Source organism: Mycolicibacterium llatzerense (assembly GCF_025331195.1).
GTDB classification, from domain to species: domain Bacteria; phylum Actinomycetota; class Actinomycetes; order Mycobacteriales; family Mycobacteriaceae; genus Mycobacterium; species Mycobacterium llatzerense.
The window spans coordinates 1-55,110 of record NZ_LXOV01000016.1; the positions used below are offsets into that span (position 1 = coordinate 1).

The 55,110-nt window shown below is 64.8% G+C and carries 59 protein-coding genes (1 of these 59 only partly in view); 27 read left to right on the plus strand and 32 right to left on the minus strand.

Features of this window, described 5'->3' with window-relative positions:
• Positions 1 to 392: 392 nt before the first annotated feature.
• The 3 genes from A7G45_RS24755 to A7G45_RS24765 all read right to left on the minus strand — a co-directional run bounded on the left by A7G45_RS24755 (position 393) and on the right by A7G45_RS24765 (position 2,871).
• On the minus strand, positions 393 to 1,601 hold the full coding sequence (locus tag A7G45_RS24755) for a hypothetical protein (protein ID WP_260940896.1): 1,209 nt from the start codon (positions 1,599 to 1,601) through the stop codon (positions 393 to 395).
• Between the two features lie 62 nt (positions 1,602 to 1,663).
• Positions 1,664 to 2,557 carry an IS3 family transposase gene (locus tag A7G45_RS24760; protein WP_260932168.1) on the minus strand — a complete coding sequence of 298 codons (894 nt, stop codon included), beginning with the start codon at positions 2,555 to 2,557 and terminating at the stop codon, positions 1,664 to 1,666.
• Entirely contained in the window at positions 2,554 to 2,871 is a 318-nt protein-coding gene (locus A7G45_RS24765) for a transposase (protein WP_260932170.1), read from the minus strand. The genes A7G45_RS24760 and A7G45_RS24765 overlap by 4 nt, the downstream gene beginning before the upstream one ends.
• 359 nt (positions 2,872 to 3,230) lie before the next feature.
• On the opposite strand from A7G45_RS24765, the gene A7G45_RS24770 reads away from it, so the two are divergent.
• The 7 genes from A7G45_RS24770 (at position 3,231) to A7G45_RS24800 (ending at position 9,945) form a co-directional block, all read left to right on the plus strand.
• Complete coding sequence (locus tag A7G45_RS24770; protein WP_260940898.1) at positions 3,231 to 3,428, plus strand: DNA-binding protein; 198 nt, start codon at positions 3,231 to 3,233, stop codon at positions 3,426 to 3,428.
• A 4-nt stretch (positions 3,429 to 3,432) separates the two neighbouring features.
• The gene (locus A7G45_RS24775) at positions 3,433 to 3,984 is read left to right on the plus strand and encodes a hypothetical protein (RefSeq protein ID WP_260940900.1); all 552 of its coding nucleotides are present in this window, start codon (positions 3,433 to 3,435) and stop codon (positions 3,982 to 3,984) included.
• Positions 3,985 to 4,106: 122 nt separating this feature from the next.
• On the plus strand, positions 4,107 to 5,144 hold the full coding sequence (locus tag A7G45_RS24780) for a bifunctional DNA primase/polymerase (RefSeq protein ID WP_260940902.1): 1,038 nt from the start codon (positions 4,107 to 4,109) through the stop codon (positions 5,142 to 5,144).
• 65 nt (positions 5,145 to 5,209) lie between these two features.
• A complete protein-coding gene (locus A7G45_RS24785; protein WP_260940904.1) occupies positions 5,210 to 6,568 on the plus strand; it encodes a DNA primase family protein in 1,359 nt (452 codons plus the stop codon).
• Between the two features lie 207 nt (positions 6,569 to 6,775).
• Positions 6,776 to 7,705: a hypothetical protein gene (locus tag A7G45_RS24790; protein WP_260940906.1), complete on the plus strand. Its 930-nt coding sequence runs from the start codon at positions 6,776 to 6,778 to the stop codon at positions 7,703 to 7,705.
• 133 nt (positions 7,706 to 7,838) lie between these two features.
• Positions 7,839 to 8,480: a recombinase family protein gene (locus tag A7G45_RS32590; RefSeq protein WP_260940908.1), complete on the plus strand. Its 642-nt coding sequence runs from the start codon at positions 7,839 to 7,841 to the stop codon at positions 8,478 to 8,480.
• A gap of 1 nt (position 8,481) precedes the next feature.
• The gene (locus A7G45_RS24800; RefSeq protein ID WP_260940909.1) at positions 8,482 to 9,945 is read left to right on the plus strand and encodes a tyrosine-type recombinase/integrase; all 1,464 of its coding nucleotides are present in this window, start codon (positions 8,482 to 8,484) and stop codon (positions 9,943 to 9,945) included.
• A gap of 198 nt (positions 9,946 to 10,143) precedes the next feature.
• On the opposite strand, the gene A7G45_RS24805 is transcribed toward A7G45_RS24800, so the two are convergent.
• The 8 genes from A7G45_RS24805 to A7G45_RS24840 form a co-directional block, all read right to left on the minus strand.
• Positions 10,144 to 11,414, minus strand: a protein-coding gene (locus A7G45_RS24805; RefSeq protein WP_260932028.1) for an IS3 family transposase whose coding sequence is annotated in 2 segments (ribosomal slippage) — positions 10,144 to 11,141 and positions 11,141 to 11,414 — 1,272 coding nt in all. Because the reading frame shifts where the segments join, the coding sequence is not laid out codon by codon here.
• Between the two features lie 51 nt (positions 11,415 to 11,465).
• The gene (locus tag A7G45_RS24810; RefSeq protein WP_260940910.1) at positions 11,466 to 12,017 is read right to left on the minus strand and encodes a hypothetical protein; all 552 of its coding nucleotides are present in this window, start codon (positions 12,015 to 12,017) and stop codon (positions 11,466 to 11,468) included.
• A gap of 57 nt (positions 12,018 to 12,074) precedes the next feature.
• Positions 12,075 to 12,968, minus strand: coding sequence for an IS3 family transposase (locus A7G45_RS24815; RefSeq protein ID WP_260932168.1), 894 nt, complete (start codon positions 12,966 to 12,968; stop codon positions 12,075 to 12,077).
• Entirely contained in the window at positions 12,965 to 13,282 is a 318-nt protein-coding gene (locus A7G45_RS24820; RefSeq protein ID WP_260932170.1) for a transposase, read from the minus strand. Before A7G45_RS24820 ends, A7G45_RS24815 begins: the two co-directional genes overlap by 4 nt.
• A gap of 31 nt (positions 13,283 to 13,313) precedes the next feature.
• Positions 13,314 to 13,766, minus strand: a complete 453-nt coding sequence (locus A7G45_RS24825; RefSeq protein WP_260940911.1) for a hypothetical protein — start codon at positions 13,764 to 13,766, stop codon at positions 13,314 to 13,316.
• Between the two features lie 5 nt (positions 13,767 to 13,771).
• A complete protein-coding gene (locus A7G45_RS24830; protein WP_260940912.1) occupies positions 13,772 to 14,671 on the minus strand; it encodes a hypothetical protein in 900 nt (299 codons plus the stop codon).
• 516 nt (positions 14,672 to 15,187) lie between these two features.
• On the minus strand, positions 15,188 to 16,132 hold the full coding sequence (locus A7G45_RS24835) for a hypothetical protein (RefSeq protein ID WP_260940913.1): 945 nt from the start codon (positions 16,130 to 16,132) through the stop codon (positions 15,188 to 15,190).
• A gap of 192 nt (positions 16,133 to 16,324) precedes the next feature.
• Positions 16,325 to 16,687, minus strand: a complete 363-nt coding sequence (locus tag A7G45_RS24840; protein ID WP_260940914.1) for a hypothetical protein — start codon at positions 16,685 to 16,687, stop codon at positions 16,325 to 16,327.
• Positions 16,688 to 16,852: 165 nt separating this feature from the next.
• Here A7G45_RS24840 and A7G45_RS24845 point away from each other — a divergent pair, with 165 nt between their 5' ends.
• The gene (locus A7G45_RS24845) at positions 16,853 to 18,937 is read left to right on the plus strand and encodes an FUSC family protein (protein WP_377042127.1); all 2,085 of its coding nucleotides are present in this window, start codon (positions 16,853 to 16,855) and stop codon (positions 18,935 to 18,937) included.
• A 120-nt stretch (positions 18,938 to 19,057) separates the two neighbouring features.
• A complete protein-coding gene (locus A7G45_RS24850; protein WP_260940916.1) occupies positions 19,058 to 19,654 on the plus strand; it encodes a fascin domain-containing protein in 597 nt (198 codons plus the stop codon).
• Positions 19,655 to 19,808: 154 nt separating this feature from the next.
• On the opposite strand, the gene A7G45_RS24855 is transcribed toward A7G45_RS24850, so the two are convergent.
• From A7G45_RS24855 to A7G45_RS24870, 4 genes are all read right to left on the minus strand, one after another.
• The gene (locus A7G45_RS24855; protein WP_043400440.1) at positions 19,809 to 20,132 is read right to left on the minus strand and encodes a CD225/dispanin family protein; all 324 of its coding nucleotides are present in this window, start codon (positions 20,130 to 20,132) and stop codon (positions 19,809 to 19,811) included.
• A gap of 211 nt (positions 20,133 to 20,343) precedes the next feature.
• Positions 20,344 to 20,937: a hypothetical protein gene (locus tag A7G45_RS24860; protein WP_377042128.1), complete on the minus strand. Its 594-nt coding sequence runs from the start codon at positions 20,935 to 20,937 to the stop codon at positions 20,344 to 20,346.
• A gap of 38 nt (positions 20,938 to 20,975) precedes the next feature.
• The gene (locus tag A7G45_RS24865) at positions 20,976 to 21,320 is read right to left on the minus strand and encodes a heme-binding protein (protein ID WP_260940921.1); all 345 of its coding nucleotides are present in this window, start codon (positions 21,318 to 21,320) and stop codon (positions 20,976 to 20,978) included.
• A 38-nt stretch (positions 21,321 to 21,358) separates the two neighbouring features.
• Positions 21,359 to 21,661 carry a hypothetical protein gene (locus A7G45_RS24870; RefSeq protein WP_260940923.1) on the minus strand — a complete coding sequence of 101 codons (303 nt, stop codon included), beginning with the start codon at positions 21,659 to 21,661 and terminating at the stop codon, positions 21,359 to 21,361.
• Positions 21,662 to 21,863: 202 nt separating this feature from the next.
• Here A7G45_RS24870 and A7G45_RS24875 point away from each other — a divergent pair, with 202 nt between their 5' ends.
• From A7G45_RS24875 to A7G45_RS24890, 4 genes are all read left to right on the plus strand, one after another.
• Positions 21,864 to 22,424 (plus strand): hypothetical protein, encoded by a 561-nt coding sequence (locus tag A7G45_RS24875; protein WP_260940925.1) that lies wholly within the window; start codon positions 21,864 to 21,866, stop codon positions 22,422 to 22,424.
• Complete coding sequence (locus A7G45_RS24880; protein WP_260940926.1) at positions 22,424 to 23,743, plus strand: Dyp-type peroxidase; 1,320 nt, start codon at positions 22,424 to 22,426, stop codon at positions 23,741 to 23,743. Before A7G45_RS24875 ends, A7G45_RS24880 begins: the two co-directional genes overlap by 1 nt.
• 103 nt (positions 23,744 to 23,846) lie before the next feature.
• On the plus strand, positions 23,847 to 24,086 hold the full coding sequence (gene mbp1 / locus A7G45_RS24885) for a microaggregate-binding protein 1 (RefSeq protein ID WP_260940928.1): 240 nt from the start codon (positions 23,847 to 23,849) through the stop codon (positions 24,084 to 24,086).
• A gap of 208 nt (positions 24,087 to 24,294) precedes the next feature.
• Positions 24,295 to 24,435: a hypothetical protein gene (locus tag A7G45_RS24890; RefSeq protein ID WP_162625338.1), complete on the plus strand. Its 141-nt coding sequence runs from the start codon at positions 24,295 to 24,297 to the stop codon at positions 24,433 to 24,435.
• Positions 24,436 to 24,491: 56 nt separating this feature from the next.
• Here the strand turns inward: A7G45_RS24890 and A7G45_RS24895 are convergent, their stop codons facing one another.
• Positions 24,492 to 25,082: a TetR/AcrR family transcriptional regulator gene (locus tag A7G45_RS24895; RefSeq protein ID WP_260940931.1), complete on the minus strand. Its 591-nt coding sequence runs from the start codon at positions 25,080 to 25,082 to the stop codon at positions 24,492 to 24,494.
• A 128-nt stretch (positions 25,083 to 25,210) separates the two neighbouring features.
• Here A7G45_RS24895 and A7G45_RS24900 point away from each other — a divergent pair, with 128 nt between their 5' ends.
• On the plus strand, positions 25,211 to 25,684 hold the full coding sequence (locus A7G45_RS24900) for a nuclear transport factor 2 family protein (protein WP_260940933.1): 474 nt from the start codon (positions 25,211 to 25,213) through the stop codon (positions 25,682 to 25,684).
• Between the two features lie 41 nt (positions 25,685 to 25,725).
• On the opposite strand, the gene A7G45_RS24905 is transcribed toward A7G45_RS24900, so the two are convergent.
• The gene (locus A7G45_RS24905) at positions 25,726 to 26,142 is read right to left on the minus strand and encodes a transglycosylase family protein (RefSeq protein WP_043400454.1); all 417 of its coding nucleotides are present in this window, start codon (positions 26,140 to 26,142) and stop codon (positions 25,726 to 25,728) included.
• 538 nt (positions 26,143 to 26,680) lie between these two features.
• Between A7G45_RS24905 and A7G45_RS24910 the strand changes: the two genes are divergently transcribed.
• The 3 genes from A7G45_RS24910 (at position 26,681) to A7G45_RS24920 (ending at position 30,435) form a co-directional block, all read left to right on the plus strand.
• Positions 26,681 to 26,902 (plus strand): hypothetical protein, encoded by a 222-nt coding sequence (locus A7G45_RS24910; RefSeq protein WP_043985154.1) that lies wholly within the window; start codon positions 26,681 to 26,683, stop codon positions 26,900 to 26,902.
• 70 nt (positions 26,903 to 26,972) lie between these two features.
• Positions 26,973 to 28,475 (plus strand): alpha/beta hydrolase, encoded by a 1,503-nt coding sequence (locus tag A7G45_RS24915; RefSeq protein WP_377042115.1) that lies wholly within the window; start codon positions 26,973 to 26,975, stop codon positions 28,473 to 28,475.
• Positions 28,476 to 28,641: 166 nt separating this feature from the next.
• Positions 28,642 to 30,435 (plus strand): hypothetical protein, encoded by a 1,794-nt coding sequence (locus A7G45_RS24920; protein WP_260941580.1) that lies wholly within the window; start codon positions 28,642 to 28,644, stop codon positions 30,433 to 30,435.
• 14 nt (positions 30,436 to 30,449) lie between these two features.
• Here A7G45_RS24920 and A7G45_RS24925 read toward each other — a convergent pair whose 3' ends face one another.
• From A7G45_RS24925 to A7G45_RS24935, 3 genes are read right to left on the minus strand one after another with little or no spacing between them, the layout of a single operon-like run.
• On the minus strand, positions 30,450 to 30,824 hold the full coding sequence (locus A7G45_RS24925) for a cupin domain-containing protein (RefSeq protein WP_260940936.1): 375 nt from the start codon (positions 30,822 to 30,824) through the stop codon (positions 30,450 to 30,452).
• The gene (locus A7G45_RS24930) at positions 30,821 to 31,747 is read right to left on the minus strand and encodes an alpha/beta hydrolase (RefSeq protein WP_260940937.1); all 927 of its coding nucleotides are present in this window, start codon (positions 31,745 to 31,747) and stop codon (positions 30,821 to 30,823) included. Before A7G45_RS24930 ends, A7G45_RS24925 begins: the two co-directional genes overlap by 4 nt.
• A 50-nt stretch (positions 31,748 to 31,797) precedes the next feature.
• Positions 31,798 to 32,604, minus strand: coding sequence for a helix-turn-helix domain-containing protein (locus A7G45_RS24935; protein ID WP_260940939.1), 807 nt, complete (start codon positions 32,602 to 32,604; stop codon positions 31,798 to 31,800).
• 117 nt (positions 32,605 to 32,721) lie between these two features.
• Here A7G45_RS24935 and A7G45_RS24940 point away from each other — a divergent pair, with 117 nt between their 5' ends.
• The 3 genes from A7G45_RS24940 to A7G45_RS24950 are packed head-to-tail and all read left to right on the plus strand — an operon-like array spanning position 32,722 to position 35,677.
• Positions 32,722 to 33,747 carry a zinc-binding dehydrogenase gene (locus A7G45_RS24940; protein WP_260940940.1) on the plus strand — a complete coding sequence of 342 codons (1,026 nt, stop codon included), beginning with the start codon at positions 32,722 to 32,724 and terminating at the stop codon, positions 33,745 to 33,747.
• A 5-nt stretch (positions 33,748 to 33,752) separates the two neighbouring features.
• Positions 33,753 to 34,649 carry an alpha/beta fold hydrolase gene (locus A7G45_RS24945; RefSeq protein ID WP_260940941.1) on the plus strand — a complete coding sequence of 299 codons (897 nt, stop codon included), beginning with the start codon at positions 33,753 to 33,755 and terminating at the stop codon, positions 34,647 to 34,649.
• Between the two features lie 17 nt (positions 34,650 to 34,666).
• On the plus strand, positions 34,667 to 35,677 hold the full coding sequence (locus A7G45_RS24950) for a TIGR03617 family F420-dependent LLM class oxidoreductase (RefSeq protein WP_260940943.1): 1,011 nt from the start codon (positions 34,667 to 34,669) through the stop codon (positions 35,675 to 35,677).
• A 63-nt stretch (positions 35,678 to 35,740) separates the two neighbouring features.
• Here the strand turns inward: A7G45_RS24950 and A7G45_RS24955 are convergent, their stop codons facing one another.
• Genes A7G45_RS24955 through A7G45_RS24965 form a run of 3 tightly spaced genes read right to left on the minus strand, consistent with a single transcriptional unit; the run spans position 35,741 to position 39,585 of the window.
• Complete coding sequence (locus A7G45_RS24955; RefSeq protein WP_260940944.1) at positions 35,741 to 36,199, minus strand: DUF5078 domain-containing protein; 459 nt, start codon at positions 36,197 to 36,199, stop codon at positions 35,741 to 35,743.
• A 30-nt stretch (positions 36,200 to 36,229) separates the two neighbouring features.
• On the minus strand, positions 36,230 to 39,154 hold the full coding sequence (locus A7G45_RS24960; RefSeq protein WP_260940945.1) for an MMPL/RND family transporter: 2,925 nt from the start codon (positions 39,152 to 39,154) through the stop codon (positions 36,230 to 36,232).
• Positions 39,151 to 39,585, minus strand: coding sequence for an MmpS family transport accessory protein (locus A7G45_RS24965; protein ID WP_260940947.1), 435 nt, complete (start codon positions 39,583 to 39,585; stop codon positions 39,151 to 39,153). The genes A7G45_RS24960 and A7G45_RS24965 overlap by 4 nt, the downstream gene beginning before the upstream one ends.
• Before the next feature lie 260 nt (positions 39,586 to 39,845).
• Here A7G45_RS24965 and A7G45_RS24970 point away from each other — a divergent pair, with 260 nt between their 5' ends.
• Entirely contained in the window at positions 39,846 to 40,181 is a 336-nt protein-coding gene (locus tag A7G45_RS24970) for a DUF732 domain-containing protein (protein ID WP_043400571.1), read from the plus strand.
• A gap of 25 nt (positions 40,182 to 40,206) precedes the next feature.
• Here A7G45_RS24970 and A7G45_RS24975 read toward each other — a convergent pair whose 3' ends face one another.
• On the minus strand, positions 40,207 to 42,708 hold the full coding sequence (locus tag A7G45_RS24975; RefSeq protein WP_260940948.1) for a glycogen/starch/alpha-glucan phosphorylase: 2,502 nt from the start codon (positions 42,706 to 42,708) through the stop codon (positions 40,207 to 40,209).
• Between the two features lie 68 nt (positions 42,709 to 42,776).
• Positions 42,777 to 43,529, minus strand: a complete 753-nt coding sequence (locus A7G45_RS24980) for an SDR family NAD(P)-dependent oxidoreductase (RefSeq protein WP_260940949.1) — start codon at positions 43,527 to 43,529, stop codon at positions 42,777 to 42,779.
• Between the two features lie 54 nt (positions 43,530 to 43,583).
• On the opposite strand from A7G45_RS24980, the gene A7G45_RS24985 reads away from it, so the two are divergent.
• Entirely contained in the window at positions 43,584 to 44,129 is a 546-nt protein-coding gene (locus A7G45_RS24985; protein WP_260940951.1) for a hypothetical protein, read from the plus strand.
• Between the two features lie 6 nt (positions 44,130 to 44,135).
• On the opposite strand, the gene A7G45_RS24990 is transcribed toward A7G45_RS24985, so the two are convergent.
• On the minus strand, positions 44,136 to 44,849 hold the full coding sequence (locus tag A7G45_RS24990) for a FadR/GntR family transcriptional regulator (RefSeq protein WP_377042116.1): 714 nt from the start codon (positions 44,847 to 44,849) through the stop codon (positions 44,136 to 44,138).
• Positions 44,850 to 44,976: 127 nt separating this feature from the next.
• Between A7G45_RS24990 and A7G45_RS24995 the strand changes: the two genes are divergently transcribed.
• A complete protein-coding gene (locus tag A7G45_RS24995; RefSeq protein WP_260940955.1) occupies positions 44,977 to 45,507 on the plus strand; it encodes a gluconokinase in 531 nt (176 codons plus the stop codon).
• Positions 45,507 to 46,898: a GntP family permease gene (locus A7G45_RS25000; protein ID WP_260940957.1), complete on the plus strand. Its 1,392-nt coding sequence runs from the start codon at positions 45,507 to 45,509 to the stop codon at positions 46,896 to 46,898. Before A7G45_RS24995 ends, A7G45_RS25000 begins: the two co-directional genes overlap by 1 nt.
• Before the next feature lies 1 nt (position 46,899).
• On the opposite strand, the gene A7G45_RS25005 is transcribed toward A7G45_RS25000, so the two are convergent.
• Entirely contained in the window at positions 46,900 to 47,961 is a 1,062-nt protein-coding gene (locus tag A7G45_RS25005; RefSeq protein WP_260940960.1) for a class I SAM-dependent methyltransferase, read from the minus strand.
• Positions 47,962 to 48,009: 48 nt separating this feature from the next.
• On the opposite strand from A7G45_RS25005, the gene A7G45_RS25010 reads away from it, so the two are divergent.
• Entirely contained in the window at positions 48,010 to 48,582 is a 573-nt protein-coding gene (locus tag A7G45_RS25010; protein ID WP_260940962.1) for an SHOCT domain-containing protein, read from the plus strand.
• On the opposite strand, the gene A7G45_RS25015 is transcribed toward A7G45_RS25010, so the two are convergent.
• Positions 48,579 to 49,202 carry an MBL fold metallo-hydrolase gene (locus A7G45_RS25015; RefSeq protein ID WP_260940963.1) on the minus strand — a complete coding sequence of 208 codons (624 nt, stop codon included), beginning with the start codon at positions 49,200 to 49,202 and terminating at the stop codon, positions 48,579 to 48,581. The two genes, A7G45_RS25010 and A7G45_RS25015, sit on opposite strands and share 4 nt — an antisense overlap.
• Positions 49,199 to 50,287: an S-(hydroxymethyl)mycothiol dehydrogenase gene (locus A7G45_RS25020; protein WP_260940965.1), complete on the minus strand. Its 1,089-nt coding sequence runs from the start codon at positions 50,285 to 50,287 to the stop codon at positions 49,199 to 49,201. The genes A7G45_RS25015 and A7G45_RS25020 overlap by 4 nt, the downstream gene beginning before the upstream one ends.
• Before the next feature lie 112 nt (positions 50,288 to 50,399).
• Here A7G45_RS25020 and A7G45_RS25025 point away from each other — a divergent pair, with 112 nt between their 5' ends.
• Positions 50,400 to 51,221, plus strand: a complete 822-nt coding sequence (locus tag A7G45_RS25025) for a serine hydrolase domain-containing protein (RefSeq protein ID WP_260940967.1) — start codon at positions 50,400 to 50,402, stop codon at positions 51,219 to 51,221.
• Positions 51,222 to 51,231: 10 nt separating this feature from the next.
• On the opposite strand, the gene A7G45_RS25030 is transcribed toward A7G45_RS25025, so the two are convergent.
• Positions 51,232 to 52,650 (minus strand): NCS2 family permease, encoded by a 1,419-nt coding sequence (locus tag A7G45_RS25030; RefSeq protein ID WP_051955160.1) that lies wholly within the window; start codon positions 52,648 to 52,650, stop codon positions 51,232 to 51,234.
• A 245-nt stretch (positions 52,651 to 52,895) separates the two neighbouring features.
• On the opposite strand from A7G45_RS25030, the gene A7G45_RS25035 reads away from it, so the two are divergent.
• The gene (locus A7G45_RS25035; RefSeq protein ID WP_260940970.1) at positions 52,896 to 53,411 is read left to right on the plus strand and encodes a DUF3145 domain-containing protein; all 516 of its coding nucleotides are present in this window, start codon (positions 52,896 to 52,898) and stop codon (positions 53,409 to 53,411) included.
• Between the two features lie 228 nt (positions 53,412 to 53,639).
• Here the strand turns inward: A7G45_RS25035 and A7G45_RS25040 are convergent, their stop codons facing one another.
• Complete coding sequence (locus tag A7G45_RS25040; protein ID WP_260940972.1) at positions 53,640 to 55,097, minus strand: flavin-containing monooxygenase; 1,458 nt, start codon at positions 55,095 to 55,097, stop codon at positions 53,640 to 53,642.
• Positions 55,097 to 55,110 carry the final stretch of a patatin-like phospholipase family protein gene (locus A7G45_RS25045; protein WP_260940974.1) on the minus strand. It continues 901 nt past the right edge of the window, so 14 of the gene's 915 nt are visible here — the last part of the coding sequence; its start codon lies beyond the right edge, outside the window — the gene reads right to left on this strand; its stop codon occupies positions 55,097 to 55,099. Before A7G45_RS25045 ends, A7G45_RS25040 begins: the two co-directional genes overlap by 1 nt.

Below are 55,110 nucleotides of genomic sequence, written 5' to 3' on the forward strand. Positions count from 1 at the left end.
CTATGCACTGCCCTGGCGGCTGGTCGGGTTGGAACGCGCCGGACAATGAACAACGCGCCCAAACCCGAGATGGCCAGTGCTGCATCGTGATCGGGACCGGCGGACCAATCGCGATGTAGCACTAGGGTCTTACATTCGCCGGTCGTTGCTGAAGGTTATCCGCGTGTCCGGCTCCGGCGTGGTCCCGTGATACCGACCGCCCTCATTGGCCGGAGCATCCTCAAGCCCGCGAGGAGTGATGCCAGCACCCCAACCGTATTCCGACGCTTCCAAGTCCAACTCCGGCGACAACTCTTGCCGGCGACGGTCGTACTCACTGACCCCTGCGAACGGAGAACCCGAACTTGATGAGTTCTTACCCACTACGCGCACCTTCTCCCACGCATGACGGATTAGCGAGGAATGGACGGCGCGGTGTAGGTGTTGCCCACGGCCAGCTGACGCACGGTGGCAGCGCCCCGGTGACGGGTGCCGGTACCGAACGTGCGCGAGTAAAAGGACGAGAGCAGAGGGTATCCGTTTTCGGTGCCCGGCAGTTGCCGCAGACCCTGATACAGCTTGTTGGTGTGCTGGCGGACACCGATGGGGTTGCTGGTGCTGCCCGGCCCGCTGGTGGCGACAATCGCGAAGTACCCGTCAGGGCAGAACTGCGTCTCAACGATCCACACCGGACCCCACTTGCCGACCGTGGGCAGACCGAAGATTTCGCCAGCGGGCAGGTTGCCGACCAGCTCACCCGGTCCCTGGAGAATGAAGCTGGGCTGGTTGCTCGCGGGCAAAAAGTCCCATTTCGAGACCACAGTGTTGTTGTTCTCGACGTTGGCCCGGAAGCTTTGAATCACTTCACTTTCGCGCTCGCTGACCAGTGCAATGATTTCCTGGCCGGAGTCGACCACACCGTAGCCGTGTTCTCGAATATCCTTCAACGCTTCCAGCAGGTCTTCGCTGTCGACGTCTACTGCGCCAGTGGTCTTGTAGTGCGTGTGGGTGCCCTGGAACGTGCGGCCATTCCACAGGGGCGGCACGGTGCCGTCACCGGACCACAGGCCATAGCAGGTGTGCCCGGTCGCATTCTCTTCAGGCGCGGGGTCAAACAGGCGCTGCAGAATGGTCCCGGTGACAAGACGGTTGTCACTGTTCATTGCGCCATCGTGGACTGCTCGTACCTGACGGGCATCCATGTCTCGCAAGGCCCGCCACGTCAATCGTGCTGCCCGGTCAAAGTCCTTGAGCGTGTATCCAAGCAGCGCGTGCTCCGCAGGAGGCCGCAGACCTTCGGGCTCACCGTATTCGGACGCTTCCTCGAAGCTCTGTTCGTTGAGGCCTTGGGGCACAGCGTCAGCCGCGCTGGTGTGCCAATAAGACAGCAGGTCCGCGATGGCGCTTCGGCTGGAGTTCCACTTGTCCAGCGCCTGCTGCATCTCGGTCCAAATGGTGTTCAGGTCCACACCATCCGCTGTCTCGGTCACGCGGGGCAGCGCATCGCCACTGTCGTTGTAGCCGCCCTCACCGCCAAACGGTGGCAGCGAGAGAAGGGAAGCCAGCGGGTCAGTGCCGGCAAGGAGGGGGTTCGCGCTACGCGGCGCGGTGTAGGTGGTCATTTGCGAAGTTCTCCGTATGAGTGGCTAGGGGAACTGGGGTTCCCCTGAAAAAGTGGACACGGTTAGCTTGATTGCTGATTGATCCGTGCGGTGATCTCGAAGTCGATAGGTGAGATCATTCCCAGTGAACTATGCCGCCTGTCATGGTTGTAGTAGCGAAGGTAATTGTCAAGTCCCGCAGCAAGATTCGCATACGTTGTGAAGGCATGCCGCTTGTAGTACTCGTGCTTGACCGTCGACCACAGTGATTCGGACCCGGCGTTGTCCCAACATATGCCGGTGGCCCCCATAGAGCGGCGCAGGCCGTGATCGGAGCAGACTGTGGCCAAGTCGTGACTGGTGTATTGACTGCCCCGGTCCGAGTGCAAGATGGTGCCGGCCACCGACCCGCCGCGGGTGAACACCGCCGCGTCCACCGCCTGCTCGACGAGCTCAGTGCGCATGTGGTCAGCCACCGACCAGCCCAGCACCCGTCGCGAGTGCTCGTCGCGGATCGCGCACAGGTAGGCATCGCCTTCACCGCAGGTCAGATAGGTGATGTCGGAGGTCCATACCGCATCGAGGCGGCCTTGATCGAAGACCCGGCCCACCCGGTCGGGTGGGAAAGACGCCGCCGGGTCGACGACTGTGGTTTTGACCTTGAAGGTGCGCGGGCTGATGCCTTCGATGCCCATCTCGGCCATGATCGCCGCGACGGTGTTGACCGACACCGAGACCCCAGCGGCGTGCAGGTCGGCGGTGATCCGTGGTGAACCGTAAGTGCGTCGGGATTCTTGCCAGTGGGCCAGGATCTTGACCTCGAGATCGCGGCGCCACTGCTGCCGCGGCGTGGGTTCGGTGCGTCGCTGCCGTGCTTCCCAGGCGTAATAGCCCGAGCGTGAGACGTCGAGGAGCTCGGTCAGTGTGGCGATGTCGTGGTCGGCGCACTCCGCGGCGATGAGCTCAAACCGACTCACCGATGTTGCTGTGCCGCAAAGTACGCCGATACTTTTTTCAAGAAGGCGATATCTCGGTCCTTCTCGGCCAGTTCCGCACGCAGCCGCACCAATTCGGCGCGTTCACGGGCCGTCAGATCGCCTTCTGGCGGCCCATGGCGGGCATCGCTGGCCACCCCGTCGCGGACCCTCTCCTGACGCACCCACTTGCCCAGCAGACTCTCGTGCAGGTTCAGTTCGCGGGCCACCTCCGAGACCGGCCGGCCCCTGTCAATCACCCGACGAGCAGCCTCCACCTTGAACTCCGGTGTGAACGACCGACGCGTCCGCGACATATCGACATCCTTCCAGCAGGACACCGTCCCGCTATCTCAGGTGTCCACTGAAACTGGGGAACCTCCAACCGATTGCGCGAAAACGGGCCGCTCTTGGGAGAAAGGTGACCCCACACCCGCTTTCGCGTCGGTCGGTTTTAGCTGCCCAGGGTCGATGCCAGTCACCTAAGGATGCTTACAGACTCTCGTCACGCCTCTAAAACCCTTTATAGCGCACCATGTTTCAAAATTCCGCAATTCCAACAAGCGCGACACGCCGCGAATCGCCGCCTAGAGTTGCTTATAGTTCAACCGCAAACGAACCAATCTCGTTGGCTCGCTGAACTATTCGTCAATGAATCCGAAAGGCGATCACTGAGATGAGTCGACTGCCGAAACCCTATCTGACCACGGATGAGGCCGTGGAATACCTGCGAAGCCTGGGGCTGACTGCCACCACGGCCAGCACGATCAAGACCCACGCCTATAAGACCGGAAAACTCGCGAAGCCCAGAATTTCTGGCAGGCAGGCTTTTTGGTCGCGCAAGAGTCTGGATCAACTCGTCGAGGCATTGTAAGGAAGTGCTGACCGTGGAATACAACACCACTGAAGATCGATTGGCAGCGGTACAGGAGCAGCTAGGTTTGCCGCCGTTGGGTGAGTACGACCTTCACCTGATTGGCGAACTGGCGGACAAGCTCGATTTCGAGCTGCGGTATCCCGTCGTCTTTGCGACTCGGACCAAAGACGGTTCGCAGCTCCAGTTTTGGTGCAAACACTGCAAACGGAAACACACCCACGGTAGGCACATCGGGAGCAGTGACGCCGATTGGGTGCCCACCCAGGACTCCGTAATGCCCCAATGGCTGTGGAAGTTCCACCTGGCGCAGCTGACGAGCTGCACCTACGTGACCCAGAGTGACCGGTTTGATGCCATCAAAGCTGGAAAGCACGCCCCGGCCTTGGGCGGCATCTGCACGTGCCCAACCGGTAGCGGTGACGGTCACCGCAGCTCGCATTGCGTGGAGGCTGACACCGATTACTACGTCCGCGGTTACACGCTGTACGAGGTCGAGCCGGGCGATCCCAGAGCGGCTACGAATCCCAAAGGCAGCAGACGCAGCCCGTCCTGACCGGCAGCAACCTAGACCACACAGATACGCCGATCAGGGCGAGAGAACACGGATGCAACTCAGGGCCGTCCAACTTTTGACGAGAGAACGGCCCTGAGTGGAACACAACGAAAGTAGTTGCAATGGTAGCGGATTCACCGGCCTGTGTCGCGGGCGAAAGTGTCTCTGTTGGAAGGATTCTCAGGCAGGCTGAGGATAACGGCGTCAATGGTTGGGTCGGCCAGTTCCCAGTAGGCAAGGAACACAAAGGCAGACTCAAACTCCCGTGGCGCAAGGGTCGACACGGCTACAACGGCGTCGACGCAACACCCGAGGAATTCGAGCGCCTGGTGCATTCGGTGGCCCGGCAGATCAAGAAAGGCGCAGACCCCGGCGTACTGTCCCTTGGCGTTCGGTGCCCTCTCGGCGTGCTCGGTATCGACGTGGACGCGTACGACGGGCGCAGCGGCGCTGAAACACTAGATCGCTGGAGATCGCAGTTCGGGCCGTTGCCGGCAACGTACCGCGTCAGCGCTCGCGTGGACGGCATCAGCGGCATCTACCTGTTCCGGGTGCCGAACGATTTCTACCCGAAAGAGCCTCCCAACGGCGGCGTGGAGTTCCTAGACAGACATCACCGCTACCTCGTCGCCCCGCCGAGTTGGCACCACACCGGCAGGCCGTACCAGCTGTACATGCCCAACGGACTGTGCAGCGCCACAGGTGTCCTGCCGCTTGTCGAAGACCTTCCGCAGTTGCCCCAAACGTATCTGGAAGGACTGCCCCAAGCAGCCGTGGCGGGGAGGGGGCGGGAAGCCGATAGCGCCGAAGTGGCACGGTTCGAGCTGGCCTACGACAGCGGGCCTCAGCCCGACATGGTGCCGCATTTGATCCGTCGTGCCAAGGCAGCCAATGCCGACAGCGTTCGCAACGCGGTGCGAGACGCGCTGTGCTGGGCAGCTCGCGAAGCCAAGGGCGGCCGGTACAGCTGGTGGAACGCCGTGGAGCAGATACAGCTGTGGGCCGAGAAACGGTACGCCAAACGCGACAGGCAGCTGGACCTGGCCGAGTTCGCAGCCCTCCAGCGGTACGCGGTGGGGGCGGTGCGAGATACGCCGGAGGCAGCGCTACGGGCCAAGTGGGACAGAGACTTTGTGAGCAAGGAAGAGAACAACCAGTGACCACGGTGAACGACACCCAGCGCCAACCCAGTGTCAACGATCTAGCAGCGACACGAGACCTTCGCATGGCGGGCCGCCTGGAGACCAAATCTGCTGGGCTGCACAGGTTCATCACCAAGCGCGGATGGCACTGGTACGACGGCATGGTTTGGCAACTGGACCACAACGAGAGCCGCATCCAGCAGTTACTTGTCGAACTGCTGGAGGAGCTTTGGCCGTCGGCGTTCGGTGATCAGCAGCTCAAAGACGACATCCAGCGGTGCCACACCTCGGGCGGCATATCTGGCGTGCTCAAGATCGCGTCCAAGCTGCCGGGCTTCTCGGCACGCATCGAGGACTTCGACGCGAAACCGTGGTTGCTAAACACACCGGGCGGAACTATCGACTTGCGAGAGAACAAGGTTCGCGCGCACAACCCGGACGACCTACTGACCCACATCACGCGTGGCCGGTATCGGAAGAACGCGTACAGGACAAGCGAACACTTCCGGCAGATGATCGAGCGCATCCAGCCCGACGAGAACACCCTTGAGTACCTAGGGCGTGTTGCCGGCAGTGCCCTGCTCGGAGAGCACCGTGAAGACCGCTTCGTGATCTGGTTGGGCGAGCTGGGCAACAACGGCAAGACGGTGCTGGACGGTGCGATCCGGTACGCGCTGGGCGACTACGCCAGCATCGCGCCCCGCGAGTTGGTGATGGAGACCAAGTTCAGCCACTCGTCGGACAACATGGTGCTGTTCCGAAAGCGGTACGTGTCCATCGACGAGACCAATCGCGGCGAGCGCATCGACGAGGCCAAGATGAAGAGCCTGTCTGGTGGTGGCACCCTCACCGGTCGCGACCTGTACGAGAAACGCGTGTCGTGGGAGCCCACACACAGCCTCACCTTGATGACCAACCACGGCCCGAAGGTCAGCGGCGACGACAAGGCATCGTGGCGTCGGATCGTGGTGATTCCGTTCAATGTTCGTCTTCCGGACCCCGACCCCAACGATCCCAACTCGGCCGATGTGGGCTTGAGCTCTCGGCTGGCGGGCGACGCCGACGCCGTGATCGACTTCTTGCTGAGAGGCTATGTCCGGTACCAGAAACAGGGCCTGGCAGATGTGCCAGAGGCCGTGCGGCACGCGACCACGGCCTACTACGAGGCCAATGACGAACTGCTGCAGTTTCGCCGGGACTGCTGCGAAGAAGCTGCTCACCTGACTGAGAGCAACCCTGCGCTGCTGGCCGAGTACCGCACGTGGTGCGAGAGGGAAGGCATCGAGCGGCCCTACGGAGCCAGGGCGTTCGGCAAGTACATGGACGGCAGCGGCTTCAAGCGCGAGGCCGGAGGAGACAAGCTGCGCCAGGGCATCGCGTTGAGGGGCAGGTTGCGGCAGGTGCACCGCGCCGATGCCGCGCCCGAAAATGCCTCTGACTAGGCAAAAGGAGAAAACGGATGGTTCGCGGGTTCTTGCCCTATATAGGAAATTTGAAAAAGGTCTGACGGGATGTCCATTTTCTCCTTTTTCGAGGTCAGGGCATGTTTTTTGCCGGAGAAAACACTCTGACCTGTGCAAATGCGCGCAATCCGAAACCAATCCAACCCAGCGCGATACAGCGCAGCAGTGCGAACAGGACCAATGGCTATGAGTGAGAACGAATCCGAGATTGTCGACGCTGAAATCGTTGAGCTGCCGAATCTTCCAGCTTTCGCAGCTGTTGCAGAAGAGCTATCGAACTGCGAACCAATCAAACTGCCGAACCGGCAGGACACGCTGCTGGACAACAGGCCCGAGCGTAGATGCGTGGCACACAAGAAGAACGGAGACAGGTGCCGCAAGTTCGCCATCGAGGGCGCAACGGTGTGCCGCGTACATGGCGGCGCTTCTGGGCATGTGCGTAGAGCTGCCAAGGCGAGACTGGACAACGCCGCTGACCTGATGGCTCAGAAGCTGCTAGGCATCGCGATTGACGACAGCTTGCCTGCGGAGACGCGGCTGAAGGCGATCAAGGATGCGCTGGATCGCTCCATGGGCAGGCCTACTGCGACTGTCGAGGTAGGTCCAATCGAGCCCAAGCCGTGGGAAGAGATCTTTGACGCGATCGGCGGTAGTCCCACTAGGGATTACGACGCCGAACAGTCGCTCCCTCCCGCCATGGCTGGCCCAATGCATGACAGCACCAGGCAACCGGGGCGGGGAGCAGTGGAGAGCGGTCATCCGAACGCTGCGAGCGCGGAAAGCCTAGAGGCACTTAGGCGCAGCGCAAACAGGACGGGACTGGGCTCTGATGCCACAGGGCAGTTCGCGTCAAGCTCTCCAGCCGGACAACGCACTGAGGGCGACGCATCGGCACGACTGGCCGGGGGCGACGACATCGACCGCGAGCGACAGCCTCAGGATGCCGGAGCGCCCACCTCAGGTAGTGGAACTCGCCAGCATCCAGGTCTCGTCGGTGAGGCAGCGTTGGCCGAGCATGCCCGCTTGGTGCGCAAACAGATCGCTATCGGGGCGCTGCGACCACCCAAGGAGCTGGAGAGCCCGCACAAGCGATACCGCAATCCGTACGACGTGTAGACGCGTAAGCGATAGGCAGACAACGAGATACATGTTTGTACCCGCCTTTGTATCGGGTCGGCTATAAGTAGTGGCTGAGGTGGATGTCGCCCGACACCCGCCACAACCGACACCAGGAAGTGAGCGTGAAGACGTGAACGCGAAACCGAAAGCCATTGGGTACATCCGAGTTTCGACAAGCAGGCAGGCCGACAGTGGTTACAGCCTAGAGGCGCAGCGGGAACAGATCACCCGATACTGCGAGGTCAACGGGCTGGAGCTGGTCGCGCTGATTCCCGACGTGATGAGCGGAAAGAAGAGCGATAAGTTGTACGGACGCATAGCCGCAATTGGCGCGATTCGCTCGGGCGTCGCGAATGTGTTGGTAGTCAACACTCTTGACCGCTCCAGCCGCAGCATGGCCGATGGAGCGAAGCTGGTGGCTGACGCAAAGGCCGAAGGCTGGCGCATCGTGGGCCTAGACGGAACCGATAGCAACACAGTGTCGCAACTGACCGCGCACGCCAGACTCCTTGTCGCAGAGGAAGAACGTGAGCTGATCAGCAAGCGCACCAAGCAAGGCCTGATCCGTGCTCGACAGGCCGGTAAGCAGCTCGGCAAGCCGTCGACAATCGACCGCGACACCGTTGCTCGCATCGTTCAGCTCCGCGACTCCGGTATGGGCACCAAGGCCATCGCGAAGGCTCTGGACCAGGCCCGCATTGGCGCCCCTCGTAGCAACTCATGGAGCTACAGCACCGTGCGCGACGTGCTGGCACGAGAGGGCGTGGCCTGACATGGCTTACATCAGGAAGCGCGAGACTGGAAAGCTCGACAAGTTCGGCAACGCCATCATCAGCTACCAGGTTGTCTGGCGAGAGCCTGTGCGGGATGAGTTCGGCGCGCCAACCGGCAAGTACAAGCAGACCAGCGAAACTTTCCCTACTGAGCGTAAGGCGAAAACCTGCCAGCGCAAGGTCGAGGAAGCCCTGGAGGGCGCAAGGGGCATTGATCCGTCATCCCAGAAGGCGAAAGCCAATCGGCCACTAGGGGAGTATGCCAAGCAATACCTGGACAGCCTGGCAGGCACCATCGACGACGGCACTATCCAGTGGTACGCAGACATCTACCAGCGGCACATCGCCAAGCCGTTTGGTCAGCGACCCGTAGCTGCGATCACCACGGCTGACGTGGCCCGGTTCCGCGCTGAGCTGTTAGCGCCACATGAGCAGCGAAGCTTTGTCACCAGGGGAGTACCACGAAAGAAGCCGTCCACCTCACCCACGGCGGCAGTGCTTGTCACGCGTTCACCGAAGACGGTGAAACACATCGTCGGAACGCTCAAGCGGATTCTCGATGTCGCGGTGGACGATCAGGCCATTGCCGGCAATCCCGTGGTGCCCGGTCGTCGGCATACCACCAAGCGTCGCCGAGCAGCCGAAGGCAGTAAGGCCCCATTCAAGCACCGCCCGTTGAGTGCCAACGAGGTAGCAGCTGTACACGACTGGATCGCTCGGGAGCCTGAGCGCGGCACCGTCGACAACCAGGGCCGCGCCAATCCGGTCTACGCGCTGGCAGTGCTGTTCGCCGCTTATACGGGCGTTCGGGCCGCTGAGCTGCAGGGTCTGCAGCTGGATGACCTCACGCTGAGCGAAGTCCCGGGAACTGTGGGTAGCGTCCAGATTCAGCGCACAGCCACCAAGAGGCGAAGCGCTGAAGGTGCTGAGCTGACGTGGGTGTACGGCACTCCAAAAAGTGACGCATCAACGGGCCGTGTCGTTCCCCTCCCGCCCTGGTTGGCAGACGACATGAGGCGCTATCTGACTGAGGTGCATCCGTTCTCGGGCATGTCCACGGCCACGGGCACGGGTGGAAAGCGTAGGAGGCGTATCGGGCACGCACCGCTGTTCCCGGCCAAGCTCACAAGGGCCGGTAAGGCGGCAGCGGCTGTGGCGGACTTCGATTGGGCGAATCCGATCGTAGTGGACAACCTGTACCACAACTACTTTCAGCCCGCGACGAAAGCCCTGGGCCTGGGAGCTGTCCGGTTCCACGATCTGCGACATACGTTCGCCACGTTGACCCTGAGCGCTGGAGAGCACTACATGCAGGTGAGCAAGTGGCTCGGCCACAGCAGCTATGTGCTCACGCTCACTACCTACGCGGACTACATCAATGAGGACGAACTGGTGGCGCCCAAGCTGTCCCGGCCCGTTGCAACGACGGGAAATGTTGTGCCGCTACACCGGAAGGCTAACTAAGCGCCGGATTCGGGCTGGGTTGGGGGTTGAGGGTTTGCGGCCTGGAATCTCTCGAGGTCTTCAACAGCTTGAGCCAAACCTTCCGGTGTGCGCAGCGAGCCAAGCCAGCGAAGGCCCGTTCTCGTGAACCCGCGGGCATCTGTGGCTACTGGCTTGTTAGCACTCTCTGAACCGCCCCGGGTTTGATGCACACCGGTTTTATTGGTGTGCAGCCTCTGATTGGGCTGTCGCTGCAGCGTAGTAGATGGTCTCGTATTCGATCGGCGGGATGCGTCCGAGACGGTGCATGAGCCGGTCAGTGTTGTACCAGTGCACCCAGTCGGCGGTGAGCAGTTCCACGTCGGTGAGCCTGTTCAGTGGCCCTCGCCGAAACGGTGAGTCATCACGGACAGCTTCGGTCTTGTACAGGCCGATGGTGGTCTCGGCCAAGGCGTTGTCGAAGGCATCGCCGACGGATCCGATCGACGGCAACAGCCCGGAGAACAACAGCGTTTCACCAAACCGCACCGATGTGTACTGCGAACCTGCATCGGAGTGATGAATAGTGTTGCCCGACAATGGGTTACCTTCACGGCGCCGGAGTTCAGCGGCGTGCCGGATCGCCTGGCGCACGAACAGATCTGCCTTGCTGGTCGAGCAGGTCCAGCCCACGATCCGCCCGGCGTACGCGTCGATGGCGAATGCGGTGTAGACGAACACCCCGGTGGCCAGCGGCACGTAGGTGAAATCAGCCACCAACAGCATGTTGGGGGCGGGGACTCGGAATTGGCGGTCCACCAGATCCGGGGCACGCCCGGCGGCCGGATCGGCGATGGTGGTGCGGACCTTCTTGCGCCGGCGCACGCCCTGCCAGCCGTTGGCGCGCATCAAGCGTTCCACTGTGCAGCGGGCTACCGTGATGCCGTGGCGCTGCAGGTGCGCCCACATCTTGACCGCGCCGTACAACGACTCGGGCTTGCGGCGACCGTGCTCATCGGGCTCGTAGTAGCCGGCCAGCACCTCGGTGATGACGGTGTCCCACAAGGCCCGCGCCGACGGCGGTCGAGCCAGCCAGGCGTAGAAGGTTCTCGGGGCGATCTGGCAGCCATGCTCAGAGAGCACGCGGCAGATCGAAGCGACCCCGAACCGAGCACGATGCTCGGCGATGAACCCGCAAATCAGCGGCGTCGCGGGTCGCTCTCCCGCGCGAAGAAACTTGTTGCCGCCTTGAGGATTTCGATAGTTTCCTCAAGCTCACGATTCTTGCGTTTGAGCTCCCGTAACGCCCGTGCGGTATCGGACGGGACACCCTCGCGGACCCCAGTATCGACCTCGCCCTGGTTGACCCACCGGCGCAGCGATTCGTAGGACACCCCCAACCGCTTGGCCACCGCGGTGATGCAGGCCGTACGGGTGTCGTACTCCTCGGCATGGTCACCGACCAACCGCACCGCCCGGGCCTTGAACTCCTCGTCGTACTTCTTCGGCATGATGCGAACTACCTTCCCTCGAAAGAAGGTGTGCATCAAACCCGGGGTGATTCACTCGGGCCAGTTTGCGGCTTCAACTTGAGCGACCGCGCTTTGCAGGCTGATGAGGAAATACGTCGCCGACCGGTGAGCCTGGTTGTAGCCGTTTATCCTCGAATAGCCGAAATGGCTGTTGCTCGAAGCCAACAAAGCGGACAGCTCCTCGGCGGTGCACGCCGCATAGTTCCGCATGGCAGCTGCCGCATCTTGCATGGTGTCCGGAGAACTCTGTGATTCGGCAGTGAATCCGTGTATATCGGTGAACTCTTGAAGGGGATTCTTCGGTCGTGACATCCACATGCGTAGCTGCGTATCAGTTCTCGAGTCGAACCACTCTAGGTCTTGCTCCAACCGCTGTAGCCGAACGTACTGGTCCAGGATGTTCCATGCTCCGACTATTTTTGACCAATCCATCTCAATGGTTCGTGAATCCTTCACCCTGAGCATGAGGCCTTGCGATGCGCTCTCAAATTGGCTGGCCACGTCGCGGATCGTGGCTAATTTTCCCGGGAGTGCCGCATTGTCACTCTGCGGTGAGCGAATGTGGGTGATGTAGTCGCGCATGACCTCATACGCCCAATCGTGGAGCGTTTTGGGGTTCCCCTGAAAAAGTGGACACGGTTAGCTTGATTGCTGATTGATCCGTGCGGTGATCTCGAAGTCGATAGGTGAGATCATTCCCAGTGAACTATGCCGCCTGTCATGGTTGTAGTAGCGAAGGTAATTGTCAAGTCCCGCAGCAAGATTCGCATACGTTGTGAAGGCATGCCGCTTGTAGTACTCGTGCTTGACCGTCGACCACAGTGATTCGGACCCGGCGTTGTCCCAACATATGCCGGTGGCCCCCATAGAGCGGCGCAGGCCGTGATCGGAGCAGACTGTGGCCAAGTCGTGACTGGTGTATTGACTGCCCCGGTCCGAGTGCAAGATGGTGCCGGCCACCGACCCGCCGCGGGTGAACACCGCCGCGTCCACCGCCTGCTCGACGAGCTCAGTGCGCATGTGGTCAGCCACCGACCAGCCCAGCACCCGTCGCGAGTGCTCGTCGCGGATCGCGCACAGGTAGGCATCGCCTTCACCGCAGGTCAGATAGGTGATGTCGGAGGTCCATACCGCATCGAGGCGGCCTTGATCGAAGACCCGGCCCACCCGGTCGGGTGGGAAAGACGCCGCCGGGTCGACGACTGTGGTTTTGACCTTGAAGGTGCGCGGGCTGATGCCTTCGATGCCCATCTCGGCCATGATCGCCGCGACGGTGTTGACCGACACCGAGACCCCAGCGGCGTGCAGGTCGGCGGTGATCCGTGGTGAACCGTAAGTGCGTCGGGATTCTTGCCAGTGGGCCAGGATCTTGACCTCGAGATCGCGGCGCCACTGCTGCCGCGGCGTGGGTTCGGTGCGTCGCTGCCGTGCTTCCCAGGCGTAATAGCCCGAGCGTGAGACGTCGAGGAGCTCGGTCAGTGTGGCGATGTCGTGGTCGGCGCACTCCGCGGCGATGAGCTCAAACCGACTCACCGATGTTGCTGTGCCGCAAAGTACGCCGATACTTTTTTCAAGAAGGCGATATCTCGGTCCTTCTCGGCCAGTTCCGCACGCAGCCGCACCAATTCGGCGCGTTCACGGGCCGTCAGATCGCCTTCTGGCGGCCCATGGCGGGCATCGCTGGCCACCCCGTCGCGGACCCTCTCCTGACGCACCCACTTGCCCAGCAGACTCTCGTGCAGGTTCAGTTCGCGGGCCACCTCCGAGACCGGCCGGCCCCTGTCAATCACCCGACGAGCAGCCTCCACCTTGAACTCCGGTGTGAACGACCGACGCGTCCGCGACATATCGACATCCTTCCAGCAGGACACCGTCCCGCTATCTCAGGTGTCCACTGAAACTGGGGAACCTCCTTTCGACCGCTGGCGCCGCATTCTGCACCGCGTCGAGCCTTTCTCTTGGATCGAACGCAATAACCGCATCCAGGAAGTTGTACCAGGCAACCTGTGACAACCTGTTGACTCGATCAAGAGCAGCCTGTTCTTCGCGTTGAACTGTGAACGTAGCCAACACGATCAGGGCAACAGGTGCGCCGATCAGGAATCCAGTTAGCGCTGCCAAGATGTTGGGAACGTAGGCGTGGGTATGGAACCAGCCAGCGTTGTACTGCTTGAGCCAATGCGGCTTGGGGTCCCAACCCCACAGTGTGAGATCTACCCCCACGTCGGTAAGCGTGAACCCGAACAACAGCATGACGCCGAGGAGAAGTGACAGCACCAACACGATGCGTGTCGAGGGATTGAAGTCGTTGAGGGTCCTACGAATTCCCATACATCCTACTCAAGCCAGTAATGTTCGCCGACTGGTGGTTTGCCGGCCAGTCGATCATCCTTGCTCTGTGGCCTCAGTTGGTACAGAGCGCCATAGTGGTGCAAGGGGTAGTCCCACGCGAAGTTGATGCGCTTTTCGACACCCTCCAACTCCCACGCGATGCTGGCGGGCCGCTGGAACGAACCGCGCAGGGGATTGCCAGGGTTGTCCCATCCCGGCATATCTCGGCCCGGATTGAACAGTGTCAGACCGAAGCTGACGTGGGCCAGACTGACGATTCCGCCGCCGAGCCACGTCTTGTCCTTGTGTACGAACGGTGCAACGTCCCACCAGTGACTGTTGACGACGTCCTTAGGTTGGAATGGAAGAACCCGTACGCCTTCGTCCCTGTGTGTGCCTGGCACCGTCATGCCCCACGTAGAAGGCCATGCCGCTCGATCCAGCAATAGATCAATTGCTTCAGGCGGAAAGCCGACCTCCTGGTCTTGCTGCTCGGTAAAATGTTCCGTCACAGCGTGATTCAGGATCACTTTCAGTACCCAGCGCTGCAGGTCGTCGCCGGAGACGGTGATCTCCTCTTCCTCGCCCCACTCGCCAGCCCCGGCGTCGTACTGTAAAGCGATGCGGCGCAAGAATTTTGCAAATTCCAACGCGGCGTCGTCCGCTGGGTGCAACATGTTGTTGTGCGTCTTGCACAGGATGTTGGCTTTGAACTCTTTCGGTTGAACTGGGTGGCCGATACCCTTGCCTGTCTTGTGCTGAACGGTGAAGTTGGGGTCTTCGTCGCTGTACAGCTTGATCAGCCCATGAGACACATAGTGTTCGCCGGAGATTTTCGTGGAGCAACCGCCACGGGTATTCGCGTAGCACTTCGGGTGCTGATAGTCCTCGGCCGCCTCAGTCATCGTCCACCGCTTTCCGCATGCACTGGTCTGGCAATGCAATTGTATCAAACACCTGTTCGATTCTGGCTGTTGCTGTGACACATCAGCTCAGTGTCCACAACGCCGTGTCAGCGCGGTGTCAGCAGTCGGCGCGCAACTTGCTGATTTGCGGCGATCTCAATACGGCGCCTGCAATGGCCGATTTTCCAGCTGGAAAGTTAGGCGACCAGGGCGTTTTGGCTCCTATGGGGCCGTCGCCGCGTCAAGGCGGGTTTGCTGTAGCGCAGCACCTAGAGGCTCATAATCCCTTGGTCGCGGGTTCGAGCCCCGCCCGCCCTACTCAAAGCCTGTACGACGTCGGGTGATACCTGACATTTCGATGTCGGGTGATACCTGACATTTCGATGTCGGGTGATGCCTGACAGTGTTTCGGCTGATGCTTTACAGCTACTTCGGTTGATCCTTGACTCAGCAACTGCCCGCAGCAGTACCGGCGAGGTGCGAAACCAGGAGGTGACGTCGCCTAGGACCGGCGGCTCAGTATTGGCCCTGGTAGCCAAATGGCATCCGCCGGTTCTGGATGTTGTCGAGCATGTCCAGTGCCTCTTTGCTATGACCGGACGCGGTGTTGGCGGCAGAGTCGACCGCACTCACAACATCCATCAACTGACTCGTTATCCGGGCAGTCATACCCGAGATCGCACTGCCTAGATTCTGGAAGCCTGCGATGAGGATGGCGCTGGTGCGTCGCTGCTCGAAGATGCTCGCGAATTGGTAGTTCGTCTGTGCGCGAGCAACAAGCGTATCCATTCGTTGGGATAAGCCTTGTGCTTCCTCGACTGTGTATATGTCGCGCAGTCGCACGGGAAATGGTGGGGTCTGCTGATTGAAGCGTGTCGCAATGGTTGAGCTCGCCTCTTTGTGTTGAGCAACCAGAACCTCGAACTTTTGCAGCGCTTCCGCGATCGCGCCGAGGTGCATCGTGGCCCCTTCTATCGCTGCCCAGAAGGGGCTGAAAGCTCCTCGCTGAAACTCCTGGTCAGCCATTTTCAAATTGGCATCGACAGATTGAAGCAACGCCGGAATCGACTGCTTCAGCTGAATCGCATTGTCGTGCGCGGACTGGATGCGTCTGAGTTCAAGCTGTCGTTCCTGCTCCAATTGAGCTAAGCGCGACGCCTCCTGGTCTCGGAGGTATTGCGCCTGTCGGTTTGCTGTAGCCTGCGCCTTTTCTTGCTCCGCCAGCGATTTGGCGGTCGAGCGAAGGTATGTCCGGAACACCCACGCACCCACAAAAACAGCAAGTGTGAGGAAGAAATAGACGGCAAAGCTGTTCCTGGTAGCGACTTCGCTGGGGTCGGTTGAGTCAGCCCACATCACCACGCAGATCCAGGCAAACAGCATGAATCCCGTCGCCCAAGCGAGGAGATAAGTGATGGTACCGAGCTTGCGTGCTAGATCCGACGCGCTCTTGCTATTCACCTGGCGCTCTCCTCTGAAAGTTTGCCAGCACTGTAGCAGCAGGAGTGACGTTGAGTGGGGTGAATCACCGCGCGTGTAGTCGCGACGCTGCCAGCTACAGCATCCTCCAAGGCTCTGCGGTGCCGCCGCGGAGTTGCCTCGAATTGCATTGCTAGCTGCGACCGGTCGCGGCGGCGACCGAGCTGAGAGCACTCACGTCTGTGGGCTCAGCGATATCCGCCTCTTAACCCGTGCCGAACTACCTCGACTATCGGTGGCTTCGACGTCAATCACAGCGATGATCGATTCGCCTCGCTTCGATGCGCGAGCCGCTTTCCGCTGGGCGATCGGAGGCACCTCTACGGCAGGAACGGCCTTGCGCAAGGGAGGCAAAGCGACCATGGCGGGCCGCAGATGCAAAGTCCGGGGCTTGCGCACCCGGCGTGGCACGTCGATCTCGCCGGTCGCGATCACATCGCACGGCAGGCCGGCGGAGCGAACTTGAAGAATGATCGAATCGCCCAGCGGCTGATTGCGTTCGCCACCAAGCCACAGCCGCACATTGGGCAGGGTCATGCCGCCGGGCTCCTCATCGCGACCTAGCCGCGACGCGATGGCCGCACTGATCAACCGGCTGGTCAGCCCACCTCTACGACGTGCCACGACGGTGACCTACGCCGGATGGCAACTCTGCGAAGCAACATCGCGACGCACGCTGAGCTGAGCGTGCCGCGCAGCCCGATGGCGCAGAATCGACCTGTGCAGTTATCGGCGGCGGTGCGTAGAGCGAGTGTCCTCAACGCTGCCGACCCCGGCCGCATCCGGCTGCGCAGCGCGGCGGCTACTACCTGTTCGCTACTGGTCGCGATCGGCGCCATGCTGGCGTTCACCCACGCGGCGGGCCAGCCCATCACGGTCGCGATGCTCGGCGCGGTGGTTGCGATGCAGGCCTCCGCTGCGGTCAAAGACCGCGATCAGCGCAGCCGCAACATCACCACGGTGCTGCTGTTCTTTCCGGCGATCGGCTCCATGGCATTGGCGGCATTCCTGGCGCCGCACGGGAAGATCGTCGACGTCGGCTTCGTCGCCGTGCTCTTCGCCGCGGTCTGGGGGCGGCGGTACGGCCCGCGCGGAAACGCGCTGGGGATGGTTGCCTTCATCGCGTACTTCTTCGTCATGTTCCTCCGCACACCCGTGGACCACATTCCGGTGCTGGCCATCGCCGTCGCGGTGGGGCTCGCGGCGTCTCTGTTGGTGCACGTGGTGCTGTTTCCGGAGCGGCCGCGCGTCGAGGCGCGCCGGCTGTTGTCGGCATTGCGGGCCGCGTCGCTCTCGACGCTGGATGTGGCCACCAAACGCGGTCAGGTCAGCGTCGACGTCGCGCGGCACCAACTCGACCTACTCGGTGAGACGGCGCTGCTCATCGATGACTGGCTGGATCGGCATGAGGCCGCAAAGTCGCTCAGCGTGACCAGCAGGGACTTGGCGCTGCGGGTGTTCGAGGCGCAGATCATGCTCGAGCAGGCGGCGTCGTTCCTGTGGTGGCTGGACGAGGACGAGCCATGGCCCGATGGTCTGGTTGATGCGGTTGCCGCGCTCCGGATCTGCCTGGACAACAACCCCACCGACGATCAGCTGCGGCAGGCCCGTCGGATGGGTACGACAGCGGCGGACAAGGCCGACCTGTCGACATCAGCCGGGGTCGCCACCATCACCGCCTACCGGGCGATGCAGGCGCACTTGGCAATTCATCACATCACCACCAACGCCCGTGGCATCAGCGATGACGACATCGCTGCCGCAGTGGCCGACGGCGATGACGGTCAGGACGCACCATCCGGACTGAATCCCAGCACCAAAGCAGCGATTCAGGTGGCCGTGGCGACCAGTGCGGCAACGGTTTTGGGCAACATGGTCTCGCCCGATCGCGGGTATTGGGCGGTGCTCACGGCCTTCCTGGTGTTCACCGGCGTCACGACGCGCGGCGAGATCCTCTCGCGCGCAGGACATCGCATCGTCGGCACGGTCGTCGGCGTCGTAGCGGGCGTGCTGCTCGCGGCCGAGATCGGGCGGAATCCGGGACTGCAGATCGTCGTCCTGGTGGTCTGCGTCTTCTTCGCGTTCTATTTGGCGACTGTCGCCTACTTCTGGTTGACCTTCTTCGTGACGGTCCTGCTGGCGATGTTGTATGGGCTACTCGGCAACTTCAGCGCTCAGGTACTCGAGGTACGGATCGCCGAAACAGCCGTGGGCAGCCTGGTGGGAATCGCGTCGGCGTATTTCGTCTTCTCGACCAAAACCCGGGCCACGTTCGCCGAAAAGGTCAATGCCTACCTCGACGGGATGGAGCAGGTGATCGATACGGCTGCCACGGCGGTGCTCACCGCGGACGCCGCCGACGACCTCGTCGCCGATACCCGCCGGCTGGACAACGCATTGAAGGAAGCCGTCACGGCCGGCAAACCGCTTCAGATGGGCCCGTTCTCGGAGCTACGGCATGGGGTCCGGCGCCTGATGCTGGGGTTGCAGGTCGCCAATCGCTCCGCGCACGCTCTGGCTCGCACGGGGGTCGCTGCGTCACATATCGGTCCGGCTCCCGAGGGCGCCGACGAAGCTCTCCATCAGGCGGTGGCGCGCGCCGGCACCGCGGTGGCCGGGATCCGGACATTGATTGCCGGTGACGACGTCACCCCGACAGAAAAGCGCAGCGATGCAGCTCTTTTCGATGTCGGCCTGCCGGAGATGCGGCCAGGACCGGTGCGGGCGGCCATCCGCGCACTCAATGTCATCGACCGTGCCCTGACCGAGGTGACTGTTCGGGTGTGATGCCGGCGTGTTGCAGCCCTCAAAGATCAATTCGTAAAAAGTGTCCCCTCCTGCGGGACGCGGCACTCCTACCTGTGTAAGGGGCCAACCAGGGCCCCGATCACATCGAAGGAGCACTTCATGATCGCCGATATCAACCCCCAGTCCGCACCGAAGTCGACGTCTGCGCGTAAGCACCGGCGACTGCTCGCCGCCGCCGGCGTTTCGGCGATGGCTGTCATGGCCGTGAGCCTGTCCGGTGTGGCCTCGGCGGCTACCCCAACAAAGACCAACTGCACTTTCAAGACCGCCAATGGGCACTATGTGACGGCAGTCAACAGCGGTGGGTTGACGGGGCTCGGCCAACCGTCATTCGACGTAATGCACACGGATGCAGTGCGGGTCGGGACTTGGGAGACCTTTGCGCTCGTCGACGCCGGTGACGGAACCCACTACGGCATCCGAGCCTTTGATGGGCATTACCTGACTGCCGTCGGCGGTGGCGGACGGACCACCGACGTCATCCACTCCGACGCCACGCAGCTGCAGGCGTGGGAGAAGTTCACCGTCACGAAGCTTCCGTCGGCTCCGGGCGGCCAGGCCGTGTATTCGATCGGCACCATCGACGGGCACTTTCTCACCGCCGTGGGCGGTGGCGGACGGACCACCGACACCATCCATTCCGATGCGACCGTGGCCAACGGCTGGGAGCAGTTCCACATCCACTGCGGAAGCTGAGCGCACGCCGCGATATCAAGCGGCAGATGGCCGCAGGCCGCAGGTCAGACCTGCGGCCTGCGGTAATCCGTTGTCGCCCAACGCTGTCAGCGCATCCCCTCGACGGTGAACCGCCAACACCCCTGCGGGTGTTGGCGGCCACCGCCGAGTGACATCAGGTAAAGGCTGCCCCGTACGAAGCTGCGCCGATCACGAAGGTGAACACCAGGTAGATCACGAGCACCACGGCGCCGGCGATCGCACCCCACGTCGCCCATTTCTTGGCCTCGTCAGCGGCTGCCTGCGCCGCCTGGGGCTGACCCTGGGCCCACAGGCCCGAGACCTGAGTCGCCTTGACGATGGACACGATGCCGAAGGGCAGGCAGCAGAAAATGGTGACGAGGATGCCCAGCACCAGGTTGTTGTTGGGCGGTCCGCCTGCGGGCGGGAGGCCGCCGGCCGGCGGCGGAGGGTAATTCCCTGGCGGTATCTCAGTCATTGCAGCCTTTCTCTGTTCTGGTCACTACTCGGTAGGAGACCCGTCTGTTGGACGCGGTCAGCATCGACCGTTTCGGGACGCTACGGCGCACCGATTGGAATCCGTTTGGGACGCCTACAGAGCAAGGACACAACAGCGACGCGGCTACCGATCCCAACATTGGGGCGGTGAGCAGCCGGCTGCGGCTACTGGATGGATTGGACGACCGTCGTCAGTGCAGCCCACTCTTGATGGCCGCGGCCTGCTTCTGCGCGACGTCCTTGACGAAATCGGGCGGTGCGTCGGCGTCCTTGGGACCGTCGAATTCCAGGGTGACGAACGCCTTGCCCTCAGTGAACAGCACGACGGTCACCGATTTGGAGCCATCGGGCGAGTTCCCCGACACCGTGGTGCCGCCGGTGCCGGCCTCGATCGGCGCAGGTGCACCGCCGACGACATTGGTACCGAGCCCGGCTTTGGCTGCCTCGAGCGCGGCGGTGGCGGCGGCGGGATCCGGCAGGATCAGGATGGTGTCGCCGACGACGTGGGTGCCGTCGGGGTTGCTGAACGCGGTCGCGACGCCGGGGTTACCGCTGGGGTTCTGCGTCGCTTCGCCCGCGGTGAACACCTCCGGCGCAACCAGATCGGTGCCCTTGATGAGCAACGCGGTGTAGTCGGCGGGCTGGGCCGGAGCAGCGCTGGTCGCCGACGTGCTGGCGCTGGACGACGACGATGCAGATTTCGAGGCGGCCGGAGGCGCGGAATCCTTGCTGCAACCGCTCATCGCTGCGACCAGCGCAATACTGGCCGCCACGGCGACCGTCATACGTGCCTTCATCGGATCGGTTTCCTTTCTCCGGGCCGTCAGTTCAACGGACCGTCGGGCATCGGGGCGTTGCAGCGCTCGCGGAAGTCGGCCGCGGGCTGCCGCACACCCTGGACTTCAGCCTTCACCTGCGGATTGGCATCCATGTACGCCGTGATCTCGGTGCGCATCTGATCCCGCGTCTTGCCCTTCAGGCCCGTGAAGAACGCGTTCACATCGGGGTGGCTGAACAGGTACGACGCGGTGCCCGCGTTCACCCCGGACATCACGTTCGCGAGATCGGCGGCGGTGCAGTCCGGCGGATCAGCGAGCGCCGTTGTGGCTGTGCCGATGAACGTCGCACCGGCGATCACACCGGCACCGATGATGTTGCGAATCTTCATGTGGGTTGCTCCTACAGGGTTGTTGGGTTTAGGGGTGATCAGCGACGCGGACCGATACCGCCACCGCCACCACCGCCATTGGGCGGGCGAATCGGGCGGATCGGGACATTGATGTCGATGCCCCAGCCGTCGTCGCAATACCAGGGGTCGGCGCAGTAGGACGGGTAGGCCGGCCCTGCGGACGGTGGAGTGGGTCCGCCGCCGCGGACGTCGCCCTGGGCGCACACGGTGGCGTATCCGGCACCGCTGCAGTCTGCCGACGCCGGCGCCGCAGCGCTGAGACCGACAGGGACGAATGTGAGCGCCAGCCCCAGACTCAAGTAGCGCTGCTTCAGTTGCATGGACTTCTTCTTCCGGACGGCTGGGTCCGCGGTGGTCGGCACGCCGCCGGTGCGCGGAAACCGGTGTCGGCTCAGAGTAATTGGACCGGGCCGAGCAGGAGAAGCAGTTGGCAGTTATTGCGCTCAGATATTGACGATTGCCTCGGCCAATTCGCGGGCGGTGTTAGCGTCCGGCGTAGGGCACAAGACGTGAGGAGCCGACATGGGTGAGAGCACGCAGGACTGGACCAAGCCGGCCGCCATGGCGATCCCCAAGGAGGGCTACTTCGAGGAAGTGCGGGGCCGCTACGGGCCGGTGTTCCCGAAGACGCCTGCCTGCTACGGCTTCTCGATCATCGCGAAGGTGAAAGAGGGGCGCGAGGAAGTGGTCCGCGCCTACGGCAAGACCATCGAGGAGACCATCAAGGCCAGCCCGGAAGCTCTGGCGCCGCTGCGCCTGCATTACCTGCGCTGGAACCTGTTCGACGTCGGCTCGGGCCTGCATTTTCAGTACATGGGCATCTTCGACACCGACTTCGACAAGTACACCGAGGATGCGGTGGCGCTCTTCAGCGCGACCGGCGTCACGACGGTGTTCACCAATCTCGAAGGCTTCCCGGAGGATTGGCAGACCAACACCGAGGCGTTCATCAAGTTCGTCCGTGACCATCAGCAGCCGAGCTTCCTGGAGTACGGCGAGTACCCGTATGTGACCGCGGACGAGATCAAGAAGGCGCTCCGGTTGAAGGCGGCGTTCTCGACGATGCTCGATCAAATGCAGTAATGCTCGAGTTCGACGACATTCAGCACATCCTGCTGACGCGAACTCCGGCCCTCACCGGGCGCTACGAGTTCCTGACGTTCGACACCCCCGAAGGTGGCCGGGCGTGGCTGTCGGAATTGCAGGACAAGGTCCAGTCGGCGACCGACGCCAAGGCCACGATGGACGAGTCCGATCGCTGGGTCACCTTGGCGTTCACCTGGAATGGCCTGCGCGCGCTGGGGGTCCCGGAGGATTCGCTGGCGACCTTCCCCGATGCGTTCCGGGAAGGAATGGCGTCGCGAGCCAGCATTCTGGGAGACACCGGCACGGCAGCCCCGGAGCATTGGGTGGGCGGGCTGGCGGGCGACGATCTGCACGCCATCGCAATCCTGTTCTCCCGCAACGACGAACAAAACGCAAGGTCCATCGCGGCGCACGACGACCTGCTCGCACGGACCGACGGGGTGCGCAGTCTGTCGTACCTCGACCTCAATGCCACGCCGCCGTTCAACTACGCCCACGATCACTTCGGCTTCCGGGATCGGTTGTCGCAGCCGGTGATGACGGGTTCGGGGGAGGAGCCGACGCCGGGGTCGGGCGACCCGCTCGCGCCAGGTGAGTTCATCCTCGGATACGACGACGAGAACGGTCCGGTGGTGGATCTGCCGCAGCCCGAGGCGCTTTCGCGCAACGGCAGCTATATGGCGTACCGCAGACTCGAAGAGCACGTCGGGGTGTTTCGGGATTACCTGCGCGCGAACGCCAATACCCCCGAAGGCGAAGAGTTGTTGGCCGCGAAGTTCATGGGCCGGTGGCGCAGCGGCGCCCCGCTGGTGTTGGCGCCGGACCAGGACGACCCCGAGCTGGGCGCGGATCCCATGCGCAACAACGACTTCAACTACAAGGAACAGGATCCGTTCGGCTATGCGTGCCCCCTGGGCTCCCACGCGCGCCGGCTCAATCCCCGCGACACGGCGCACTACATGAATCGCCGCCGGATGATCCGGCGCGGCGCGACGTATGGTCCTGCGCTCCCGGAGGGGGCACCGGACGACGGCGTCGACCGCGGTATCGCGGCGTTCATCATCTGTGCAGATCTGGTGCGCCAGTTCGAGTTTGCGCAGAACGTCTGGATCAACGACAAGGCCTTCCACGAACTCGGCAACGAACACGATCCGATCTGCGGCACGCAGGACGGCACCTTGGACTTCACCGTCCCCAAACGGCCGATCCGCAAGGTGCACAAGGGCCTTCCGGCATTCACGACGATGAAGGGCGGCGCCTACTTCTTCCTGCCGGGCATCGGCGGAATCCGCTACCTGGCGTCGCTGGGGGAATGAGGGCTCGTCGCGGGTTCATGTTTCGCTTTCGGTTGTAGGGGAACCCTCACAGTGACGGCCGTATGCACGGTCGGTGTGAACCTACGATCGGAAAGAGAGCCTCATGGGCGAGAGCGGTCCGGAAGAAGCTGCCAAGGGCGTCGTCGAAGGCATCAAGGGCAAGGTCAAGGCGGTGGTCGGTGCGCTGACCGGTCGCGATGACCTTTTCCGTGAAGGTCAGGCGCAGCACGACAAGGCCGAAGCGCAGCGCGATGCGGCGAAGAAGGAAGCCGAAGCGGAATCGGCCCGGGCTGCGGCCCGTGTGGCAGAAGCGCGTCAGCGGGCCAATCAGTCTGATCAGTAGTTCTCGCATCGGACATGGGCGACCATCATTCGCCCGGCTGGCGTTGGGCGCGGCACGTTCTCACAGGGACGTGCCGCGACACGCGCGCGGCACGCCAACGTGCGCGACATGTGATGCAGCCGTAGTCAAAATGTGACGCCTGTAGACCAGTGTGATCAGAGTGGCTTGAGGGCAGTCAGGTCATTCGGTTCGTGGTTGGGAGCGTCCAATGTCTACAGCTCACAAGGTGGAACGCATCGTCGCGCAAGTCGCCGCCGCCGTCACCCGTCGTCCGTCGGACGACCAGGCCTATCGCGCCGAGATGGAGCGCTTGGTCACTCAGCAGGAACTCGCCCTGCTGAGCAGGTAGCTCCGGCTCCCCGGTCGCCGTTGTCACCAACCCGGGCGTCTTGATTGCCGCCTCGGCTACGTGTCATCGCCGTCGTTCTGGGAGACCTGGGCCGGATGCGCGTGCATCAGGAAGCGCGCCGCGTCTCGTGCCTGGTGGGCGGGTTCAGGCGTACCGAAGATCGCTGCGGTGGTGATCGCTCCTTCGGCGAGCAGCGCGAGCTGATCGGCCAGTTCGGCAGGTCGCCCGGATGTCCTGACGAGGCCGGCGAGGTAGTCGTGGAAGGCCTTCTTGTGGTGTCGGGCCTGCTCTGCGACCTCGGGCGAGACCGCGCCCAGTTCGCCGAAGGAGTTGATGAAAGCGCAACCGCGGTAATCCGGCTCGGAGAACCACATGTACAACCAGTCGAACACAGCGGTGATCCGCTCCTCGGTCCGTGGCTGCGCGTCGACGTAGCCGGCGAGGGCGTGCTGCCACCGTGAGTCCCGCTGTCGGAGGAACTCCAGCACGAGCTCTTCCTTCGAGGGGAACAGCCTGTAGAGGCGTTTGAGCGATATCCCGGAAGCGTTGCGCACTGCATCCATCCCGACCGCCTGGATGCCTCGGCTGTAGAACAGCTGCTCGGCCGCTTCGAGCGCGCGCTCACGTGCCGTTTCCTGATCTAGCATCTATGCCCCCTTGCGCGGAGAACCAACGTTCTCTACGCTAGCAGATGTCGAGAGAACGAGCGTTCTCCGATGGTTCCGAGGCTCGTCGAGCCTTCGGCAGCCTCAGAGTCCGAAGGAGCTGAGTCGATATGACCATCACAACCCGCCCGCCGGTGCCCCCGTTCACCCGGGAGACCGCCATCGAGAAGGTCCGACTGGCCGAGGATGCGTGGAACACCCGCGACCCGCAGAAGGTGTCGCTGGGCTACACGGTGGACTCCCGCTGGCGCAACCGCTCGGAGTTCGCCACGGGCCGGGACGAGATCGTCGCGTTGCTGACCCGCAAGTGGAACAGCGAGCTCGACTATCGGCTGATCAAGGAGCTGTGGGCCTACGGCGGCGACCGCATCGCCGTGCGCTTCGCCTATGAGCACCGCGACGACGCCGGGAACTGGTACCGCTCCTACGGCAACGAGAACTGGGAATACGACGAGCAGGGTCTGATGCACACTCGCCACGCATCCATCAACACCCTCCCGATCGCCGAATCCGAGCGTAAGTACTTCTGGCCGCTGGGCCGCCGTCCCGACGACCACCCCGGTCTCGGCGATTTCGGCTTCTGAGGACGCGTCCTAGTCAACCGTCGAAGGGAGTGTCCCGCCCTTTATCGGAAGACGTTCAGCAGCGTCCGGCAGAGGAACGGCAGGTTCGACAGCGGGATGAACTGCACCAAGGTGCGGCACACGTTGGGTGCCGACGCCTGTCCTGCCTGGCTTCCGCATACCGGCCAAGCGCCGATGCCCTGCGTACGCATGACATTTCGGGCCACCCGGATTTGTTCTCCGCGGCTGGCCGCGGCCGGTGATCCCATGCCGCCGTTGGCGGTCCAGGTGCCCGGGCTGAACTGGAGTCCGCCGTAGAAGCCGTTGCCGGTATTGGCCGACCAGTTGCCGCCCGATTCGCATTGCGCGATGGCGTCCCAGTTGGGTTCGGCGTTGGCCTCGGAGATCGACAACGACAGTTGAGAGATCGCGAGTACGCCGGATATGGCGACCGCACGAACAAATAGGTGCCCGCTCATACCCACCTCGATCCTGTTGTGCGAACGGCCCTATACCGATCGCAAAATGGTTCGCAATTGACGCGTGGTGCTGTCCATACAGACGTTAAACCTGATAATCAGCTGTGCTAATGGGGTAATTGTTATTCTTCGAGTAAATTTAGTGTTTCTGCATATTTCTGATGCAGAAGAGACGGCACTGACAGTTGTTATCTAGCGTGTCGCTGCAGGTCAGTGAGCTGTTACGGGAGTATTGTTTACCGTGTGGTTATAGGTACGCATGGGGCCTGTGATTCTTTTGTTATTAGTGATTCAGTCGCGCTTAGTGATGCAATTGTTATTGAAGTGATCTGAGTTACTAATACACATTAGAGTTTCCTATGTGACAGCTGTGACTGGAGTGACTAGAGTGAATTCGACGCCAAGTGGTTGCGGGAATGGCCCTGGCGTGTGGCTCGGTCAGCGCGCAGACTTCTCATAGGGCCGAAATTCGGTGTGGTCGACGAATGCCGGGCAAGTGATGACAAGCGCAGCGATCAGGGCAGCACAGTCGTGGCGGATGGCCGCCGGACTGCTGGTGGCAGCTGTCTGCCTCGGAGCGGGATTTCTGACGGCGCCGACCGCGGCCGCCGATCAGCCGGCCACCTGCCAGAGCCGGCACGTCGACGGCGTCGAAGAAGACGTCTGCGTCGGCATTCCGGGACAGGCCGGTGGCGCCAACCCGCGTGACCTGTATCCGGGCGTCGTGCCCGAACTGTATTTCGGCATCGGCATCGGCTAGGCCACAAGCTCACGAGCCTCATGCGGTCAGCACAGCGGGCGCACAGCTGGCGCGACCATCATCGAATTCTGTGACGACGACGTTTCTTGCCGACGCCCCGGGCGGCCCTGCCGCCCCGCCGCTCCCACCTGTTGTCGCGCCCAATCACCACGGGCTTTCTCTGCTCTATGGATGGCTGCCCGTCACCATCCAGGTGATCGCCGCGATTGTGCTGATCCTCGCCATCGGCTGGCGCGGTCGCCGGTGGCGGTACCTGTGGCTGCCGGTCTGCGCCGTCCTTGGCATCGCCGCCGCCGCGTGGGCGAACTGGTACACCACATCGCAAGGCCTGGCAGGGAACCCGGCACCGGCGTCACTGTGGATCTGGGTGGGTCTGTCCGGGCTGGCGCTGGGCGTGCTGGTGCTCGGCTGGCACGGGTCGAAGTGGTGGCGCCGCGGCGTCGCCGTCCTCGCCGTGCCGCTGTGCCTGCTCAGCACCGGCGTCGCCCTCAACGATTGGGTCGGCTACTTCCCGACCGTGCAGACCGCGTGGGGCGAGCTCACCGCCGGCCCGCTCACCGACGAAACCGAGATGTCCAGCGTCACCTCGATGAAGGCCGCCGGCATCGTCCCGTCGCATGGTGCGGTGGTTCAGGTGGACATTCCGGACACCGCGTCGGGCTTCGCACACCGCACCGAGGTCGTCTATCTGCCGCCCGCGTGGTTCGCGCACAACGCCTCGCCGCTGCCGACGGTGATGATGGTCGCCGGCGAGTTCAACACCCCGGCGGACTGGCTGCGCATCGGCAACGTCGCCAGTCTCTTCGACAACTTCGCGGCCGCGCACGGCGGCAATGCGCCGGTATTCGCCTTCGTCGACGCGGGCGGCTCGTTCAACAACGACACCGAGTGCGTCAACGGCCCCCGCGGCAACGTCGCCGACCACCTCACCAAGGACATCCCGCCATATATGGAGTCCACGTTCGGCGTCAGCGCAAAACCGGCCAACTGGGGCGTCGTCGGCTGGTCCATGGGCGGTACCTGTGCGGTGGATCTCACCGTCATGCACCCCGAGCTGTTCGGCACATTCGTCGACATCGCCGGGGACATGGGCCCCAACGCGGGTACCAAGGAGCAGACCCTCGCCCGGCTCTACGGCGGTAGCGAAGCGCAGTGGGCGACCTTCGATCCCCAAACCGTGATGACCAAACACGGCCCTTATCAAGGTGTTTCGGGCTGGTTCTCCATCTCGTCGGATGCCCCGACCCAGTGGAAAGGGGCCAAGGCGCACCCCGACGCCGTCGGCCTCGGCGGCCGTGACGGCGCCGGCAACCCCGGCGACCAGACCGAGGCAGGGAAGACGCTGTGCGCGGTGGGTCGGCAGCTGGGGATCGACTGCGCTGTCGTCGCGCAGCCGGGAAAGCACGATTGGCCCTTTGCGGTGACGGCATTCCAGACCAGCCTGCCGTGGCTGGCCGGACGGATCGGCACGCCCGGCGTCCCCGTGACCGGGTTCCCGGCGGGATCGACGACCCCGGCACCGCCCGCCGGCCCGGCCGCGACGGTCGCGGCCGGAACAAACCCGGGCAAGTAGACGTCGAATGTAACGCCGAGCCCGTCTAAGTAGATGGACTCGGTGAGATCGTTGCGACACAGCAGGGAGTCGATACGCGATGGCTACTCATACCGATAAAACCAATAACAAGAACACTCAGCAGTCACGGCGTCAGGGACGGCTCGTAGGAGCGGTCGCTGCCGGCGTGGCGACGACATTGACCGCGCTCACCGTGGGCGCGGCTCCGGTGTCGGCCAAACCGAGCAGTGATTCCGACAGCTCGAGCACCACCACACTCGTGCCCAAGCCGCCCAGGCAGGATTCTTCCTCGGCACAGGACGGCTCGGGGTCCGGTGGTGGCTACGGGCAGGACGGTGGCCAGCGCGGACGTAAACAGCGGGAGCAGACGGCGGAGGCCGAGGCGCCGAGCCGGCCGGCTCCCGCCGACGCCCCGGTCGTCCAGGCAAAGCCGCCGGCCGACCCACCCGCGGCGCCGGTGGCTCCGGTGGCCCCGGTGGTGACCGCCGCCCCGGAGAGCAAGGCGCCGGAGAACAAGGCACCCGAGAAGACGCCGCAGGCGCCGACCACCACGACGGCTGTCGAGACGCCCGTCGTCGCGGCTCCGCCGTCGCACACGGAAACCCCCGCGCCGACCACCAAGGTCACCAAGGCACAGGAAGTTCCTGCTGAGCCGACGACGCCGGCGCATCCGTCGACCGTCGTCGCCGAGCCGGCCCCGTCGGCTCCGTCGGCGACCTCGGTGACGGCGAGCCCGACCACCGCGCTCGCAGAGCGCCCGTCGCCGGCCGACGCCGTTCAGCCGGACAAGCCGGACAAGTCGACGGCTCCCACCGATCGCACTGTGGCTGAAGGCAAGCCGCTCGCGGGCGTCGAGGGCCAGTTGGGCGAGCACGCGGGTATCGAGGCCGGCCCCGGCCGGATCGATGCCACCGCCACGGCTTCAGCGACGGTGACCGCCGGATCGTCGAAGTCGGCGTCGCCGTCGACCACTGGGGCTCGCGAAGCCCGCGAGGTGCGGCCGATTGAGCTGCTCAAGCCCGAGACGCTGACCGCGCCGGTCGCGGATATCGCGACCGCAAAGGCCGCCGCTGCGGTCGATGTGAAGCTGCCGGAACCGGCCCCGGTGCACGACGTGGCCGACCTGGCCAAGGTCGTCAACGTCGCCAACTTCCAGTTCGACAGCCGTGCCGACTGGAACCGCCGCGACGACCGGGACAACCGGGACAACCGGGCTGATTGGGATCGTCACGACAACCGTCCGATGGGTCGGGACTGGGACAACCGGGTCCGGCAGTGGCGGCCCGACTGGGTGCAGTACGACGATTACTACCGCCCGGTGATGTTCAACCCCTACCGCGACCCCGTCCGGGTGGTGTACGTCTACCGGAACGCGCCGCGCATCGTGTACATCCCGCCGCTGCAGCGCATCGTCATGGAGGTCGCCGACCTCGCGGCGTACAGCTTCACCGCGGTCGTGGTGAACGCCGTCAACACCGCGGTCAACGTCGCGGTGGGCAGTTTCTTCGGCGGCGGTTACTACCCGGGCGTCGGGATGCCGCTGCCTCCGCCGCCTCCACCGGTACTGAGCTACGCGAATGTGCCTGTGCAGGTTCGCTATTCGGACGCGGTCTACCAGCCGTTCCGGGTGCAGCGCATCGTCGACGCGGGTGACGACGTGCAGTACGGCGAACGCCGCGTGCTGCTCGACGGCGTCACCCCGGCCTGGGGCCAGTGGACCCAAAGCCCCGCCGGCGAACGGCAATTCGAGGTGCATCGGACCCAGCAGTTCCCGGGGCTCGACGAGCCGCGTGAGGCACCGCTGCCCGGCGACTACAACCTGCAGCTGGTCAACGACCAGAAGGGGTTGGAGAACCCGAACAAGGCGCTGACCATCGCCGCAGTGACCTGCGGCCTGCTGAGCCTGGGTGCGGTCGGTCTGAGCATCTACATCGGGCGCCGGCGCCGCGAGGTCGTCTGACGTTGTCCCCGCGGTCAGTCGCGCTGCTCGAGCCGACTGCCGCGGGGAAACGTGATCGACATGATGTCGCTGGGACGGGTCAACGTGATGCGGTGCCACGTCCCGCGCGGCACCACCATCGCGTGCCCCGTCGTCAGTGCGACGCCGGGGTCGTCGCCCACAGCGGTGCGTAGGTAGAGCCGTAGCTCCCCGGAGAGGCAGACGACGAGTTCGTCTGCCTCCGTGTGGATTTCCCAGTAGTCGGCGTGCACCTCGGCGTCGGTTTCCGCGTGGAACGTCATGACATGCCAACCCGGCTCTCCGGAGCTGAACCTGCGCTCGGCGGGTGTGATGCGGCCGTCGTCGTAGAGGTGCACGAAAGACGCGAATAGGTCGACGGTGGCGGTCATGCGGACACCGCCCGCAGGTGCGCCGAGTCGGTGGTCAAGCCGCGACGCAGCGCGCCGCTGAGCTCCGCCAGCTGACGCCCCGAGACGTCGGCGCCGAGGATCACCTGCGACCCGTGGAACGTGCCGGGCCACTGGTGCAGCTCGACCGAAACGCCGGCCTGCAGCAGCCGGATGCCGAACTCAAGTGCTTCGTCGCGGTTGGGGTCGAACTCCGCCGTCGCGAGGTAGGCGGGCGGCAGCCCGGACAAATCTTCGGCCCTGGCCGGGGCGGCGTACGCCGATGCAGGTCTGCCGCCGAGATAGTGCCGCCAAATCGCGGCGACCTTCGCCCGCGTCATGAAGACGGTGTCGGTGAAGGCTCGGGCCGACCACGTGAGCTGGCGGTCGTCGAGCACTGGTTGGTTGAGCAGCTGGAAGGCGATCCGCGGGCCGCCCTCGTCGCGTGCCCGTAGTGCGGTCGCGGCGGCCAGATTCGCGCCCGCAGAATGGCCGCCGATGGCGATGCGGTCGTGATCGATTCCGAGCGCCGCCGCGTTGGTGGCCACCCACGTCAGCGCCCGGTAGACGTCGTCCAGCGCTGCGGGGTAAGGGTTTTCGGGGGCGCAGCGATACCCGACGGACACCACCACAGCACCCGTCGCCTGGGCGATGCGAGCGGCCCACGGGTGCTCGGTGTCGAGGTCGCCCATGACGAATCCGCCGCCGCGCAGCCACACGATGGCGCCGATCGGCTCCGCGGGTTGGTACAGGCGTACCGGAACGTCGGGATTGTCGGGGACGAGCCGGTCGCTGATCTGCAAGCCGGTGGTGTCGGGTGCGGGCACCGCGGCGGACAGTTCGGCGAGCCGCCGGCGGGCGACCGCCGGATCGTCCAGCTCGGCTTTCGGGAACAGCGATATGAAGGGCTGCAACTCGGGATCCATGGCCACCACCATGGTGGCTGGACACGGCGGCGTCTTGGACGAATGTTCCCTTACCGCCACGCCACGGGGTCGATGTCGAGCCACGGCGCCTCGGCGACGCCCGCCGGTGTCAGCCCGGCGAACGACCGCGCATCGCGGTGCAGATGCGACTGATCGGCGTAGCCGCAGGCGTAGGCTACCTCGCCCGGCGCGCTGCCGGTGGCGAGCCGATGCGCGGCATCGTCGAACCTGATCAGTTGCGCGGCGCGCTTGGGTCGCAGGCCGATCTGTGCGCCGAACCTCGACCACAGTCGCTTGCGGCTCCAGCCGATCTCGTCGGCGATGCGGTCGACCCGCACCTGCCCGTGGCTGCGCACCATCGCGTGCCACGCCACGGCGACCTCGGGATCCACGGCAGGCCCGGATTCGCGGCGCCGGGCGAATTCCGTTGTGGCGATGGCAAATCGCTCGTCCCACGACGGAGCCGCGTACAGCCGCTCGCACAGGCGCTGGGCGCCCTTGCCCCAGACCGCGTCGAGGGGGATGACGCCGGCCGGGTCGGAGCCGCCGAACACCGCGTGGGCCAGTAGCGGCGACAGCCGGATTTGCAGGCAGTCGACGTCGCGGCCGACCGCGGTCAACGTGCCGGGTGCCGGTCCGACGACACCGCCGCCGGTGCGGCGCGTGCCGGACGCGTCGACCAACTCGCCGTCGCCGAACTCGATGAACACCGTCACGGCGGGGTAGGGCACGAGTTGCAGCGCGAGCTGTGTCGGGGCCCGGCCGCGGAACCCCGCCATGGCCAGGCCCGGCTGCCGGTGCGCCGGAATCGCGAGGTCCCACACGGCGGCACTCAGCCGCCCCGTGCTCGCCGTCATGCCTCGATGGTAGGCGCGGCTCGGGCTTGCCGAGGGTTCTCGACACAGCCGGATCCGGACTCCGTAAGGTGACCCTGTAACACCGTTACGGAACACCGGATCAGCAGAGGTGGACAGTTGAGAACCGTATTGATCGACGCCCCCGGCAATGTCTACGTCGATACCGTGCCCGACCCGGTGCTGCCCGGGCCGGACGGCGCCGTCGTCCAGATCACTACGGCGGCCATCTGCGGATCGGACCTGCATTTCTACGAAGGTGACTACCCGTTGGCCACGCCGCTGGCGCTCGGCCACGAGGCCATCGGCACCGTCGTCGAGGCGGGTTCCGAGGTTCGCACCGTCAAAGTCGGTGACCCGGTGCTCATTTCGTCGGTGGCGGGTTGCGGCCACTGCGTCGGCTGCGACACCAAGGACCCGATCACCTGTGTGTCGGGTCCGCAGATCTTCGGTTCCGGCGTGCTCGGCGGCGCCCAGGCCGAACTGCTCGCCGTACCGTCGGCGGATTTCCAGTTGCACCGGCTGCCAAGCGATCTCAGCACCGAGGCCGCCCTGTTGCTCACCGACAACCTCGCCACTGGCTGGGCCGCGGCGCAGCGCGCCGACATCCCGCCGGGCGGCACCGTCGTCGTGTTCGGTCTGGGTGCGGTCGGTCTGTGCGCGGTGCGCTGCGCCATCGCGCAGGGCGCCGGTCAGGTGTTCGCCGTCGACCCGGTCGAGGGGCGCCGCGAGCTGGCCACGCGCAGCGGAGCCACCTCAATCACTCCCGACCAGATCGGTGCCGTCCACGAAGCGACGGGCGGCAGGGGAGCGGCCTCGGTGATCGACGCCGTCGGCAACGACACCACCATGAACGCGGCGCTGGCCGCGGTGCGCGCCGGCGGCACGGTGTCGGTGGTCGGGGTGCACGACCTCAACCCGTTCCCGTTCCCCGCGACGCTGTCGCTCATCCGCAGCATCACCCTGCGCATGACGACGGCGCCGGTGCAACAGACCTGGCCCGCGCTGATCCCGCTGCTGCGGTCGGGCCGGCTCGACGTCGACGGCATCTTCACCCATGCCATGTCGCTCGATGACGCGCCCAAGGCCTACGCCGCCGTCGCGGCACGGACCGCGGACTGCATCAAGGTCACGCTGACCCCCTAGTGATGATGGCCAATCAGGAGACCCTGGACCTCGCGCTACCGCGCCTGCGCATGCGGGCGTTGGCGTGGGGTCCGGCCGACGGGCGATTGATGTTGTGCCTGCACGGTTTTCCGGACAGCGCACATGGCTGGCGGCGCGTTGCGCCCCTGCTGGCGGAGGCGGGCTACCGCGTCGTGGCGCCCTTCATGCGGGGCTACGCACCGAGCGGTGTGCCGGCCGACGGCAACTATCACGTCGGGGCCCTGGTGTCCGACGTGCTGGACCTCTACGACGCACTGGGCGGTGGGCCCGACGCCGTGCTGGTGGGCCACGACTGGGGTGCCTTCGCCGCCAATGCCGTTGCTGCGTATCCGAATTCGCCGTTCGGTTCGGTGGTGTCGATGTCCGTCCCGCCGCTGGCGGCGATGAGCCAGACCCGGTTCAGTGCCGCCCGCACCGTCCGCATGAGTCTGATCCAACTCCGAATGAGTTGGTACATCATGTACTTTCAGCTTCCCGGCCTGCCAGAGCGCACCCTGCACCGGGTCATCCCGCGACTTTGGCGAGACTGGTCTCCGGCCGGAACTGACGTGTCCGGCGACGTCGCCACCACGCTGGCCGCGCTGCCGAGCCCCGCGCACCGGGCCGCTGCGGTCGGCTACTACCGGGCACTGGTTCGTCCCGGCGGCGTCAACGCGCCGTATGCCGAGTTCGAGCGGTATCTGCAGGAACTGCCGCGCGCTCCGATCCTGTACCTGCACGGGACGCAGGACGGCGCGATGCAGGTCGGTTACACCGAGCAGCTGCTGAATGCCTTGCCCGCCGGGTCGGTGGTCCAAACCATCGATGGCGCAGGGCATTTCCTGCAGGTCGACCGGCCGGCCGAGGTGGCCGCGGCGATTGTGGACTACGTCGGGAACTGAACGGAAGGCAACCGCCCATGCGGGTACAACTCCAGATCGATGGCGCGCCCCAGCGGGCGGCCGACCATGCTCGCGAGCTGGCCGGCCTCGGCGCTGACGGGGTGTTCACGTTCGAAGGCCCGCACGATGTCTTCCTGCCACTGGTCGCGGCGGCCGGCGCGGCCGAGCTGGACCTGATGACCAACGTTGCGATCGCCGGCCCGCGCAGTCCGCTGCATCTCGCGCACGCCGCCTACGACCTGCAGGTGTACAGCGGCGGTCGTTTCCGGCTGGGCCTGGGCTCGCAGATCAAGGTGCACATCGAAAAGCGTTACGGCGCACAGTGGGCCAAACCCGCCGAACGCATGGCCGAGACCGTCACGGCGATCAAGGCGATCTTCGACTGCTGGGAAGGCAAGGCGCCGTTGAATTTTCGCGGCAAGCATTTCACCCACACGCTGATGCCGCCGAACTTCAACCCCGGCCCCAACCCCTACGGCCCGCCGGCTGTGCTCATGGGCGCGCTGGGGCCGATCATGACCCGCACCGCCGCCGAGGTCGCCGACGGGCTGCTGGTGATGCCGTTCCACAGTGCCCGGCATTTCGCCGACCGCACCCTGGTGGCAGTGGGGGAGGGACTGCAGCGCGCCGGGCGCGCGCCGGGCGACCTGCAGATCATCGCTCAGGCGATGGTGGCAGTGGGGCGGACCGAGGCGGACCTGGCCGCGGCGATCAACGGTGTCGCGACGCTGATCGCGTTCTACGGCTCCACGCCCGCCTACCTGCCGGTGCTGGAGACCGAGGGGTGGGCCGATCTGCAGCCGACGCTCAACGCCATGTCCAAGGTCGGTGACTTCGCCGGCATGCGGGCACTGATCAGCGACGACATGGTCCGGACCATCGGCATCGTCGGTACCCCGGAGGAGTGCGCTGCCGAGATCGGACGCCGATTCGGCGCGCATGTGGACGAAATCTGTTGCTACTTCCCGGGTTATGAACAGCGGCCCGAGGACGTGCGGGACCTGGTCACCGCGCTGCACGCGCAATGAAAACGGCGTGATTCGTACCGGTGACCGGTACGAATCACGCCGAAGTCGGCTGGGCCGAACGCCCTAGGGTGCCTGGACCCAGTTCCAGACGTTCAGGTCGCCCTTGGGGTAGCTCTGGCAGACGTCGGTGGCCTTGGCGACGACGCCCTTGTTGTTGAAGAAGATCTTCGCCCAGTTGCCCCAGTGGGTGGCCACCTGCTCGTAGTAGATGTTGGTGGCGGTGTCCTCGGAGTACTGCCGGCGGCCCACGGCGTCCAGCGAGAAGAACCAGTGGATGCGGTCCTGGGCCATCTGCTGGATGTCGGCCGGGCGGTTGTGCATGTCGATCATGTATCGCGAGAAGTAGACCGGGCTGGTGTCGCGGGCGGCGGCCAGGTACTGCTCGGCATCACAGGTCGTGATGATGATCCGGTGGGGGATCGGGTAGTCGTCGGTGGCATCGGCGGCGGCCGGTCCGGCGAGAGTCGTCGCGACCGCGCCCAGGGCTGCGACCGCGACACCGGCATGCTTCAGACCACGCATGATCTCGACCATAGTCCTTACTCCTGTTTCCTAGATACCTGTGCTGCTGGAGGCTGATTGCAGTTCGCCGGCCTGTTTGGGCTGCGGCCACGGCTCGGGCACCGGACGCTGACGCACGCGCTGCGGCCACCAGAACCACTTGCCCATCAGGGCGGCGATGGCCGGCGTCATCAGAGATCGGATGATCAACGTGTCGAACAACAGACCCAGACCGATGGTTGTTCCCACCTGACCGACCACGTGCAGCTCGCTGACCGCCATGGACATCATGGTGAAGGCGAAGACCAGGCCGGCCGAGGTGACCACGGAACCGGTGCCGCCCATCGACCGGATGATGCCGGTGTTGAGCCCGGCGTGGATCTCTTCCTTGAACCGGGCGACCAGCAACAGGTTGTAGTCCGCGCCGACGGCCAACAGGATGATGACGGCCATCGCGATGACCATCCAGTGCAGGTTGAGCCCGATCAGGTGCTGCCACACCAGAACTGACAGACCGAAGGACGCGCCCAGCGACAGCACCACGGTGCCGACGATGACCGCGGCGGCCACCACCGATCGGGTGATGATCAACATGATCGCGAAAATCAGTGCGAGGGCGGAGATTCCGGCGATCAGCAGGTCGTAGTCAGCGCCCTCCTGCAGATCCTTGAAGGTCGCCGCGGTGCCGCCGAGGTAGATCTTGGAGCCCTCCATGGGAGTGCCCTTGATGGCCTCCTTGGCGGCGTTCTTGATCGCGTCGATGTGCGAGATGCCTTCGGCGCTCATCGGTTCGCCCTCGTGCGAGATGATCAGCCGCACTGCTTTGCCGTCGGGCGAGATGAAGTTCTTCATGCCGCGCTTGAATTCGGCGTTGTCGAAGACCTCCGGCGGCAGGTAGAACGAGTCGTCGTTGCGGGAGTTGTCGAACGCCTCGCCCATGGCGCTCGCGTTGTCCTGCTGCGCCTGCATCTGATCCTGCAGACCCTTCTGGGTCTGGTACATGGTCAACATGTACTGCTTCATGTTGGTCATCGTCGAGATCATCTCGGGCATCAACGCGACCATCTGAGGCATCAGCTTGTCGAGCTTCAACATGTCCGGCATCAGGTTCTGGATGTCGTCGGTCATGGTGTCGATACCGTCGAGGGTGTCGAAGACCGAGCGCATGGTCCAGCAGACCGGGATGTCGTAGCAGTGCGGTTCCCAGTAGAGGTAGTTGCGGATCGGCCGGAAGAAGTCGTCGAAGTCCGAGATGTGGTCGCGCAGGTCGGCCACATCCAGGGTCATCGTCACCATCTTGCCGACCATGCTGTGCGTGGTGGCCGCCATCTGGGTGGTGATGCCCTGCATCTTCTTCATGGTGTCGATGTTGACCTGCATGTCGTTGGCCTGCTTGAGCATGTTGGCCATCGAGTCCTGCGCGTACTTCTCGTTCATCTTCTGCGAGGTGCCGCTCATGCTCATCAGGAACGGGATCGAGGTGTGCTCGATCGGCTTGCCCTCGGGCCGGGTGATGGTCTGCGACCTGGAGATCCCGGGGACCTTGAAGATGGCCTTGGCGATCTTGTCGATCACCAGGAAGTCGGCGGAGTTGCGCAGATCGTGGTCGCTCTCGATGAGCATCAACTCGGGGTTCATCCGGGCCGGCGAGAAGTGCCGGTCCGCCGCGGCATAGCCCTCGTTGGCGGGGATGTCGGCGGGCAGGTACAGGCGGTCGTTATAGGCGGGCTGGTAGCCCGGCAGCGTCAGAAGGCCGACCAGGGACAGCGCGATGGTGCCGACCAGGATGGGGGCCGGCCAGCGGACCACTGCCGCACCGATCTTGCGCCAGCCGCGAACCCGCATCGCGCGCTTGGGCTCGAGCGTCTTGCGGAACCGGCTGGCCAGCGAAATCACGGCCGGACCCAGGGTCAGCGCGGCAAACACCACGGTGACCATGCCGATGGCCAGCGGGACGCCCAGCGACACGAAATACGGCATCCGGGTGAAATGCAGGCAGAACGTGGCGCCCGCAACGGTCAGACCCGAACCCAGCACGACGTGGGCCGTGCCTTCGAACATCGTGTAATAGGCCTCTTCGCGGGACTCGCCGGCGCCGCGGGCCTCCTGGTAGCGGCCGATCAGGAAGATGGCGTAGTCGGTGGCCGCTGCGATGGCCAGGGTGACCAGGAGGTTGGTCGCGAAGGTCGACAGGCCGATGATGTCGTAGTAGCCCAGTGTCGCGACGACGCCCTGCGCCGCGGACAGCTCGAGCACCACCATCAACAAGGTGAGCAGCACGGTGATGAACGACCGGTACACGAGCAGCAGGGTGACGATGATGACCAGGAACGTGACGCCCTCGATCATCTTGACGCTGCGGTCACCGGCGATGTGCTGATCGGCGGCCAGCGCGGCCGGGCCGGTGACGTAGACCTTCAGGTCCGGCGGCGTCTTGATGCTCTTGATGATGTCCTGCGCGGCCTGAACGGATTCGTTGGCCAGCGACTCACCTTGGTTACCGTGCAGGTACACCTGCACGTAGGCGGCTTTGCCGTCGTTGCTCTGGGAGCCGGCGGCGGTCAGCGGGTCGCTCCAGAAGTCCTGGACGTGCTCGACGTGCGTGGTATCCGCCTCGAGCTTCTTGATCATCTCGTCGTAGTAGGCGTGTGCGTCTGCGCCGAGGTGTTGATCGCTCTCCAGCACGACCATCACCGAGCTGTTCGACTTGAACTCCTGGAATACCTCGCCGACGCGCTTCGTTGCGATGACCGAGGCAGCCTGATCCGGCGACATCGAGACCGAGCGCATCTTGCCGACCTCGTCCAGCGACGGCACGGCGGTCCCGAGCACGACGATGACGCCGATCCAGAACAGGATCACCGGGATCGCGAAGGTGCGAAGGAACCGCGGGATCAAGGGCCGGTGGGGCTTTTCAGCCTTCGGGATGACCGCAGTCGGTGCGTCCGCGTAGTTGTCGGAAGTGGGGTGGCTCATGCAGATTTCACCAGGCAGAAGGTCTGGGCGTGTACGCCCGTGGAGGTGCGGGTGTCTTTGAGTTCGTCGTCGACGTGGACGGTGCAGGTGATGGAGTCACCGTCGCCTTGGGCGACGATGTTCGGCGACGCTGCCGGTGCGGTGGTGGACAGGACGAGTTTCCAGGGGAGCATGGCGTGGTCGACGCGTTGCGGCTTGGCGTCCAGGTCGAGGTAGTTGATGTCGGCGTAGGCGCCGGGTTCGCCGGTGATCTCGTAGGTGACGACCTTGGGCTTGAACGGTTTGGCGTCGTCGGCGAAGTTGCGTGGGGTGACGATGACGGGGTTCTGGCCGAAGTAGCCGCGGACGCGTTGCACGGTGAAACCGGCGACGAGGGCCACGGCAAGGATGAGCAGCGGGATCCACGCCTTCTTGAGCGCAGTGCCGATCACGCTGCGAACACCATGGTCGACTGCACTTGCTGCTCCCCGCTTCCTGACCCTGACCGAGACAGATTAGGTCATTTAAGTGTTAGATTAGACCAGTTAAGTTAATCATGGGAAACCTCCGCTGCGGGTGGCTCGTATCACCGTAGCTGGTAGAGCGCAGCGGATCGAACCAAATACGCAGCAGTTCAATGGGATTGAACATGCGGCGACGACTGTTCAGGGAGCAGGGGCAGATGGCAACCAGCACGAATAGACTCCGTCACATGAAGGCACGCACTCTGGTCGCAGTTGCGGGCGCCGCGGCGGCAGCAATCACGATGGCCGTCCCTGCTCAGGCCGACCCCGACACCGATTTCGCCAACCAGCTGCACACCTATGGGATCTACGGTCCCAAGGACTACAACGCCTGGATCGGCAAGATCACCTGCCAGCGGCTCGACAACAACGTCGACCACAGCGCCACCGACTCGGCGGCGTTCCTGAAGAAGAACCTGCCGCGCAACAGCAGCTCGGAGCAGCAGGTCTACCAGTTCCTCAACGCCGCGTTCGACACGTACTGCCCGGAGAAGCACGACCTGCTGGTCGCGCTCGCTCACTAGCGGGGGTCGCGGCCCTGGCGGTGCCTCAGAGCACCGTCAGCGCCGAGACATCCCAGATGTCGTCGCAGTATTCGGCGATGGCGCGGTCCGACGAGAACTTGCCGCTGCGGGCGGTGTTCAGGATCGACATCCGGGTCCACGCGCCCGTGTCCTGCCAGGCGGCACTGACGCGGTCCTGGCATTCGAGGTACGACGCGAAGTCGGCACACACCAGGAACGGGTCGTCGAACCGCAGGTTGTCGACGATCGGGCGGAAGACTTCGGTGTCCCCGTGCGAGAAGGTGCCGTTGCCGATGAGGTCGAGCGCCGTGGCGAGTTCGCCGTTGATGTAGTCGGACGGCCGGTAGCCGTCACGTTTGATCTGCTGGACCTGGTCGACCGTCAACCCGAACAGGAAGAAGTTCTCGGCGCCGGCTTCCTCGCGCATTTCGACGTTGGCGCCGTCCAGGGTGCCGATGGTCAGCGCGCCATTGATCATGAACTTCATGTTGCCGGTGCCCGAGGCCTCCTTACCGGCAGTCGAGATCTGCTCGGAAAGGTCGGCGCCCGGGTAGATCAGCTGCCCGTTCTGCACGTTGAAGTTCGGGACGAACGCGACCTTCATGAACTGGCTCACGTGCGGGTCGTTGTTCACCGTCTCGCCGACGGCGTTGATCAGCTTGATGATGCGCTTGGCCAGGAAGTAGCCCGGCGCAGCCTTACCGCCGAAGATGTACGCCCGCGGGGTGAGCCGCAGCTCCGGGTTCTGCTTGAGCCGCTGGTACTCGGCGACGATGTGCAGCAGGTTGAGATGCTGGCGCTTGTACTCGTGGATGCGCTTGACCTGCACGTCGAACAACCAGTCGGCGTTCAGTTCGACGCCGGCGTTGGCGCGCACATAGTCGGCCAGGCGCGCCTTGTTGGCCCGCTTGACTGCGCGCCAGCGATCTTGGAACACGGGGTCATCGACATGGTTCTCCAGGCCGCGCAGCTTCGCGAGATCGGTCAGCCAACCGGCACCGATGGTGTCGTCGAGCAGCGCCCGTAGGCCGGGATTCGCCAGTCCGACGAACCGCCGCGGGGTGACACCGTTGGTCTTGTTGGAGAACCGCTCCGGCCACATCTCGTAGAAGTCCTTGAGGACGCTGCCCTTGAGCAGATCCGAGTGCAGCGCCGCGACGCCGTTGATGGCGTGGCTGCCGACGGTGGCCAGATGCGCCATCCGCACGCTCTTGCCGTTGTCCTCGCCGATCAGGGACATGCGGCGCAGGCGCTCGGCGTCTTCGGGAAACTTTGCGTCGACCTCATCGAGGAAGCGGCGGTTGATCTCGTAGATGATCTCGAGGTGCCGCGGCAGCGACTCGGCGAACATGGTCAGCGGCCAGGTCTCCAGCGCCTCCGGCAACAGGGTGTGATTGGTGTAGCCGAACGTGGCCACAGTGATCTCCCATGCCTCCTCCCAGCTGAGCAGACGCTCGTCGACCAGTAGCCGCATCAGCTCGGCGACTCCGATGGATGGGTGCGTGTCGTTGAGCTGGATGGCGAATCGTTGCGGCAGCTCATGGACGGACAGATCGGCCAAATCGTCGACGATGTGCAGGATGTGTTGCAGCGAGCAGGACACGAAGAAGTACTGCTGCAACAACCGCAGCCGTTTGCCGACCTCGGGCTCGTCGTTCGGGTAGAGCACCTTGGTGACGGTTTCGGAGTTGACCTCGTCCTCGACGGCTTTGTAGTAGTCGCCGGTGTTGAATGCCTCCAACGCGAAGGACTTCACCGCGCGGGCACTCCACAGCGTCAGCACATTGCAGGTCTTGACCCCGTAGCCCTGGATCGGGGTGTCGTAGGCGACGCCCTTGAGCACGCGCCCCGGCACCCACCGCACGCGGTCGGCGCCGGTGTCATCGGTGTAGTGCTCGGCGTAGCCGCCCCAGTTGACCAGGTAGCTCACGTCAGGCTTGGCGATCTCCCACGGGTTGCCGTTGTCCAGCCAGTTGTCGGTCTTCTCGACTTGCCAGCCGTCGTGGATCTCCTGGTCGAAGATGCCGAACTCGTATCGGATTCCGTACCCGATGGCCGGTCGCTCCAAGGTGGCCAGTGAGTCCAGGTAGCAGGCCGCCAGTCGACCCAGACCACCGTTGCCGAGGCCGGGCTCTTCCTCGCATGCCAGCACCGTGTCGTAGTCCTGGCCGAGCTCGGCCAGCGCCTCGCGCGCGGCATCCTCGATCCCGAGGTTGAGCAGATTGGCTCCCAGCTGCGGACCCATCAGGAACTCGGCGGACAGGTAGCACGTCACCTTGCTGTCCAGATCCAGCGACGTCTGCGTCGAAACGGCGCGGTTGTCCTGCATCCGGTCGCGAACCGCCAACGCGAGCGCACGGTAGTAGTGGCTGGGCTCCAGTGCGGCCGCCGGCCGGCCGATCGAATACCGCAGGTGGTCGACGACGGCGCGACGGAGCGCTTCGGCGGAACGGCCCGTGCGGCTGTGCTCACGGGCGACGGCGGCGACATCGGCGCCGGTGGATTCGGGCAGCGAGGAGTCGGTCACCCAAGGGATTGAACCGCTCCGGTACGTCCACCACGTGAACACCGGCTGACGGTTCTCCGGTGGCCGGGTCAGGCCGGGCCCTTGCCGTTGTCGACGCGGTACACCGAACCGTGAATCGCGGCGGCGTCGTCGCTGGCCAGGAACGCGATGACGTTCGCCACGTCCCGCGGCTCCATGAAGCCACGCGGAGCGGCGATCCGCATGATCAGGTCCCAGTCGGCGTTCTCGGGTGCCGCGAACTCGGTGACCTGCGCGGTCAGCATGCCACCCGGACACACGGCGTTGACCCGCAGTTTTTCCTTGGTGTATTCCACGGCCAGCGCCCGCGTCAGCCCGATCAGCCCATGCTTGGCGGCGCAGTAACCGGCCGAGTAGATCTCGCCTTCGACGCCCGCGATCGAGGAGACGTTGACGATGTTGCCGCCGTTCTCCAACAGCTGCGGCAGCGCCGCCCGGGTCAGATAGAACGGGCCGTTCAGGTTCACTGCGAGGTCGCGGTCCCAGTCGTCATCGGTCATCGACAGGGTGTGCCGCATGACGTGGAAACCGGCGACGTTCACCAGTACGTCCAGCCGTCCGAATTTCGCGATGCAGTCCTCGACCGCCTGTCGGCAGGCATCGGCCGTGCTGATGTCCACCGCGGAGAACGCGCCACCGGGCTTCTCGCCGTAGGCGTCGGCGAACACCGTTGCCATCCGCTCGGCATCGCGCGCGATACCGAAGACCGATGCGCCGCGTTCGGCGAAAACCTTGACCGTGGCGGCGCCCAAGCCGGCCGAGGCGCCCGTGATCAATGCAACTTTCCCGCTGAGTGAACTCATACGGTGACTTTCTCACGCCGCGGCCGAGTCGCCTGCGATACTCAGGCGGTGAAAATGAAACGTGTTCTAGCTATCGTTTCGAGTTTTGGTTTCGCCGCAGCGGGCGCACTCTTCTCGGCAGCTGCGCCGGCGCATGCCGACATCCGGCTGCCCGAGGGGATCTACACCTTCATCCAGGAGGGCACGCCGATCGGCGTGTGGACCATCTATCCCGTCTGCGCCCCGACAGTTGGCGATCTGCGCAACAACATGGAACTGCCAGTGGGTTGCCTCGTGCACATCGGGTCCGACCAGTACGGCGCAACCTACGGCGGCGACGCCCGGCAGACCGGCGGCGAGGGGCACTGGGCGTTCACCCAGACCGACCTCCAGGGTTTCACGTGCCCGGACGGATCCAAGTCCAAGGTCGTCGAGAACTACGAGTTCGAGGACACCAACTGGACCGGCACCCGGACCATCATGAACGCCGAACAGTGCGGCGTGCAGGCGGCCATGGTCAAGAAGTCCTTCCGGCTGGAATTCCAGAAGCCGCTGCCGATTCCGGTGCAGCAGTACCCGCTGTTCTGTGACCCCAACGACGGTCTGAAGCGCTGCCGCTGACGGACGTCAGTCCGAACCCGACTCCTCGGCGACGGCGGCGGCCGCTTCGTCGATGATGGCGCGCATCGCGCGTTCGGCGCCGGCCGGGTCGCGCAGCCGCACGGCGCGGGCCACCTCGTCGTGCAGCGCGATGGCGGCCGGGTTGGGGGAGTCGGGCATCATGCCGTGGTGGGTGCGTCCGGCGAGGATCTCGGAGACCACCGCGTTCAGCGCGCGGAACATCTCGTTGCCGCTGGCCTCCAGCAGGGTCTGATGAAAGATCTTGTCCGCCTGAAGATATGCGGCGAGGTCGCCGTCGCGACCGTGCACAGCCATGTCCGACACGGCGGCGGCCATGATGCGGCACTGGTGTGGATTAGCGCGCTCGGCGGCCAATGCGGCAGCAACCGGTTCGAACCCGCGGCGTAGCTCCGACAACGACACCAGTTGGGCGGCTCGATCGCCCGAATCGAGTCGCCAGCGAATGAGTCTGGGGTCGAACACATTCCAATTCGCCGCGGGCTGAATGGTGATCCCGACCCGGCGGCGCGAGGCGACCATCCCCATCGATTCGAGGACCCGGATCGCTTCCCGCACGACACTGCGGGAGACCCCGTGTTGTGCGCTCACGCCTTCGAGGGTGATGACCTCGCCGGGGGCGTAGGTACCGGATACCACCGCGGTCCCCAGCGCGCCCAGCACGTTGTCGTGCAGAGCGCTGACATTTGAGGGCGTAACCACGCATAACATCCTGTCATAACTCTGCCCCGGTGGATTAAAAACTCATCTATTTCGATTGGGTCTTGAAATAGTCTGACTTTTGAGCCACGCTGTGTGAGTCAAACCACAGCAAGGGCGGGTGTAGTAGATGCCATCACCGATCGTCGTCATGGGCGTTTCCGGATCCGGCAAGTCGACCGTCGGCGCGGCGCTCGCGCAGCGGTTACGCGTGCCGTTCGCCGATGCGGACGACTTCCACCCCGCCGCCAACATCGCGAAGATGGCGGCCGGTCACCCGCTGAACGACGACGACCGCCGGCCCTGGCTCGAGACCATCGGGCGGTGGCTCGGGGAGCACTGCGGCGACGGCGGCGTGATGAGCTGTTCGGCCCTCAAGTACCAGTACCGCGTCCAGCTGCGCAGCCACTGCCCGGGCACGCAGTTCCTGCACCTGTTCGGCACCCCCGAGGTCATCGGCGCCCGGCAGGCCAGCCGGCCGGGCCACTTCATGCCGGCGTCGCTGCTGGCCTCACAGTTCGACACCCTGGAGCCACTGCGAGCCGATGAGGCCGGTGTCGTCATCGACGTCGGGCAGAGCATCGATTCGATTGTCGACGAATACATTTCACGCACCGGAGGCGACCACCGGGGCGAGCGGAGCGACGGGGAGAACATCTGATGGGCACCTCATTCCTGGCTGACGCTCCCAAACTCGTCGAGCCCGTCGGCTCGGCCACCCAGCTGATCCTGGCGTTCGTCGTCGGCATCAGCGTCATCGTCGTACTCATCACGCTGGTCAAACTGCACCCGTTCCTGGCGCTGATCTTCGGCGGCCTGACGGTGGGGCTGACAGCCGGAGAGAACCTCACCGCTGTCCTCAAATCGTTCTCCGACGGCTTCGGCGCCACCGCGGCCGGCGTGGGCATCCTGATCGCCCTCGGCGCGATGTTCGCCAAACTGCTCGCCGACTCGGGTGGCGCCGACGAGATCGTCGACACCATCGTCGGAGCCGCCTCGCCCCGCGCCCTGCCCTGGGCGATGGCGCTGGTGGGCGCGATCATCGGGCTGCCGATGTTCTTCGAGATCGGTCTGGTGCTGCTGATGCCGGTCATCTATCTGGTGGCCCGACGCTCGCAGCAGTCGTTGATCACCATCGGCATCCCGGCGCTGGCGGGCCTGTCGGCCATGCACGGTTTCGTGCCACCGCATCCCGGGCCGCTGACCGCTGTCGGACTGCTGGGCGCGGACCTCGGCGTCACGCTCGGGCTCGGGGTGCTCGTCGCCGTCCCGACGATCATCGTCGCGGGTCCGCTGTTCGGCCGGCTGGCCGGCAAATGGGTCGTCGTCGCGGCGCCGGACACCTTTGACACCGATCCGGAAGCCCTTCGGGCACACGGCAAACGACCACGCTTCAGCGTCACGCTGGGCTCGGTGCTGCTGCCGGTCGCGCTGATGCTGGGCAAGGCCCTCGTCGACATCTTCATCGACGACAAGACGCAATGGTTCCGCCGGATCTTCGACGCGGTGGGCACCCCGCTGGTCGCGCTGCTCATCGCCGTCGTGGTCGGCACCGTCACCCTCGGCCGCGGCGCGGGGATGGATCGCGCTGCGGTCACCAAGTGCATCGAATCGAGCCTGCCCCCGGTCGCGGGCATCTTCCTGATCGTCGCCGCCGGCGGCGGATTCAAGCAGGTTTTGGTGGACACCGGCATCGGCACGATGCTGGCGCGCTGGGCCGAAGGCGTGCACATCTCCGTGCTCGTGCTGGCATGGCTGCTTGCCGTCCTCATCCGGCTGGCCACCGGGTCGGCCACCGTCGCCACCATCACGGCGTCGTCGCTGATTCTGGGCCTGGTCCACGGGATGGACTCCGGCGAGCTGTCGTTGGTGGTGCTGGCCGTCGGTGCCGGCTCGCTGTTCTTCTCGCACGTGAACGACGCGGGCTTCTGGTTGGTCAAGGAGTACTTCAAGCTCAGCGTCGGCCAGACGATCAAGACCTGGTCGATCATGGAGACCGTGCTATCGGTGTCGGGTCTGGCCGCGGTCCTGATCCTGGATATCTTCGTCTAGCTCAGCGCAGCTGTTTCTGAACGACGATGTGCGCCACGGGAATCGGCATCGGGCGCGGTGCGGCGGACAGCAGGTCGACCAGCGCGGCCTCCAGGGCATCGGAGAGCTGACATCGTCTCGCCGGGTCGGCCGGGTCCAACGCGTCCAGGAGCGTGTCGAACACCGCTGCCCTGGTGAACCCGACCCAGCTCTTCGCGAAAGCCGTTGCGTCACCGTCATTCTGGTACTGAAGCCAGAAGCGGTCCGGCTCGTCGGCAACCGTCAAATGGGTGATCTGCAGCCGCTCGAAGCGCCCCGACGGGGCGAACGGTGACCGGAAGTCGGCTTCACTGCGGCCCACGATCGGCAGCTGCATGCGCCGCAGTTCGTCGTCGGTGACCAGCCGTTGCACCCGCAACTCGGCCAGCGCATGCATGATCCCGTCGAAAAGCGGCTCGAGACCGGGGCGTCCGTCGTCGTGCTGACCCATCGTCATGATGACCAGGCGCCCACCCGGACTCAACTCGCGGCCGCGGAACGCGATGAATTCGTGCCAGTCGTGCGCCGCCTGCCGGGCGCACGCGGCGCGCACCTGGGCGTCGGCGCTGAAGGACGCCTGGACGTGATCGGGGATGTCGGCCGGCATGCGGCTGAGCCAGTGGATGGCCCACGCCGACCATCCCACGTGCACGCCGTCCGACGGCAGAATCTGGCTGAGATACGAACGCCCCACCGCCGAGGCGTACGTGGCCCGGTCGGTGCGCAGGTAGCTGAACGGGTCGTCGCGCAGGGTCCGGAACAGGGCGCTGAAATCGTTGTCGGGGATATCGGTGTGCGTCACCACGATGGGATGCTCGGGCCGGATACGTTTGCGCAAGGCGGCGATGCCCGCACCGATCGGCAGCAGGCCGTTGTGCGCGTTGCCCGAGCCGTACTCGGCGATCACCACCGGATGCGGTGCCGCCGGGAGCGGCACCTCGGCGGCAGCCTGTTCGAAAAGCTTTGTGGCCGTGCGGAGTCCGACGGTCTGCAGGCGCGAGCTCCCGAGCGGGTCGGGCTGCACCACCACGCTGGACTCGGGCATGTCTCACGGTAGCGCCTCAACCGCCTGAGCGCGTGACAGACTGCGGGCATGAGTCGCTGGACTGCGCCGAGGGTGCTCACCGTGGCCGCCGTTACGACGATGGTCATGGCGGCCGTCGCATTCATCGTCGCGCTCATCCTCAACGCGTTCGTCTTCGACGATTTCGATGCCTACGGCGAGGTTCCGATCCCCGGTTCGGGCACGGTGCACCTGCCGGCCGGCACCGCGACCATCAGCTTGCACACGATGGTGATCGGCAGTGGCGGCGGGCTTCCCGTCCCGAAGATGTCGATCGGCATCGTGCCGCCAACTGGCGTGCCGGACCCTGCGCTGACCGAGGACATCAGCGGCAGCACGACCATCAACAACGACGCCCACGTCCGGGTCTGGTTTGCGCAGGTCGCGGCAGAGGGCGACTACGCCATCACCACCGACGGCAACGTGACCGCCTACGTCAACCCGACGCTCGCGTTCGGACACGACACCCCGTATGGGTACCTGCCGCTGGTGTTCGGCGTGACCTTCGGTGGGGCGACTGTCGTGCTGGTCCTCGCGCGGGTGTGGGCGTCGCGGGCCCCACGCCCGATTCAGCGCAGCGCCTTCGAGATAGACCTCGGCTAGTGGCCGCGGGCCACCCATTCGTCGTAGTTGACCAGCTCGCCGCCGATGGTGGTGGTGTCACCGTGGCCCGTGTAGACGACGGTGTCGTCGGGCAGCTTGCCGAGCTTGTCTGAGATCGACGCCAGGATGGTCGGGAAGTCCGAGTACGAGCGGCCGGTCGCGCCGGGGCCGCCATGGAACAGGGTGTCGCCGGAGATCACCGCCCCCAGTTCCGGGATGCGCCAGCACACCGAGCCGGGGGAGTGCCCCGGAGTGTGGATGGCCTTGATCTCGAGCCCGCCGACGGTGAGCACCTGATCGTCGCCCACGGTGTGAAAAGGGTTGTCCGGGTGGACGACCCGCCACAGCATCTCGTCGGCCGGATGCAGCAGCACCGGGGCGTCGAGCGCCGCTGACAGCTCCGGGGCGACGGTGATGTGGTCGTTGTGTCCGTGGGTGCAGACCACGGCCACGACGTTGCGGCCGCCGACGGCCTCGATGATCGGTTCGGCGGTGTGGGCGGCGTCGAACACCACGACGTCCGTGTCGTCGCCCACGAGCCAGATGTTGTTGTCGACGTCCCAGGTGCCGCCGTCCAGGCTGAAGGTGCCGCTGGTGACCACCCGCTGGATATTGCTCACTTCAGGACCACCACCGACCGCAGCACCTCACCGCTGTGCATCTTGTGGAAGGCATCTTCGATCTGGTCGAGCCCGATGCGCTCGCTGACGAACTTGTCCAGCGGCAGCCGGCCCTGCAGGTACAGGCTGATGAGGGTGGGGAAGTCGCGCTCGGGCAGGCAGTCGCCGTACCAGGACGACTTGAGGGCGCCGCCTTGGGAGAAGAAGTCCACCAGCGGCATCTCGAGCTTCATGTCGGGCGTCGGAACACCAACGAGCACAACGGTTCCCGCGAGGTCGCGGGCGTAGAACGCCTGCTTCCAGGTCTCGGGCCGGCCGACGGCGTCGATCACCACGTCGGCGCCGTTGCCGTCGGTCAGGTCCTTGATGGTCTCCACGGGGTCGAGGTCGCGGGCGTTGATGGTGTGGGTGGCGCCGAATTCGCGGGCCCAGTGCAGCTTCTTGTTGTCGGTGTCGACGGCGATGATCCGCTTGGCGCCGACCAGCGCCGCACCGGCGATGGCGGCGTCACCGACGCCGCCGCAGCCGATGACCGCGACGGTGTCGTCGCGGGACACGTTGCCGGTGTTGATGGCGGCGCCGATGCCGGCCATCACGCCGCAGCCCAGCAGGCCGGCAACGGCCGGGTCGGCTTCGGAATCGACCTTGGTGCACTGGCGCTCATGCACGAGGGTCTTGTCGGCGAAGGCGCCGATGCCCAGGGCGGGAGTCAGTTCGGTGCCGTCGGTCAGCGTCATCTTCTGGGTGGCGTTGAACGTGTCGAAGCACAGGTGCGGGCGGCCGCGCTTGCAGGCCCGGCACTCGCCGCACACGGCCCGCCAGTTGAGGATGACGAAGTCGCCGGGCTCGACGTGCGTGACGCCCGCGCCGACCGCCTCGACGGTGCCCGCGGCCTCGTGGCCGAGCAGGAACGGGTATTCGTCGTTGATGCCACCCTCGCGGTAGGTGAGGTCGGTATGGCACACGCCGCAAGCGATGATGTCGACGACGACCTCGCCGGGTCCGGGATCGGGGATGACGATGTCGACCAGTTCGATGGGCTGCTTCTTGACCCGGGAAATCACACCACGCACTGTCTGACTCATGGCTATAACCTAATGCCTCGCGCAATTATTGGAATAGTGTCCAGACAAATGTCTGGTTAACGGTGCGTTGACCCTCGCCCGTGGACATTTTGTCCTATGACAGGGTCGTGATGTGACCGCACTCGAGCTACTTGATTCCTGGCCGGTACCGAGTGCCGCGGCCGCGGTCGTGTCGCCGGCGGGCGTGCTCGCCGCGCACGGACCCGTCGACCGGGCGTTCCGGCTCGCGTCGGTGACCAAGCCGCTGGTGGCCCGCGCCGCACAGATCGCGGTCGAAGAGGGCGTCGTCGACCTGGACACCCCGGCCGGCCCGCCGGGGTCGACGGTGCGGCACCTGCTCGCGCACACCTCGGGACTGGCGATGCTGACGCCCGACGCCATTGCCACGCCCGGCTCCCGGCGCATCTACTCCAACGCCGGGTTCGCGGTCCTGGCTCACGTGCTGCAACACGAGTCGGGCATCGAATTCGGGCAGTACCTGCGGGAAGCGGTATTCGAGCCGCTGGGCATGAGTGATTCCGACCTGCCGGGTGGGTCCGACACCGCCGGTTACGGCGCCTGGTCGACCGTGACCGATCTCGCGGCGTTCGCCGGTGACCTGCTGCGTCCGGCTCTGGTGTCGGCACCGATGCATGCCGACGCGATCTCGGTGCAGTTCCCCGGCCTGGACGGGGTGCTGCCGGGATTCGGATCGCAGCGGCCCAACGACTGGGGGCTGGGCTTCGAGATCCGGGACGGCAAGAACCCCCATTGGACGGCCGCGGGCAACTCGGCGAGGACGTTCGGCCACTTCGGCCAGTCCGGCACGTTCCTCTGGGTCGATCCGGAGGTAGACCTGGCGCTGATCGTGCTGACCGACCGCGATTTCGGGGACTGGACGCACGCGGTGTGGCCCGAGGTGTCCGCCGCTGTGCTGCGCGAGTTCGCCGGCTAGGGGAGTTCGCTCAGCGGACGACGCCGATCATGCTGTCGATCCAGCCGCGCGCGAAGAACAGCAGGAACCCGGCGGCGACGATCCACAGCAGCGGGCTGATCTCCTTGATGCGGCCCGACGCCGCGCGCAGCACCGCCCAGGCGATGAAGCCGACGCCGATGCCGTTGGCGATCGAGTAGGACAGCGGCATCACGGCCACGGTCAGCACCACCGGCAGCGCCACCGAGAAGTCGGAGAAGTCGATCTCGCGCAGCACCGAGACCATCAGGGTGCCGACGATCACCAGCGCGGCGGCCGCGACCTCGGTGGGCACGATCTCCGTCAGCGGGGTCAAGAACATTGCGGCCAAGAACAATCCGCCGGTCACCAGGCTGGCCAGGCCGGTGCGGGCGCCTTCGCCGATGCCCGTGCCGGATTCGACGAACACCGTGTTGGACGACGCCGACACCGCGCCGCCGACGACCGCGCCGGTGCCCTCGATCACCAGTGCGGACTGCAGGCGCGGGAAGTTGCCGTGCTCGTCCGCCAGGCCGGCCTGGCGGGACAGGCCCGTCATGGTGCCCATGGCGTCGAAGAAGTTGGTGAACAGCAGCGTGAACACCAGCATGAGTGCGGCGATGGCGCCGATCCGGCCGAAGCTGCCGAAGTCCACGTGACCGATCAGCGACAGGTTGGGCACCGCGAACGGGGAACCGGACAGCGTCGGAACCGACAGGCTCCAGCCTCCGGGCTTCTCCGTGGCCGAGCCGAGGTGCCAGATCGCCTCGATGATGGCGGCCAGCGCGGTACCCGAGATCAGGCCGATCAGGATGCCGCCGCGCACCTTGCGTGCCACCAGGACACCTGAGGTCAGCAGGGTGAACACGAAGACGAGGGTGGGGATCGCGCGGACGGATCCGGTGCCGCCGGCGCCCAGTCCCAGCGGCGGTGACGGATGACCCGTCGACGCGACGAAACCGGCGTTGACCAGCCCGATGAACATGATGAACAACCCGATGCCTGCGGTGATGGCCAGCTTCAGCGGCATGGGCACCGCGTCGAAGATCATGCGCCGCAGGCCCGTGACCGCCATCGCGACGATGATGAGGCCTTCGATCACCACCAGCCCCATGGCTTCCGGCCAGGTCAGGACGCCCACCACGGAGCTGGCCAGGAACGAGTTGATGCCCAGCCCGGCGGCGAACGCGAAGGGGAGGCGGGCGACGACGCCGAACAGGATCGTCATGGCGCCGGCCGCGAGCGACGTCACCGCGGAGACCTGGCCGAACGCGAGCTTGTGCCCGGCGATATCTGCCGTGCTCGACAGGATGATGGGGTTCAGCACGATGATGTACGCCATCGCGATGAAGGTCACCGCGCCGCCGCGCAGTTCAGCTGCGACGGTCGAGCCGCGCGCGGAGATCTCGAAGAACCGATCCAGGGCAGTCACGGTTAGAAGATAGATGGGAGCCTGACACTCCGCTCGAGTGTTGGCTTGTGTTCGAGGTCCGCCCGATTTTTCGACCACAAGTCAACACGGGCGTCTATTCCTGAGGCTGCGCTGAGAGATTGCGCGACAGACTAGCGCAACAGGGGTCTCACACGGCACAATAGACACGCACTAAACAACTGCAACATTTCGGCAACACCAGGTCGTTGGGGAAGACGTCCCTCGTGTAGCTGAAGGAGCAGATGATGCGTGCGTCGAACCAACTCGCCGACGCGACGACTGGCGTGGTGTATATCCACGCCTCTCCCGCGGCGGTATGCCCGCACGTTGAGTGGGCACTGTCGTCGACCCTGTCGGCGCGGGCGAACCTGAAATGGACGCCCCAACCCGCCATGCCCGGTCAGCTGCGCGCCATCACCAACTGGATGGGGCCCGTCGGCACCGGAGCCCAGCTCGCCAGCGCCCTGCGCTCGTGGACAGTGCTGCGCTTCGAGGTGACCGAGGACCCGAGCGCCGGCGTCGATGGACACCGCTGGTGCCACACCCCGACCCTGGGCCTGTGGAGCGGTTCCATGAGTGCGAACGGCGACATCATGGTCGGCGAGCAGCGCCTGCGCACGCTCATGTCGTCGGGCGCCGACACGCTCGCCGCCGAACTCGACACCGTGCTCGGCACTGCCTGGGATGAGGCTCTGGAGCCTTACCGCGGCGGTGGCGCCGAGGTCGGCGAAGTCAGCTGGCTGAACCGGGGCGTCGGCTAGCGCGACGCTCCACCCGCCGAGCACCACGAGCGTGCAATCAGACCGCCAAGCAGCGAAATTCACGGTCTGCATGCACATGCGCGGCCCAATCGGCCCGCGCGGCGGCCCCTCTTGGCATGTTCGGATGGGGGCCGTCAGCTTTCCTTGACGTCAAGGAAAGGTGACGGCCTCAGATCGAACATGTGACCAGAGCTGGTGACTCGCGGGCGAGCGCCGATCTATCCCCGGCTAGCTCACGCGATAGTGCTCCGGCTGTGGCTCGGTCAGCATCTTGGTCAGCGTCCCGCGGTCGAACGGCCACAGATCGATGGTGCCGCCCTCGCTGAAGTACCAGGAATTGCAGCCGGTGTTCCACACCGTCGGCTCCATGGCTTCGACTGCCGCGGCGTTGAATTCGTCGGTGGCCTCGTCGGTCACCTCGACCTCGTTGATCTCGCCGCGCTCGAAACGCTTGAGCCACTTCACGATGTACCGCGCGGTGAGTTCGGCGGTGTACTGCAGTGAGATGGACCCGGTCGGTGAGTTCGGGCCGAGCACGGTGAACAGATTCGGGAAGCCCGGGATGGCGGTCATCCGGTAGGCGCGAGGGCCTTTGACCCAGGCGTCGTCCAGGGTGAGACCGTCACGGCCCACCACCTGCATCGGGCGCATGTAGTTGTGCGCCTGAAAACCGGTGGCCAGCACGCCGATATCGATCCGGTGGTGTTCGCCGTCGGTGGTGCGGATGCCGGTGGGGGTGAATTCGGCGATGCGATCGGTGACCAATTGGGCGTTGGAGGCGGTGATCGCCTGGTAGTACGTGCCCGACAGCACCTGGCGCTTGCACAGCGGCTGGTAGTCGGGGGTGAGCTCGGCGCGCAGCTTCGGGTCGCGGATCTGGGCCCGCAGGCTGAGGCGGGCGTATTGCTGGACCAGCTTGCGCCGCCAGGACGGCTTGGTCACGATGTCGACGAGAACGCTGGAGCCCCAGAGCGGAATGCGTTCGGCAACAGCCCGATACAGCTGAGGCATGGCGCGCAGCAGCGCGGTGACGACGCCCAGCTGAGGCAGCTTCATCGGTGCCCACAGCATCCACTGCGGCGACCGGGCGAAGTGCAGCAGCTTGCCGGCTTTCGGCTGCAGCGCCGAAACCACCTGCACTCCGGTGGATCCGGTGCCGATCACGGCGATGCGCTTGCCTGCGGTTTCCAGCTCGGGGTCCCACCGCGCGGTGTGCACGATGGCGCCCTCGAAGGTGTCCATGCCGGGGATGTCCGGGGTGAAGGGATGGTGCAGCACGCCGGTGGCGCAGATGACGAAATCGGCTGTGAGCGTATCGTTCTCGGTGGTGACGGTCCAGGTGTGCTCGTCCTGGTCGTAGTGCAAGGCCTTGACTTCGGTGTTGAGCCGTAGGTGCTCGTCGAGGCCGAACCGCGTGACGACGTCCCGGTGATACTCCTGAATCTCCTCGCCGCCGGCCCAGACGTGGCTCCAGTCGGGTTTGGGGGCGAAGGCGAACTGGTAGATGTGTGACGGCACATCACATGTCAGTCCGGGGTAGCGGTTCCAGTGCCAGACTCCGCCGACGTCGGAACCCTTCTCCAGGATGGTGAAGTTGGTGAACCCGGCTTGCTGGAAGGTATACGCGGAGGCGATCCCGGCCACTCCGGCGCCGATGATGACGATGCGCGGATCACGTTTGCTCATCAGGACTCCCAGG

Coding starts and splice junctions, on each gene's coding strand:
- A7G45_RS24755 (WP_260940896.1), bottom strand. CDS start 1,601: ATGACCACCTACACCGCGCCGCGTAGCGCGAACCCCCTCCTTGCCGGC.
- A7G45_RS24765 (WP_260932170.1), bottom strand. CDS start 2,871: ATGTCGCGGACGCGTCGGTCGTTCACACCGGAGTTCAAGGTGGAGGCT.
- A7G45_RS24770 (WP_260940898.1), top strand. CDS start 3,231: ATGAGTCGACTGCCGAAACCCTATCTGACCACGGATGAGGCCGTGGAA.
- A7G45_RS24780 (WP_260940902.1), top strand. CDS start 4,107: ATGGTAGCGGATTCACCGGCCTGTGTCGCGGGCGAAAGTGTCTCTGTT.
- A7G45_RS24785 (WP_260940904.1), top strand. CDS start 5,210: ATGGCGGGCCGCCTGGAGACCAAATCTGCTGGGCTGCACAGGTTCATC.
- A7G45_RS24790 (WP_260940906.1), top strand. CDS start 6,776: ATGAGTGAGAACGAATCCGAGATTGTCGACGCTGAAATCGTTGAGCTG.
- A7G45_RS24800 (WP_260940909.1), top strand. CDS start 8,482: ATGGCTTACATCAGGAAGCGCGAGACTGGAAAGCTCGACAAGTTCGGC.
- A7G45_RS24810 (WP_260940910.1), bottom strand. CDS start 12,017: ATGCGCGACTACATCACCCACATTCGCTCACCGCAGAGTGACAATGCG.
- A7G45_RS24820 (WP_260932170.1), bottom strand. CDS start 13,282: ATGTCGCGGACGCGTCGGTCGTTCACACCGGAGTTCAAGGTGGAGGCT.
- A7G45_RS24825 (WP_260940911.1), bottom strand. CDS start 13,766: ATGGGAATTCGTAGGACCCTCAACGACTTCAATCCCTCGACACGCATC.
- A7G45_RS24830 (WP_260940912.1), bottom strand. CDS start 14,671: ATGACTGAGGCGGCCGAGGACTATCAGCACCCGAAGTGCTACGCGAAT.
- A7G45_RS24840 (WP_260940914.1), bottom strand. CDS start 16,687: ATGACCCTGCCCAATGTGCGGCTGTGGCTTGGTGGCGAACGCAATCAG.
- A7G45_RS24845 (WP_377042127.1), top strand. CDS start 16,853: ATGGCGCAGAATCGACCTGTGCAGTTATCGGCGGCGGTGCGTAGAGCG.
- A7G45_RS24850 (WP_260940916.1), top strand. CDS start 19,058: ATGATCGCCGATATCAACCCCCAGTCCGCACCGAAGTCGACGTCTGCG.
- A7G45_RS24855 (WP_043400440.1), bottom strand. CDS start 20,132: ATGACTGAGATACCGCCAGGGAATTACCCTCCGCCGCCGGCCGGCGGC.
- A7G45_RS24860 (WP_377042128.1), bottom strand. CDS start 20,937: ATGACGGTCGCCGTGGCGGCCAGTATTGCGCTGGTCGCAGCGATGAGC.
- A7G45_RS24865 (WP_260940921.1), bottom strand. CDS start 21,320: ATGAAGATTCGCAACATCATCGGTGCCGGTGTGATCGCCGGTGCGACG.
- A7G45_RS24870 (WP_260940923.1), bottom strand. CDS start 21,661: ATGCAACTGAAGCAGCGCTACTTGAGTCTGGGGCTGGCGCTCACATTC.
- A7G45_RS24875 (WP_260940925.1), top strand. CDS start 21,864: ATGGGTGAGAGCACGCAGGACTGGACCAAGCCGGCCGCCATGGCGATC.
- A7G45_RS24880 (WP_260940926.1), top strand. CDS start 22,424: ATGCTCGAGTTCGACGACATTCAGCACATCCTGCTGACGCGAACTCCG.
- mbp1 (WP_260940928.1), top strand. CDS start 23,847: ATGGGCGAGAGCGGTCCGGAAGAAGCTGCCAAGGGCGTCGTCGAAGGC.
- A7G45_RS24890 (WP_162625338.1), top strand. CDS start 24,295: ATGTCTACAGCTCACAAGGTGGAACGCATCGTCGCGCAAGTCGCCGCC.
- A7G45_RS24895 (WP_260940931.1), bottom strand. CDS start 25,082: ATGCTAGATCAGGAAACGGCACGTGAGCGCGCGCTCGAAGCGGCCGAG.
- A7G45_RS24900 (WP_260940933.1), top strand. CDS start 25,211: ATGACCATCACAACCCGCCCGCCGGTGCCCCCGTTCACCCGGGAGACC.
- A7G45_RS24905 (WP_043400454.1), bottom strand. CDS start 26,142: ATGAGCGGGCACCTATTTGTTCGTGCGGTCGCCATATCCGGCGTACTC.
- A7G45_RS24910 (WP_043985154.1), top strand. CDS start 26,681: ATGGCCGCCGGACTGCTGGTGGCAGCTGTCTGCCTCGGAGCGGGATTT.
- A7G45_RS24925 (WP_260940936.1), bottom strand. CDS start 30,824: ATGACCGCCACCGTCGACCTATTCGCGTCTTTCGTGCACCTCTACGAC.
- A7G45_RS24930 (WP_260940937.1), bottom strand. CDS start 31,747: ATGGATCCCGAGTTGCAGCCCTTCATATCGCTGTTCCCGAAAGCCGAG.
- A7G45_RS24935 (WP_260940939.1), bottom strand. CDS start 32,604: ATGACGGCGAGCACGGGGCGGCTGAGTGCCGCCGTGTGGGACCTCGCG.
- A7G45_RS24945 (WP_260940941.1), top strand. CDS start 33,753: ATGGCCAATCAGGAGACCCTGGACCTCGCGCTACCGCGCCTGCGCATG.
- A7G45_RS24950 (WP_260940943.1), top strand. CDS start 34,667: ATGCGGGTACAACTCCAGATCGATGGCGCGCCCCAGCGGGCGGCCGAC.
- A7G45_RS24955 (WP_260940944.1), bottom strand. CDS start 36,199: ATGCGTGGTCTGAAGCATGCCGGTGTCGCGGTCGCAGCCCTGGGCGCG.
- A7G45_RS24960 (WP_260940945.1), bottom strand. CDS start 39,154: ATGAGCCACCCCACTTCCGACAACTACGCGGACGCACCGACTGCGGTC.
- A7G45_RS24970 (WP_043400571.1), top strand. CDS start 39,846: ATGAAGGCACGCACTCTGGTCGCAGTTGCGGGCGCCGCGGCGGCAGCA.
- A7G45_RS24980 (WP_260940949.1), bottom strand. CDS start 43,529: ATGAGTTCACTCAGCGGGAAAGTTGCATTGATCACGGGCGCCTCGGCC.
- A7G45_RS24985 (WP_260940951.1), top strand. CDS start 43,584: ATGAAACGTGTTCTAGCTATCGTTTCGAGTTTTGGTTTCGCCGCAGCG.
- A7G45_RS24995 (WP_260940955.1), top strand. CDS start 44,977: ATGCCATCACCGATCGTCGTCATGGGCGTTTCCGGATCCGGCAAGTCG.
- A7G45_RS25000 (WP_260940957.1), top strand. CDS start 45,507: ATGGGCACCTCATTCCTGGCTGACGCTCCCAAACTCGTCGAGCCCGTC.
- A7G45_RS25005 (WP_260940960.1), bottom strand. CDS start 47,961: ATGCCCGAGTCCAGCGTGGTGGTGCAGCCCGACCCGCTCGGGAGCTCG.
- A7G45_RS25010 (WP_260940962.1), top strand. CDS start 48,010: ATGAGTCGCTGGACTGCGCCGAGGGTGCTCACCGTGGCCGCCGTTACG.
- A7G45_RS25020 (WP_260940965.1), bottom strand. CDS start 50,287: ATGAGTCAGACAGTGCGTGGTGTGATTTCCCGGGTCAAGAAGCAGCCC.
- A7G45_RS25035 (WP_260940970.1), top strand. CDS start 52,896: ATGCGTGCGTCGAACCAACTCGCCGACGCGACGACTGGCGTGGTGTAT.
- A7G45_RS25040 (WP_260940972.1), bottom strand. CDS start 55,097: ATGAGCAAACGTGATCCGCGCATCGTCATCATCGGCGCCGGAGTGGCC.